Genomic DNA, 57,175 nt, shown 5'->3' with positions numbered 1-57,175 from the left:
CCCGCCTGCGATACCGAGGTCGGCACCGCGCGTTCGACGATCGCCCCGCCGGCGATGCGACCCGCGGCGAGCGTATTGACCTGCACCTTGCTGCCGTTGGCGCTCGCGCCGGCGCCGCCGACCGCCAGGTTGCCCTGGCCGAGCGCGTACACCTGGCCGTCGGCGCCCTTGAGCGGCGTGAGCAGCAGCGTGCCGCCGCGCAGGCTCTTGGCATTGCCGAGCGACGACACGGTGACGTCGATCGCTTCGCCCGGCCGTGCGAACGGCGGCAGCACCGCCGTCACCATCACTGCGGCGACGTTCTTCAACTGGATGTTCGACAGCGACGACTGCGAGTTGCTCGACCCCGCCGCCTGGTTGTTGATCGAGATGCCGAGGTTCGCCAGCATGTTGGCGAGCGTCTGCGTGGTGAACGGCGTCTGGGTGGTCTGGTCACCCGTGCCGTCGAGGCCGACCACCAGTCCGTAGCCGATCAACGGATTGTCACGCACGCCCTGGATCTGCGCGAGATCCTTGAGCCGTTCGGCACGTGCGGGGGTGACGGCCGGCAACGCCGCGCATGCGAGCGCGGCGAACGCGAGCGCACGGCCCGCGCGGGCTAGGGTCGCCAACCCGGCGCGGCGCATCGACGCGATGGAGCTTGCGCCAGCGCAAAGAGCGGAGATAGGTCGCATGATCACCACGGCGCCACGTTGAGGAAGAACCGCTGCAGCCAGCCCATGTTCTGCGCTTCGTCGATATAGCCCTTCGCGGAGTATTCGATTTTCGCGTCGGCCACCTGGGTCGAGTAGACAGCATTCAGGCTGGAAATCGTGTTCGGGTTCACCACACCGGAGAAGCGCACGAACTCGTTGCCCTGGTTGATCAGCATCTGCTTCTCGCCGCTCACGATCAGGTTGCCGTTCGCTTGCACGCCCGTCACCGTGACGGTGATCGTGCCGTTGAACGTATTCGACGCATTCGCGCCGCCGGTGCCGGCAAACACGTTGGCGCCGCTCGCGCTCAAATTGGCCTTGCCGAACAGCCCGCCGAGAAAGCCCGCGGTCGGCACGCTGAAGTTCGTGTTGCCGTTGTGGCCCGCATTGGCGCCCGAGGACTTGGTCGCGTTGATGTTTTCGGCAATCACGATCGTGATGATGTCGCCGACATTGCGCGGCCGCTGGTCTTCGAACAGCGGCCGGCCCGCGTAGCCGGGGTTGAAGATCGAGCCCGGCGCCTGAGCCTGCGGCGGGACCGGCGGCACCGCGATCATCGGCTGCTGCGTGATCGGCTCTTTCGGCACGAGACCGCAAGCGCCCAGGGCCGCGAGCAGCGTGAGCTGCACGAGCGCCTGAGCCGTGCGCGAATGAACCGGGATGCGTGAGAAGTGCGACATCTTGATTACCGCCTTTAATTCCCAGTCCCTCAAACCTGCATCTGGCTGAGGGTTTGCAGCATCTGGTCGGAGGTCGTCACGGCCTTGCTGTTGATTTCGTACGCGCGCTGCGTCTGGATCATGTTCACCAGTTCCTGCACCACGTTCACGTTCGACGCTTCCACATAGCCCTGATTCAGCGTGCCGGCGCCGTTCAGGCCCGGCTGCGCGATGTTCGGCGCGCCCGACGAAGCCGTTTCCGAGAACAGGTTTTCGCCCTTCGCATCCAGACCGGCCGGGTTGATGAAGGTGGCGAGCTGCATCGAGCCGAGCTGCTGGCTATTGGTCGAACCGGCGACCGTGATCGACACCACGCCGTCGCTGCCGATGGTGAGCGACGTCGCGTTGGTCGGGATCGTGATGGCCGGAATCACCTGATAGCCGCTCGACGTGACGAGCTGCCCTTGCGCGTTGGTCTGGAACGAACCGTCGCGCGTGTAGGCGGTGGTGCCATCGGGCATCTGCACCTGGAAGAAACCTGCTCCGTTGATTGCGATGTCCTTCGAGTTACCGGTTTGCTGCAGGTTGCCCTGGGTATACAGACGCTCGGTCGCGACCTGTTGCACACCGGTGCCGAGCTGGATGCCGGACGGCAGTTCGGTTTGCTGCGTCGAGTTCGCACCCGGCTGGCGGATGGTCTGGTACAGCAGGTCCTCGAACACTGCGCGCGAGCCTTTGAAGCCGTTGGTGCTGACGTTCGCGAGGTTGTTCGAGATCACGTCCATCTGCGCCTGTTGCGCATTCATGCCGGTAGCGGCGATGTAGAGCGAGCGATTCACAATTCTTCTCCTGTGTCGACCAGAGTTGGCGCTTTAGCGCCTACTCTGGTCCCATGCTGAGGTCTGACTGGAGTTAGCGCTTCAGCGCTTACTCCAGGCCCTCAGCGGTCGACTGGAGCTGGCGCTTCAGCGCCTACTCCGGTCCCATGCTGAGGTCTGACTGGAGTTAGCGCTTCCGCGCTACCCATTATCCGAAGCTAAGCAGCTGATTAGCAGACTGGTCGTTCTTGTCGGCGTTTTCGAGCAGCTTGGTCTGCATCTGGAACTGCCGTGCGTTGGTGATCATCGACACCATCGCGCTGACCGGATTCACATTGCTGCCTTCAAGCGACGCCGGCGCAAGCGTGACAGCCGGATCAGCGTCGGCGGCGTTGCCGTCGGCGGTGCGAAAGAGGCCGTCGTCGCCACGCTTCATGGTTTGCGGGTCCGGATTCACCAGCTTCAACTGATCGACTGTCACCACGGCAGTCGGCGGATCGCCCGGCGTCAACGCGGACACCGTGCCGTCCTTGCCAATCGTGATCTGCGCGCCCGGCGGCACCGACACCGGCCCGCCGTTGCCGAGCACCACCTGATTGGTGGCGTTCACGAGCTGCCCGTTTTCGTCGATGTGCAGGTTGCCGGCGCGCGTATAAGCCTCGTTGCCATCGGCGGTCTGCACCGACAGCCAGCCCGGCCCCTGGATCGCGACGTCGAGCGGGTTGCCCGTCTGCTGGATCGGCCCCGGCGTATAGTCCGCGCCCGGCGTCGACGACAGCACGAAAGTGCGGGTGGTGTTGTCGTTGATCGAGCTGCCGTCGCCGAACGACATCGGCACGGCCCGGAAAGTCTCGAGTTGCGCGCGAAAGCCGGTGGTCGAGGCGTTCGCGAGATTGTTCGCAACGATAGCCTGCTGTTCGAGCGCCTGGGCGCTGCCCGACATCGCGGTGTAGATCAGCCGATCCATGATGGGTCCCGGTCGCTTACAGGTTGATCAGGGTCTGGTCGACGGTCTGCTGGGTCTTGATCGTCTGCGCGTTCGCCTGATAGTTGCGCTGCGCCGTGATCAGGTTCACCAGTTCGCTCGTCAGGTCGACGTTCGAGTTCTCCACCGCGCCGCCTTGCAGCACGCCGTGATTGGTCGAGCCCGGCGTGGAGATCTGCGCGACACCCGATTGCGAGGTCTGCTGGAACTCGTTGTTGCCGAGGTTCACGAGGCCGTTCTGGTTCGCGAAGTTCGCCAGCACGATCTGGCCGAGGGACGCCGTTTGCTGGTTCGAATAGTTGCCGGTCAGCGTGCCGTCGGAGCCGATCGTGAAGCTGGTCAACGTGCCGGCTGCATAGCCATCGGGCTGCAGCGAGTTCACGCCGTCCTTGCCGCCGTACTGCGTCGTGCCGGCGATGTTCAGCGTCAGGTTCTGCGGCGTCGACGAACCGTCGGTGGTCGGCACACTGAAGTTGAAGACGAACGGCGTCGTGGTGGCGACGCCGGCCGCATCGGTCGTGCCGAGCAGCGTGCCCGACGAGTTGAAGTTCGCGTGGCCGATCAGTTGCGCGGTGCCCGTCGAGGTGCCCGCGTAGACGTCCCACGTGCCCGCCGCCGTCTTGGCGAAGTACATGTTGACCGTCTGCGAGCCGCCGAGCGAGTCGTACACCGTCGTGCTGGTCGAGTAGTTGTATGTCGACGAGCTGTTCTGGTTGAACGCGACCGCAACCGGCGCAACCGTGTAGTTGTCGCCGGTCGCCGGTACGCCGGTGAACGTGATGGTCTGGCCGTTGCCGAGCGAGATCGCCGTGCCAGCGGTATAGGTGCCGGACGTCGAGGTGCCGAGCGTGCTGTCCGTGACCGTGTAGGCAGTGGCGCTCGTGAACGTGACCGTGTAGTTGTCGTTATTCGTGCCCGAGGCAGTGTTCGTGATCGTCGCGCCGGTCGTCGTGAGCGTGCCGGTGTTGGTGGCGCCGGCCGTCACGGTCGGCGTGCCCAGCATCAGCGGGTCCTGTGCGTTCAGGTTCAGACCGGCGACGATCTTGGTAGTCGCCTGCGGCGCGATGTTCGCGGTCGGCACGGTGAGCGGCACGGTTTGCGCGGTGTTGATGATCCCCGTGCTGTTGGCGGCGTAGCCCATCAGTTGCAGCCCTTGCTCGTTGGTGATGTAGCCGTTCTTGTCGAGCTGGAACACGCCATTGCGCGAGTACACCAGCGAGCCGTTGTTCGAGAGCTGGAAGAAGCCGTTGCCGTTGATCGCGACGTCGAGCGCCTGATTGGTGCTGGTGATCGTGCCTTGCGCGAACTGCTGTTGCACTTCCGAGAGCTTCGTGCCGATGCCGATCTGGTTGCCCACCGCGGTCGCGACGGAATTGGCGTACATGTCCGCGAATTGCGCGGCGCCGCTCTTGAAACCAACCGTATTCGCGTTGGCGATGTTGTTGCCGATCACGTCGAGATCGCTCGACGATGCCGACAAACCACTCAAACCTTGTTGGTAACCCATGACGTTCTCCGTATCTGGAAAGTCGTAACCGAATTAATCCGAATCAGATGATCGCGGCGACGCTGGTCAACCCGACCGTCGAACCATTCGACAGGACGAGGCCCGGCGTGCCATTGCTCTGCGTCACGACGCTTTGCACCGTGGCGCCCGTAAGCGTGGTCGCGGTGGCCTGCTGTCCGTTGATCGTGCCGGTTGCGGTAATCGTGTAGGTGCCGTCGGCGAGCGTGTTGCCTGCCGAGTCGGTCGGCGTCCAGCCGACTGGAATCGTGCCGGCGGACTGCTTGCCGAGGTCGATCGTGTTGACGATCGTTCCAGCCGAGTTCTTCACGACGATCTGCAGGTCGCTCACGGAGTTCGCGAGCGTGACGCCGAACTCGCTGGCCTTGCCGCTCGCCACCGAGATCGAGCTGCCCGGCGCAAGTACCGTCGAGCCGATCAGCATGGCGGCCTGCGTTTGCTGACCCGCCGTGAGTTGCGTCGATAGCGAGCTCAGCGTCGTGTTCAACTGGCTGATGCCCGAGACCGTGTTGATCTGCGCCAGCTGCGAAGTCATCTGCGAGCTGTCCATCGGATTGGTCGGATCCTGGTTCTTCAACTGCGCGACCAGCAGTTGCAGAAAGGTGTTCTGCAGGTCGGTGGCCGAGGTGCCCGACGTGCTGCTGGTCGAACTGGTCGAGCTCGAGCTGCTGCTCGTGCCGTTCATCGTGTCGAGCAGGGTTTGCGAAACGGTCGTGCCGTTGCTGCCGATAGTGGTGCTGGTGGTCAAGGCGGTCTCCTCAGGTTCCGATCGTGAGCGTTTTCAGCATCAGGGTTTTGGCTGTGTTCAGCGTTTCGACGTTGGCCTGGTAGGAGCGCGAAGCCGAGATCATGTTGACCATTTCCTGTACTGGGTCGACGTTGGGCAGCGTCACGTAGCCGTCCGCGTTGGCCGCCGGATTGCCGGGCTCGTAGGCGGTCTTCATCGGCGACGGGTCGTCGACCACGCCGGTGACCTGCACTCCGCCGACCTGCTGACCCGAAGGCGAGCGCGCACCGCCGAGCGGGCTCACCGCGAACACCACCTGCTTGGCCTTGTATGGCTGGCCGTCCGGGCCGGTGGTGCTGTCCGCGTTGGCGAGATTCGACGCCGTCACGTTGAGCCGCTGCGACTGCGCGGACATCGCGGAGCCTGCAACACCAAAAATATTCATCAGGGATGGCATGGTTTCCTGACCTCTCCTGCCGTTTGAACCGGCTTCACGTTAAGTCCCGTAGCGATTTGTTCATGCTTGCTGCGTGTGCGTTGCTGCGTGTCCCGCATGCGTTGTTATGTGCCCGACGTGATCGCCGCGAGCATCGTTTTGATCTGGCTCGACAGGACCGTCATGCCGGATTCGAAGTGCAGCGTGTTGTCGGCGAACTGGACCCGCTCGGTGTCGATATCGACCGTGTTGCCGTCGAGCGCGGGCTGCGTCGGAATCCGGTATTGCAGGTTGCCGTAGTCGTCGGGCGTGCCGCCCGTCGCCTTGAGCGTGGTCTTGCCGGCCATGTGACCCGCCTCGGTCGCCGTCATCGACATACCGCTCGTCACGCCGGCCGGCTGCGTCATCGCCAGCGTCGAGCTGTTCGATGCGCGCTGGCCAGCGGTGCTGCCGCCCGTCGTCTTCAGCGCGCCCGCCAGCGACGAGGCGAAGTCGACATCGCGCGCCTTGTACCCGGGGGTATCGGCGTTGGCGATATTCGACGACAGCAGTTCCTGCCGGTATGCGCGCACATCCAGCGCCTGGCGGCCAAAGGCGAATTCGGCGTCGAGTTTGTCCAGCATAGAAATCTCCCGAGAACGTTCCCGAGGCTCCCGTGAGTGCAGCGCTCGAGGCCTGCATCGACCGGGAAGGCCTTTTTGCATGAGGTGCATCTTATGGGCGGCACGCAAGCGGCAATCGAACGAATAACCGGGAAAGGGGGCTTCTATTCAACGTTTGCGCAATGGGGGCGCTCACTAGAATGCAAAGCGTGCCGATGTATTCGATGGAGAACGAGATGGACCAGCCCACTTCCGATTTGCCGCAGCGTGCGAGCCGCGCGCCGGCGCATCGCGCAGGTGAGCGCACGCGTGCCCGTTCGGCGGCACGCGCATTGCGGCTGGTGCCGCGTCTCGCGATGCGCGCCACCGCGCGTCTGCTCACACGGCTGGTGGTGAGCGTGGCGCTGTGGGTTGCGGGCGGCATCGTGCTGCTGCCGGGCACGACCCAGGCTCAGGAGGCCGGCGGCCCGATCGTGATCCCAGGGCCGGCCGAGAAGAATCCCGCTGCGCTGACCGACCTTGCCCAGCAACTGCAAACGCCGTCGCAGCGCGCGGCTTCGGCGGCGACGCTCGCCGCCGCTACCGCGCAGTCGATCGGACGCGGCCCCGCCGCGCTCGACACCGATCCGTTCGCTCGCGCCGCCAGCGCGAACGGCGCGATCGTCGTTCCGGGCGCGAACGAACCCGCTACCGCGCCGGCGATGATCCGCACCAATTTCAAACCCGACGCCCACGGCGTCGTGACGATTCCCGCTCCAGCCAGCGCCGATGCGTTGGCGGATGTGACGCGCATGAATGTCGTGCCGGGTTCGCGTGCGATCAGGCCGGTGGTCGTCGCGCCCGCGCCGGTCGGTTCTAGCGGTTCTAGCGCCCTGCAGCCGGTCGCCGCCAACGCGCCGCAAGGCGCCAATATCGACAACCTTGCGTCACGCGGCGAGCCGCCGCAATTCGGCGCGAACGGCAAACCGCTCGCCACGGCGGCCGCGATGCCGAGCCTTCCCGTCATCGCCAGAACGCCGACGGCCCGCCAGCCGGCGCCAGCCGTCGCGCAGAAAAATCTGCAGGCGGCTGCGGTCGCGCAACCGGCCACGCTGCCGGGCCAGCAGGATTCCGAAGCAATTCGCGCCGCCGCCCTCACCTTCCTGCAGCAGCAGTCCGCCGGTTTGCCCGGCAAGATCGACATCACGGTCGCGCCGGCTTTTCCGCGCGGGCTTGCCGAGTGCGCATCGCTCCAACCCTTCATGCCGACCGGCGCGCGCCTGTGGGGCCGCACGACAGTCGGCGTGCGCTGCGCGGGCGAGCGGCCGTGGACCATTTACCTGCAGGCGCGCATCGCCTTGCATGCGACCTACTACCTGGCCGCCCGCGCGATGGCGCCAGGCGAAGTGCTCACCGCCGCCGACCTCGTCGCACGCGACGGCGACCTGACCGGCTTGCCCCAGGCAATCGTCACCGATCCCTCGCAGGCGATCGGTTCGGTCTCGCTCACGCGGATCGCGGGCGGGATGCCGCTGCGCCGCGACATGCTCAGGAGCGCGTCGGCGATCGCAATCGGACAGACGGTCCGGGTGGTGGCCGCCGGCAATGGTTTCTCGATCTCGGCCGAAGGCAGCGCGATGAACAATGCGTCGCCGGGTCAGCAGGTGCGAGTGAAGACCGCGAACGGCCAGGTCGTTTCGGGCATCGTCAAGGACGGCGCGACGGTGGAGATTCAATTGTGAACCCGCTCGCCGCCCGGGATCGCATGCGCGAGCCGGTCGCGGCGGCACCCTGCGCGGATGCTGTGTCGAAGGGGCCAGATGGGGTTGAACAGAAGGGTTGGACGTGGAGCGATTGCGCTAAAGTTTTGATCACCGGTTGCCGTTATCAGGATCAAATCGTTCAGGAAGCCAATCGTGAAAGTCGATTCCACAACCAATTCGAATCTGCGGGGCGTGAAAGACGCCCTGGCTCGCACGCAGCAGAGCGACGCGGCCCCGGCGGCCAGCACCACGCAAAGCGCGAGCACGACCACGCAGACCGCCGGCAGCGGTTCGGGCGACGCCAGCGTCAGCCTGTCGGGCCTGTCGCAACATCTGCGCAGCCTCGCGGCGTCCGGCTCGGCCGATATCGATACGGCGCACGTCGCAGCGATCAAGCAGGCCATCACCGACGGCACGCTGCAAATCGACTCCGGCAAGATCGCCGACGGCGTGCTGCAGACGGCGCGCGACCTGTTGCAGAACCAAACCTCGTCGACCGGCAATTAATCGACACATTGAAGTGCGCTGAAATGCCGGGTGGCGTTCGACAAACTCGGCTCGCGCAGCATCCGCGAGCCGCGTGCCCAGCGAGTTGTTGAAATGAAAGACGCCCTGCTTGCCACCCTCATCGAGGAATATTCAACCGTCGAGGCATTCGCCTCGATTCTGACGCTCGAAACCAAGGCGCTGACCGCCGTATCGCCGCTGGAGCAGTTACCGCCGATCGTCGAAAAGAAGACCGAGCTGATCGGTGTGCTGGCGCGGCTCGAAGCCGCACGCGACACGCAACTCGCCGAGCTGGGTTTTCCGGCCGGCTGGTCGGGCATGGAACTGGCAGCCAGCACGGATGCGCGGATCGACGCGCAATGGACGCTGCTGCAAAAAGCCGCTGCGCGTGCACGGCAGGTCAATACGAACAATGGCGAGCTGATCCGTGTGCGCATGGATTACAACCAGCGGGCCCTCGCGGCGCTGCAGGTGAACGTGCCGCGCAAGGCCAGCTTCTACGGACCGGACGGCCGGATTCCCGCGCACTCCGGACTTTGAGGGCGATTGACGGCGGCCCGCGTGCCGCTGTCGAACCGGCTGAAACGGCTGATTTGACTATACGAAAAGGCTCGTCTTCCACGAGCCTTTTCTGTTTTCGCCCTCTCAGATTCACCGCCAACCCGCTTCCTCTCACTCCACCATCGCAACGTTAGCCATCTGGCTGACTGGCGCGCAATGCCGTGTCGGGTTGAAATCCTCAATTCAGTTTTCGCTGTCGCCCCGACTCGGTGTCGCGGCGCATCCACAGGCGATTTTTATCCACTAGCGAGGTTGTGTAATCGTGTGTATCATGAAGGGAGTGAAATATGAACAGCGCCGCGGTCGTCAAACTGATCCAGGCCGATGGTTGGCGACTCATCCGCAGCTCGGGCAGCCACCATCATTTTCGGCACGCGTGGAAGCCCGGTCTCGTGACCATCCCGCATCCGAAAAAGGATCTCCCGCCCGGCACACTGAACAGCATTCTGAAACAGGCAGGGCTGAAATGAAGAATCTGATTTTTCCAATCGCAATCGAAGCGGGCGACGAGCAGCATGCGTTCGGCGTGGTGGTGCCCGACATCCCGGGTTGCCACGCAGCGGGCGACACGCTGGAGGAAGCCTACGCAAATGCGAAAGAGGCCATCGAGACGCATCTCGAAACCTTGCTCGACGAAGGTATGCCGCTGCCCGAACGGCTGACGCTCGACCAGCATCGGTGCAATCCGGACTACGCGGGATTTACATGGGGCTTCGTCACAACGCGCAATATCCCGGCGTTGAAGAAGGCGATCCGCATCAACATCTCGCTGCCCGAGGCGCTGGTCCACGAGATCGACACTTATGCGCAGGCGCGCGGCATGTCGCGCTCGGCGTTTCTCGCGCTCGCCGCCGAACATGAAATGGCCCACGCGTGAAGCAACGGGTCAGGGCGCCACGCATTACCGCTTGAATAACCGCCGGCCAGGCATTAGCTCGTCTCGGCGTTCGCCCAGGCCATTTCGCGCAGCCGCGTACGCAGACGCGCCACGGCCTGGCTGTGCAACTGGCACACTCGTGATTCACTGACTTCCATCACCGCGCCGATTTCGCGCAGGTTCATGCCGCGCTCGTAGTACAGCGACATCAGCAGCTTCTCGCGTTCCGGCAGGCGCTCGATCGCCTCCACCAGCGCCGAACGCAGGCTGTCGTCGAGCAAGGCCGACAGCGGGTCGGAATGATCCACACAGTAGCGGTCGAGGAACGGCTCGTCGTCGGCGGAGCGGTCGAAGTCCTCGTAGTAGATCAGCTGGCTGCCATGCAGGTCCTGCAGCATCGCCTGATACTCATCGAGCGGCATTTGCAGGTGCTCGGCGATCTCAGTTTCGCTCGCGGAGCGGCCCAGGTTCTGCTCCACCTTGTGCACCGCCGTTTCTACTTCGCGCGAGGTGCGCCGCAAGCTGCGCGGCAACCAGTCGTTGCTGCGCAGCTCGTCGAGCATTGCGCCGCGAATTCGCTGGCTGGCGTAAGTCTCGAACTGCGCGCCCTGATCTTCCTTGTAGCGGCCGGCGGCGTCCAGCAATCCGATCATGCCAGCCTGGATAAGATCGTCGAGATCGACGCTCGCCGGCATCTTGGCGACGAGCTGCAAGCCGAGGCGACGCACGAGCGGTGCGTACTTCGTCAGAACTTCGGCTTGGGAAATCTTTCCCTGGGCGTTATACATCGTGCTCCCCTTGTCCTTGCCGTCTGTCAGGCGTGCTGCGCGGACGGTTGGTCGGCGTGTTGCGCCGCTGTAACTGTCGCAGGCGCCCTCCAGGGCGCGGGCGACGACATCGCTGGCCGCATCGGCCAGTACTGCAATTCGGCGGCAAGGTGCCGGAAGTCGCGCGCAGCCGGTGTCGATGGGAACGCATCGACGACACAACGCGACAACTCCAGGGCTCGCGCCATCCGCGCATCGGCGGCAATGCAGCCGGCGTCTTCCAGCGCCACCGCCAGGTAGCGCCCGGCCACGCCGGCCAGGTTGGCAAAAGTGGTATGGGCGTCGGCCACGCTCTGCACGTGGTTCGCCAGCACGCGGAACTGCGCGATCGCATGCGCGTAGTGCAGCCGCTTCATGCACGCGTACGCGTCGGTGATCGCCTGCGCCGACACACGCGCGACGATCATCACGTCGTGCGCCTCGCGTGCGAATGCCGACAGATGGCCTTGCTCGTCGAGTTGCGCATCGATCAGCACGATGTCGGCCGAGCCGCCCAGCAGCGCGTTGAACTGTTGAACCGTGTAGCCTTCGCAGTTGTTGCGCGCCGTGGTCAGCACCGAAAAACCCAGCGCGTGCCGCGCGGCGGCATCGTCGAGTGGCATCTCGCCACGCATCACGGCCGACAAATTGCCCGCGCCGCGCAAGCCGCCGAGCATCGCGCTCACCGAGCAGTCGCCCACGCATTCGTCGATCACCAGCACGTCCTTGCCCTGCTGCGCGAGCGCCGCGGCGAGGTTGACCACCACCGTGGTGCATCCCACGCCGACCGGTCCGCCGGTCACCGCGATCACACGCGCGCCGCTGCGAGCGAGCAGCCGCCGCAGTCCTTCCGCCTGATCCGAGACGACCTTATCCAAAGCGAACCTCGTGCAGCTCGGCCGTCGAGCGTGCTGACAGCGCGGACAGCAGCGCGGGAATGTCATCGTCTTGCGGCACGAACGGCGAGTGGTCGCGCGGAATGCAGAAGGTGCTCTTGATCAGGAATTTTTTTGTCGCGACGTACAGGTTCTCCGGCACCTTCTGCCCCGTCGATACGTAGTGCACCGGCAGCTTGTAGCGGATCACCGTATCGAGCACGCCGCCCAGGTTAGTGGCTTCGTCGAGCTTGGTCACGATGCAGCCGGCGAGCGGCTGCTGGTCCGGCGCACGCTGATAGGCCTGCACGACTTCGTTGAGCGTGTCACCGTGACTGGTTGCGTTGAGCAGCAGCAGCCGCTGCACCGGCTGGCCGGCGCGGCACAGCATCGCGATCTGATCGGACACGAGGCGGTCGCGCTGGCTCATGCCGATCGTGTCGATTAGCACGATGTGCTTGTTGCGCAATTCGGAGAGCGCGAGTTGCAGGTCGGCGCCGTCCTTCACCGCGTGCACCGACACGCCGAGAATCTTGCCGAAGATGCGCAGTTGTTCGTGGCCGCCGATCCGGTAGCTGTCGGTGGTGAGCAACGCGACCTTGCTGGCGCCGAAGCGCATTACGCAGCGCGCGGCGAGCTTGGCGGTGGTCGTCGTCTTGCCGACGCCCGTCGGGCCCATCAGTGCGAATACGCCGCCGCGCTCCATCAACGCGTCTTCGTCTTCCATGACCGGCAGGTTCGATTCGAGCACCGAGCGTACCCACTCCATGCCGCCGTCCATGGTCTCGACGTCGCCCGGCAGGTTGTCGACCACCATCTGCACGAGCTGCGCCGAAAAGCCCGCGGCGAACAGATGCTTGGTGAGCGCGGCGCGCGCCGGATTGCGGCGCTGACGTTCGCCCCACAGCAAGCCGGCGAAGTGCTCTTCCATCATGCCGCGCATCGACGACAGTTCGTTCATCACGGTGTCGTTGACGACCTGCTCCATGCGCGCCTTGATCGCTTCGGCGACGGCAGCCGGCGTGCGCGCGTCATCGCCGCCCGACAGCGCCGGCGCGATCTTTTGCGCGGCGCGGCGGGCGGCGATCTGCGCGGCTTCACGCGCCCAATCAGGGGTGTCCGTCACTGCCGGCTCGGCGGCGGGCGGCGCGACGGGCTTGTTGGCTTCGACGGCGGCGCCGAGTCCCTTGGCCGTGGCGGCCGCCGGTGTCATCGCTGCGGGACGCGCGCTGTATTCGCCCTGCTGTTGCTGCTGTTCGGCGATGATGCGATGCGCGTGGTCGATCAGCCACGGATTCGATTCGGCCATCGTGCGCGGCGCGACGGCGTCAGCCTGCGACGCGACCGGCGTGACCGGCACGCCGGCGGCCTTGAGCAGATCGGCGCGCATGTCGTCCGTCAAACGCGTTGCCGCGGCGCGGGCGCTGGGGCCGGCGGGCAGCGACTGATTGACGGCCGGGGCCGGGGCCGGGTTCGTTGCGGCAGCCGGCAACGCCGCCGGCGGAACTGCTGCGGCAATCGCCGCGGGCATCGCTTTCGGGGCCGCGGCTTTCGGTGCGGCTTTCGGTGCGGTTTGTGGCGCTTCATGCGCTGGGACGTTCAGCGGCGTGCTCGCGGACATCGTTTCGGCACCGGCTTCCGGGCTCGCGCCGAACACCGACGAGAACACGTCGGGCATGCCGCTCGCGTACGGATTCGATTGCATCGGTGGCAGCGCACGCGGCGCGGCGAGCGATGCCAGTCCAGCGCCCGCATTCGGCAATGCGGCCTGTGTCGCGTTTGCGCCTTGGCGAGCCTTGGGGGTGATGGCAGCCAGATCGCTATCGGCCAGCGCTACGATTTCGACACTGCCGTCGTCCATCGTGCGATTGGACAACACGACCGCGTCCGGGCCGAGGGCTTCACGAACGAGACGCAGAGCATCGCGACTGGTAGCACCGACAAATTTACGAATGTTCAAGCTGGACCCCGACGAGGTAGACGCATTAACGGACTAACGGATCGGCAACACACCGCTTCCCATTGAGATCAATTATTGCGAAAGGTGTCGAGCGACGATCGATGGATAAAGACCGTTAAAGGCAGGCAATTCGCACGATGGAGACACGGCCGATGCAGCGCGCCCGCGCGTTTCAGACGAGCCGGTTGCCAGCGCTGCAACGCGCTCGCGCCACCTCGGGATGGATGCATCGACCCGCCCGGACTCGCATGAAGCCCCGCACGAAGTAAGGCGCCGAAATCAAAACCGGCGCCCAACAAGCGCCGGCAAAAAACCTCGACCGCGAGCTCGCGGCGTTCTCGCGGAGTTAACCGTGCGCACCGATCAGATTCACGACCTTGACGTTGCGGCTGTCGGGCACTTCCGCATACGAGAGCACCTTCAATTGCGGCAGACTGCGCCGCAGGAAGCGCGCGAGCATCGGCCGCAATGCGTGCTGCACCAGCAGCACCGGCGCGAGACCGAGGTTCTGCTGACGCGTCATGGCCTTCTGCGTTTCATTGAGCAGCGTGTTCGCGAGGCCCGGCTCGAGTCCCGGATTGGCGCCAGTCGAAAGCGCTTGCGACAGCACCCGCTCCAGATTCGAATCGAGGCCCATCACCTGCATGTCACCGCTGCCCGGGAACCACTGCTGCGTGATCGCGCGACCCAGCGACAGACGCACCGCGGCGGTGAGTTCGTGCGGGTCGGTGAGCTTCGGCGCGTGTTCGGCGAGCGCCTCGAGAATGCTGCGCAAATCGCGGATCGGCACGCCTTCTTCCAGCAGGTTTTGCAGCACCTTCTGCAACGTGGTGAGCGGCAGCGCCTTGGGCACCAGATCGTCGACCAGCGACGGCGTGTCCTTCTGCATCCGCTCGAGCAGCGCCTGCACTTCGCTGCGACCGAGCAGCTCCGACGCGTGCGTGACGACCAGGTGATTCAGGTGCGTGGCCACCACAGTGCTCGAGTCGACCACCGTGTAGCCATACACCTGCGCCTGTTCGCGCAGATTCGTATCGATCCAGATGGCGGGCAGGCCGAACGCCGGATCTTGCGTCGGCGTGCCCGGCAGCGCGGCGGAGACTTGGCCCGGGTTGATTGCCAGCCACTGCCCCGGATACGCTTCGCCCACCCCCACTTCGACGCCCTTGAGCGCGATCCGGTAACCATTCGGCCGCAGTTCGAGGTTGTCGCGGATATGAATGACGGGTGGCAGAAAGCCGATTTCCTGTGCGAACTTCTTGCGGATGCTTTTGATCCGCTTGAGCAGTTCGCCATCCGAGTTCTTGTCGACGAGCGGAATCAGTCGGTAGCCGACTTCGAGGCCGAGCGTGTCGATCATCGTCACGTCGTCCCAGCTCGCTTCGGTGTTTTCGACCGGCGCCATCGCGGCCGGCGCGACATCGACGAGCACCGTGCTGGTGTTGCGCTGCGCGGCGCGCTTTTTCATGATGCGCCCGAGCTGGATCAGACCGCCGCCGAGAATCAGGAAAGCAAAGTGCGGCATGCCTGGAATCAGGCCCATCAGCACGAGAATGCAGCCGGTGATCATCAGCACGCGCGGATTCGTGAACAACTGGCCGGTGAGCTGCGTGCCGATGTCTTCATTGGTCGCGACGCGCGAGACGATCACGCCGGCAGCGGTCGAAATCACCAGCGACGGAATCTGCGCAACGAGGCCGTCACCGATCGTCAGCAGCGTGTAGTTCTTGCCTGCCGACGCGAAGTCCATGCCGTGCTGAACCATCCCGACGATCAGCCCGCCGATGATGTTGATCACCATGATCAGCAGACCGGCGATCGCGTCGCCGCGCACGAACTTGCTCGCGCCGTCCATCGAACCGTAGAACTCGGCTTCCTGCGAAACTTCCCCGCGCCGCTTGCGGGCCTGCTCTTCGTTGATGAGACCGGCGTTCAGATCGGCGTCGATCGCCATCTGTTTGCCGGGCATCGCATCGAGCGTGAAGCGCGCGGACACTTCCGCGATCCGCCCCGCGCCCTTGGTGATCACCATGAAGTTGATCACCATCAGGATGATGAAGACCACGATACCGACCGCGAAGTTGCCGCCCACGAGGAAGTGGCCGAACGACTCGATCACCTGGCCGGCCGCGTCCGGGCCGGTATGGCCTTCGAGCAGCACGATCCGCGTGGACGCCACGTTCAGCGACAGGCGCAGCAGCGTCGAGAACAGCAGCACGCTCGGGAAGGCGGCGAAGTCGAGCGGCTTCATCGTGTACATGCTGACCAGCAGCACCATCACGGACAGCGCGATGTTGAAGGTGAACAGCAGGTCCAGCAGGAACGGCGGCAACGGCAGAATCATCATGCCGAGGATCATGCAGATCAGCACCGGCCCGGCGAGGGCGCGCAAATTGGTGCTGCTCAAGGCATCCGGCCGTCGGGCGAGGAAACCGGCGCGAGCGTTCATGCGGAGGCTCCTGAAGCGTCGTCTTTAGCGGGGTTGACGGGGTTGACGGGGTTGAGTGCATCGGCGACTTCCTGATCGGCCTCCTCATCCGATACGCCGCCCTTGTCGAGCTCCGCCGGCACATCGAACTCGGTCGGTGCGACCGGCGCGACGCCGCCTTCGGTTTTGAAGCGCCGCAACTGATACACCCACGCAAGCACTTCCGCGACCGCGCCATACAGCGGACCGGGAATCTCACGGTTCAGATCGACGTTGTGATACAGCGCACGCGCGAGCGGCGGCGCTTCGAGGAGCGGCACGTTGTTTTCGGCGGCAAGTTCGCGAATCCGCGTGGCCACCAGGTTCACGCCCTTGGCGACCACCTTCGGCGCGCGCATCTCGCCGTCGGTGTATTGCAGCGCGACCGCGAAGTGGGTCGGGTTGGTCACCACCACGTCGGCTTTCGGCACCTGCGCCATCATCCGGCGCCGCGCAATTGCGCGCTGCTGCTGGCGAATCTTGCCCTTGATGTGCGGATCGCCTTCGCTTTCGCGATGCTCGCGCTTCACTTCTTCCTTCGTCATGCGCAGCTTCTTGTGGAACTGCCAGAGTTGATACGGCACATCCAGCGCCGCCACCGCGAACATGCCCGCCACGGTCATCCCGCAGCACACGGCGATCAGATGCACGGAATTGGCCAGCGCCAGTTGCAGCGGCTGGGTGGCGAGCGCGAGGATTTCCTCGCGGCGATTCCAGATCGCAGTGCCGCCGATCATGCCGACCACCAGCGTCTTCGCGAGCGACATGCCGAGCTGGATCGGCCCGTTGATCGAGAACATCCGGCCCAGGCCTTCAATTGGGTTGAGCCGGTTGAACCTGGGTTCGAGTCCTTTCGCCGACAACTGCCAGCCGCCCAGCGCCAGCGGCGAGAGCAACGCGGCCGCGCCGGTCAAGGCGAGAATCGGCAGCAGCGCATAGAGCCCTTCGCGACCAGCGGCGCCCGCGCCGATCAGCATGCGGCGCGTCTCGAAGGTGCTGGCGTGGTCGAACGTGAGCGACGCGCGCAGCATGTTGCCCAGATGCTCGCCGATGCTGCCGGACATCCCCCACACGCCGTAGAACCCCGCCGCCAGCAAGGCAAACGTCGACAGTTCCCGCGAACGCACGATCTGTCCTTCCTCGCGCGCCTTCTGCAGGCGCCGGGGAGTGGCTGATTCGGTTTTTTCGAGGTCGCTGTCCTCTGCCACACAAGCTCTCCAGTCGGGCGAGGCACGGCGCCTCTTTCCAGTGAGAGCGATTATTCCCGCTCGACGCAAGCAGCGATCGGCGGATAAGGGCGGAGAAAGGGGGGTATTTCGACGGATGACGCAGAGGCCCGTGCGAGATCGCGCGGGCCTCTCACTTCAACTTCAAGCGATACGCGTCAGAAGCCCACGAAAGGCGATTGACCGCCAGTCGCGGTCCTGTCGATGCCGTAGTAGACGTGACGGCCGTAGAAGAACGGCAGGCCGAGGTCGAAGCTGCCATTGCTGCCGATCTGCCCGGCGAGGTCGTTGAACGCGAAGTTGCTGCCGCTGGCGAACAGCGTGGCCGCACTGAGGATGCCGATGCTGACGCTGCTGCTCGTGCCGTTCTGCCCGGCCAGCGTGATCGAGCGGGTCTGCGCGGACGATGGGCAGTAGAAGCCTGGGAAATTGCTGCCGCACAGCGCGATCGAGCTATCGCCGAAGAAGTAGGCATTCGAGCCAGAGTCGAGGAACGCCTGCACCGGCGCGCCCTTGAACACGCTGTTGTTCAGATTGCCAAAGGCGTCGGTAGGGAAGGTCTGCGACGCGGCAAGCACGTTGTTCGACTGCGTGCCGATGCCGAACACCAATGTACCGTTAGCGCTTGACTGACCTGTGTCCGACACGGGCGACATCTGCACGATCACGCCGTTGTTGTCGAGCGGGAAGTTCGCCACCGGATTGGCCACCTGCTGCGCGGGCGCCAGCGCAGTACGGGTGCAGGACGTGCCGCCCGGGCACGCGAAGTAGTTGCTGATTGCCGTGGTCAGACAGAGCGAGCCGCAATCGGTGGGCGCCGTGCCGACGCCGAGAATGCCATTGGCGCCGAGGTCGCTGACCGTGCTCTCCTCCGCGCCGCTGCCGCAACCGCCCGACGGCACGGTACTCGCGGCCTTGTCGCCGATCATCTGCAGCGCAATGCTGGAGGTCGTCGTCTCGCCGCCAATCGTGATGGTCGCAGTGCGCACCGAGCCCCATGTGAAGCCGTCGGCGAAGGTTGCGCACTCGGCGAGTTGCGCACCGTTGCTGCTCAGGGTGCTGATCGGCAGCGCATTGAGCAACGACGAGTGCAGCACCGAGCTGACCACCCGCAGCCCGAATGAACCGGTGTCGAGCTGGATGTTGTTGATGGTCTGGCAATTGGTGGGCGAGCCGGGCGCGCAGATCGTCACGCTGACCGTTGGAATATTGATGACACCCTTCACACCCGGGCCGACCGTGATCGGCGCCGTGTTCGCGGCAGTCGCGGCAATCGGCTGCTGGGTCGGGTTGAGCGGCAGCGAACCGCCGTTCAGCGGGCTCGACGAACTGTTACTGGAACTGCCGCTGTCTCCGCCACCACCGCCGCACGCGGCAAGCGTCGCCAGCAGCGCCACGGCCATCGCGGCCCGCAGCCAGTCTTTGACTTTCACAGCAATATGCATGGTTCGCATCGTCGTCCTCGCCATTACTGGATGTCGGCACCGGTGACACCGGCGGGCAACGCGGATGGCAGCCACGCCTGACCGCTGAACCCGCCCATGTGGCCGCCGGAACGCACGACGAGGTCGCTCTGGTCGACGCTGACGGGACCGCGGCCACCGCCGCGCGCCGCACGCACCGCCTTCACGCCAGCGACGTATTGCGAAAAATAACTGCCGAGCAGATCGTTCAGATCCGGCATTTGCGGGCCACGCCATGCGATGCCGAAGACGGAGCCGTCGGCGGCGAGATATTCGCGAACCACGGTGCCATTGCCGAACGTGGTTTCACGCACGGTGTAAGACGTGGAAGCGGAAGCCGATGCCGACGACGCTGCGCCGGACGCCGAGCGCATCACGCTCTGCGCTCCGGTCGTGGCGTTGCCGCCAGGCTGGACGACGCGGTTTGAAACCGACGCGTCCGTGGGCGGAGTCATCGGCGCGCCGCCCAGGCCCGCGTGAGCGGACTGCGCGGCCAACCATGAACAAGCCAGGACAAGCGCCGAAGCTAACCCGGCACGACGTAGACGACTGTACATGACGATGCTCCTCCCGAGCTGCGGCTCGGTTCGCGCCACGCGAACCGGCGGCACGAACCTGCTACATATAGGCAGATGATACGGCACCGCCGCGGTCGCACTCGGGAGGCCTGTCCCTCACCGTGCGACCGGCCGGCGATTACTGTTCGCCGGAACGCAGCGCCGCTCCTCGAGCCTGTAGTATGCCTGTGGTTTGTGTCCGTCGACAGCGTGGTACCCCACCTTGCTCGCAGTCGGACGAGGCCGCGCGATCAAGCGGCCCGCAGCGTTGCGGACATCGTCAGAAGCACCATCAGAAGCCGAGGCTGGCGAGCAGATCGTCGACCTGCGACTGGTCCTGCACCACGTCCGCCTTGCCTTCGGGATTGATCTGCGGACCGTTCAGCAGATGCTCGGGGCTGCCGGTCGGAGAAATCTCGGCCGCCAGCGCCGCCGCGTTCGCCGCGAACTGCTCGCGCCGCTCGAGCGCGATGTTCTCGACCAGCACGCCGAGCAACTGCTGCTCGATCAGGTACACCACGTCGCTGATCTTCTTGATCACCTGGCCGGTCAGATCCTGAAAATCTTGCGCGAGCATGATTTCCATCAGCTGCGCGTTGGTCGCGCTGGTCGCCTCGGGCACGCCACGCAAAAAGGTCCGCGTGTCGTTCATCAGCGCGCGCACTTCCTCGCGCTCGATCGGTGCCGCGTACCACTGCTCCCAGCGCGCGTCGAGTTCGGCCGCGTCTTTCTGAAGTTGCTCCTGCACGGGCTTGGCGATGTCGATCGCCGACAGCACGCGCTCAGCGGCCTGCTCGGTCATGTTCGCGATGTACTTCAGACGATCGCGTGCATCGGGGACGGCTTCCGCCGCGCGCTCGACGTGCTTGTCGAGCCCGAGCTCACGCATCGAATCGCGCAGCGTGCGCGTCAATTGTCCGATGCGGGCGAGGATGCGGTCGGACGCGAAGTCGCCGCTCTCGTTGACCGCGTCGGCGCCAGGCGCATGGGTCGGCACAGTCACGTCAGCTCCCGGCTTTCGCCATCTTCTCGAGAATCTTGTTGAGCTTCTCATCGAGCGTCGCGGCCGTGAACGGCTTGACGACGTAACCGTTCGCGCCGGCCTGCGCCGCTGCGATGATGTTTTCCTTCTTCGATTCGGCCGTCACCATCAGCACCGGCAGATGCGCGATGTTGGCGTCGGCGCGGATTTCCTTGAGCATCGCCAGACCGTCGAGGTTCGGCATGTTCCAGTCGGAGATCACGAAGTCATAATTGCCGCCGCGCAAACGTGCGAGGCCAGCCTGACCGTCTTCCGCTTCGTCGACGTTGGAGTAGCCGAGTTCTTTGAGGAGGTTGCGGACGATCCGGCGCATCGTCGGAAAGTCGTCAACTACCAGAAACTTCATTCCCTTATCCATTTCATTCCCTTTGCTTGATCCATGGTGCGGTGCTTGACCGCCTCAGTCCAACCGGCTCGCATCATACCCGCTGAACGCGATCGCCCATCGATGACAAACGCGTCATCACGCGTCGGCTCATGTCCGCGAGCGATGCGATTTCGTCCGCCGCGCCGAGCGCAATCGCTTCGCGCGGCATGCCGAACACGATACAGCTCGCTTCGTCTTGCGCAAGGGTGTACGCCCCTGCTTTTTTCATCTCCAGCAGCCCGGCGGCGCCGTCGCGCCCCATGCCGGTCAGAATCACGCCGATCGCGTTCTTGCCCGCATGCTGCGCGGCCGAACGGAACAGCACGTCCACCGACGGACGATGCCGGTTCACCGGCGGGTCGTCAGACAGGTGGGCAATATAATTCGCGCCGCTGCGGGCGAGCAACAGATGCGCGTGGCCGGGCGCGATATACGCATGTCCTGGCAGCACGCGTTCGCCGTGTTCTGCTTCTTTAACGGTAATCCGGCACAAACCATTGAGGCGTTGCGCAAAAGATTTCGTGAAGCCCGGTGGCATGTGCTGCGCGATCAGCACCGCGGGTGCATCCGGCGGCAGCGGCACGAGCACTTCGCGGATCGCTTCGGTGCCGCCCGTCGACGCGCCGACGATGATCAGCTTCTCGGTACTCAGGAGCGGATTGTTGAACAGCGGCGCGGCGCCGAGCGGCGCGTGCGCGGCCTGCGCGGCCGCATGCTGCACGGGCGCGGCCTGGCGCACGCGTGCGCGCGCCGCGGCGCGAATCTTGTCGGCGAGCTTCTCCGCGTAGTCGAGCATGCCGTCGCGAATGCCGACCTTCGGCTTGGTGACGAAGTCGACCGCGCCCAGTTCCAACGCACGCAGCGTGATTTCATTGCCGCGCTCGGTCAGCGACGACACCATCACGACCGGCATCGGCCGCAGACGCATCAGCTTCTCGAGGAAATCGAGACCATCCATGCGCGGCATTTCGACGTCGAGTGTCAGCACGTCCGGATTGTGCTGCTTGATGAGTTCGCGTGCGACCAGCGGGTCGGGCGCGGTCGCCACGACCGTCATGTCCGGCTGGCCGTTGATGATCTCGGTCATCAGGCTGCGGATTAGCGCCGAATCGTCGACGCACAGTACTTTGATCTTTTGCACAGCGCTCACGCCTCCTCTGTGGTTCTGGCGTTGTTTGAATTAACCGGGCGCGGGCTCGCGCCGAACAGTTCGATCCTCGGCCGCGCGGCGGCCGGCGACGCAAACAGTTCGACCCGCTTGCGCGCCGCCGCGAGCCGCTCGGCGCGCGCCTGCGCGCTCTGCTGCACGAGCGCCTGTTCGCGCTCGGCCACGCCGGCTTCCTGTTGCAAGCGCAATTTCTTCACCATCACCTGACCGGTGCGAGGCATGAAGGCCACTTTGCGCGGATGCGAGCCCTGCAAATCCTCGGCGACGATGCGGATCTTCTCGAGCGCGAGATAGCGCCGCACGAACTCCGAATTGCGGTCGCCGATATTCATCGTGGTCATGCCGGCGAGCACCGCCCCGCCGCCGAACACCTTGGCTTCGAAGCGCTCACGCCGGCCGCCGGCCTTGATCAGTTCGTTGATCAGCACTTCCATCGCGTACGCGCCATAGCGCATCGAATCCGATGCGGCCTGCGCGACATCGGCGCCGTCGTCGGGCAGCATGAAGTGATTCATGCCGCCGATGCCCGCCGTGCGGTCCTGAATGCACGCGGCGACGCACGAACCGAGCACGGTGACCAGCACCATGTCTTCGTGGGTGGTGTAGAACTCGTTGGGCAACAGCTTCACGCCGGGGCGCTGGAAGTGGTTGTCGTAATAGAGATTCGACGCGATCGGCAATGCGCTGCTCATGCGATCACCCCGCTCGCCGCCTGATGCGAGGTTGCGCTCGATGCGCGCGGCGGCGTACGCGTGCCGGCTGCATCACGCGTCAGTTCGTAGACGGTCTGGCCGCGCAGCTTGAACGCCTGCGTCACATAGGTGAAGTTCTCCGAGTGACCGGCAAACAGCAGGCCGCCCGACTTCATCAGCGGCTCGAAGCGCGCAAGCACTTGCGACTGTGTCGGTTTGTCGAAATAGATCATCACGTTGCGACAGAAAATCGCGTCGAATTGCGAGCGCAACTGGTAATCGCGGTCGGTCAGGTTCAACTGTTCGAAGCGCACCAACGCGCGCACTTCCGGCCGCACCTTGACCATCCCGGCATGCGCACCGGTGCCTCTCAGGAAGAAGCGCTTGAGCCGCTCCGGCGACAGGTGCTTCACCTGGTCGAACTGGTACACGCCAGCCTCGGCTTTCGCGAGCACCTGGGTGTCGATGTCGGTGGCGAGCACCGATGCCTGGCGCGCGCCGCTGTCGCCGAGCGCTTCGATCAGCGTCATCGCGATCGAATACGGCTCCTCACCGGTCGAGGCCGCCGAGCACCATACGGCAACCGGCTGCGCGCGGCGCGGCACGAACTCGGCAAGAATCGGAAAGTGATGCGCTTCACGAAAGAACGCCGTGAGGTTGGTGGTCAGCGCATTGGTGAACGCCTCCCACTCGGCCGGATCGTTTTCGGCTTCGAGCAGATCGAGATACTGTCTGAAGGTGTCGATGCCACGCGCACGCAGGCGCCGCGCAAGCCGGCTATACGCCATGTCGCGTTTGTGATCCGACAGCGAAATGCCCGCGCTGCGATGAATCAGCTCGCGAATGCGAGCGAAGTCCGCCGACGTGAATTCGAAATCCCGTCCCTGTTCAGTGGACCGGACCGGGTCCGCCCGATCGGCAGATACCCGTCCGGGACGTTGCTGTGTGCGCGTTACCATCATGAAAATTCCTGCCTGCGATACGAGCCATTCCGCCTGCGGCCCCATGCGAGTCTTTGGGCGAGACGGATTGTGTTCGCGGGGTCGCGCCCGCCCGCGAGTTCCTTGCACCTGCAGTCGGCCCGCGACACGCTATCCCAGCGTGCTTCGATGATTCGCCCGTCAGTGGGCGAGATGTCGAATGACTGCATGTCTATCTACCGCTTGCTTGCTAGAACGTTTCCCAGTCCGCTTCCGTGCCAGCCGTTGCCGGGGCGGCCACGGCCGGACGTGCTGATGATTCGGTTGCCGTTCGGTTATTTTTCGGCTTGAGAGCGGGCTCAACACGTGCACCTGCATCGCGGCTCAGGGCAGTTGCAGCCGGCGCTGCGCCTGCTGCCGATGCCACGCCCGCCGCGCTTGCGGCACTTGCCACCGGCCGCGCCGCGCCGTGCGCCGACGCCTGCGGCACGGTCTTCATCGAAGGCCTGGCTGCTCCACCGTTACCCCGCGCCGTCGCTTTCGGACGCGCCGCCACGGCGCCCGTGCGAGTCTGGCTGCCCGCCACCTTCCAGCCGCTCACCACCGTTTGCAATTGACGGGTCTGGTCTTCGAGCGAAGCGGCTGCGGCCGCGGCCTGTTCGACCAGCGCTGCGTTCTGCTGCGTGACTTCGTCCATCTGCACGACCGCGCGATTCACCTGTTCGATGCCGCCCGACTGCTCTTCGGACGCCGCGCTGATTTCCCCCATGATGTCGGTCACACGACGCACTGCCTGCACGATCTCATCCATCGTCGTGCCCGCCCGGCCGACCAGCGTCGAGCCGCTTTGCACCTTGTCGACCGAGTCGCCGATCAGTTCCTTGATTTCCTTCGCGGCGCTCGCGCTGCGCTGCGCGAGACTGCGCACTTCACCGGCCACCACCGCGAAACCGCGGCCCTGCTCGCCGGCGCGTGCGGCTTCGACGGCCGCGTTCAGCGCGAGAATATTGGTCTGAAATGCAATACCTTCGATCACGCCGATGATGTCGACCACCTTGTTCGAGCTGGTCGCGATGTCCTGCATCGTGGTGACGACCTGGCTCACCACGTCGCCGCCGCGCGTGGCGATGTCGGATGCGTTGACGGCCAGCTGGCTCGCCTGACGCGCGTTCTCCGCGTTCTGCCGCACGGTGCCGGTCAGCTGTTCCATGCTCGACGCGGTTTCCTGCAACGAGGCGGCCTGCTGTTCCGTGCGCTGTGACAGATCGGTGTTGCCCATCGCGATTTCGCGCGCACCGGTGTCGATCGATTCGGCGCTGCTGTGAACCGCGTTCACCATCGTCGACAGGCTTGCCTGCATCCGCTTGATGCTGTCGAACAGGCGGCCGATTTCATTGCGGCTCACCACATTGATCGTCTCCGACAGATCGCCCGCCGCGATACGCTCGAAGCAGTCGGTCGCGTCGTTCAGCGGCTGCACGATCAGGCCGCGCAGCGCGAAGCGAATGCCCACCACCACCAGCAAAGCGAGCACGGTGATGGCGATGATCAGCGTCGTCATCAGCGAGATGTTCGATTGCGCACTCGCCTGCTGATCCACGGCGTGTTGCTCCAAACCCTTGATGACCGAGGACGCGGCGCTGTCGTAGGACACGAACATCGGGCTGATCTTCGTATCGGCGATTGCGTGATAGGCGGCCAGGTCGTTCGCGCGCAGCGCGGCGAACTCCGGCTCCATGCCGTCATGCATCAGCGCCGTGCGGCGCGCCAGCAGTTCATCCAGTTGCGCCTGCTCCACGCCGGTTTTGGGCGCGTCGAGATAGGCCTGCCAGCTCTGATTGCCGAAGCCGTATAGCTCCTGCGCACGATCCAGAACCTTCTTCGCCTGCTCCGCGTCGCCTGACAAGCTCAACGCATTGAAGCGGTCCAGCGATACGCGCGAGCGCAGCAGATACGACGAGGCATCGTCGAGTGCATGAATGGCCACCAGATCGCCCCGCGCAATACGATCGAGCGACTGGCTCGCGCCATTCAACGCGGTTAGCCCAAGCGCGCCGACCACGACGGTCAGCGCCACCAGAATGATCCCCACCATCGTGAGCGACGTGCGAATCGACAACCTGCTCAGCATCTTGATGCTCCCATTTCCAATCTCTCGTTACCGCTTTGCCGCGTTGTCCCGCTTAGACGCCGAGCGTTTCGATCAGCGCCATTTCGCGGCTGGTCATCAGCTTCTCGATGTCCATCAGGATCAGCATGCGGCCATCGACCGTGCCCAGACCCGTGAGGTACTCGGTCGTCAGCGTGGCGCCGAATTCCGGCGCCGGCATGATCTGGTCGGTGGCGAGCGTGAGCACGTCCGACACGCCGTCGACCACCATCCCGACCACGCGATGCGCGACGTTCAGGATGATCACGACGGTCTGGTGGTCGTACTCGACACGGCCCAGATGAAACTTGATGCGCATGTCGACGATCGGCACGATGATGCCGCGCAGATTGATGACGCCCTTGATGAAATCGGGCGCATTGGCGATCCGTGTCACGTTGTCGTAACCGCGGATTTCCTGCACCTTGAGGATGTCGATGCCATACTCTTCGGCGCCGAGCGTGAAGACAAGGAATTCCTGACCGCCGGCGTCGGCCTGCTGCGCGTCGCGGCGGCCATTCGTACCGCTTGCGTTCGCAACGCTCGAATTGATGGATTGGACTTCTGCCACGTTAGCCCCCAAACGGTTGGGATGAAATGAGTTGAATGAGTGTTGCGAATGCTCTGTGCGGTGCGCACGCGACGGTCATCATGCGAGGCTCATATGCGCATTGCGCGTCTCGCGGTTCAGCGCCGCCACGTCCACGATCAGCGCGACACTGCCGTCGCCGAGAATGGTGGCCGCGGAGATGCCGTGCACTTTGCGATAGTTCGTTTCCAGGTTCTTCACGACCACCTGCTGCTGGCCCACCAGCTCGTCGATCAGCATCGCAAAGCGGCGTCCCTCGGTTTGCATGATGGTGACGATGCCTTGTGTGGGTTCCTGCTTCGCGTCTTCGACGTTGAACACTTCGTGCAGCGCGACGAGCGGCAGGTATTCGCCGCGCACACGCACCACTCGCTCGCCGTTGGCCACCGTGTAGATGTCCTCGGCTTGCGGCTGTAGCGACTCCATCACGAAGTTCAGCGGCAGAATGAAGATCTCGTTGCCGACCTTCACCGACATGCCGTCGAGAATCGCCAGCGTGAGCGGCAATACGATCCGTGTGGTGCTGCCCTTGCCGGCGTGCGAGGTGATTTCCACGTGGCCACCCATCGACTGGATGTTGCGCTTCACCACGTCCATGCCGACGCCGCGGCCCGACACGTCGGTGACCTGCTCCGCCGTCGAGAAACCCGGCAGGAAAATCAGGTTCCACACTTCTTCGTCGGTCATCGATTCGCTGACCTGCATGCCTTGCTTGGCCGCCTTCGCGAGAATCTTGTCGCGGCGCAGGCCCGCGCCGTCGTCGCTCACTTCGATGACGATGTTGCCGCCGTGATGCGCGGCCGACAGGACCAGCTGGCCGGTCGAGTCCTTGCCTGCGGCGCGGCGCGCTTCCACGGTTTCGATGCCGTGGTCGAGGCTGTTGCGCACGAGGTGAGTCAACGGGTCGATGATCCGTTCGATGAGGCTCTTGTCGAGTTCGGTCGCCTGACCGAAGGTGACGAGCTCCACTTCCTTGCCGAGCTTCGCCGTGAGATCGCGCACCAGACGCGGGAAGCGGCTGAACACGTAATCCATCGGCATCATGCGGATCGACATCACCGCTTCCTGCAGATCGCGGGCATTGCGCTCGAGTTGCGCCATGCCGTTGAAAAGCCGGTCGTGCAATGCCGGGTCGAACGTGCTGGTGGTTTCCGCGAGCATCGCCTGCGTGATCACCAGTTCGCCGACCAGGTTGATCAGCTGATCAACCTTTTCGACGCCGACACGAATCGAGCTGCCTTCGGCTCCCGCTGCCGCCGCGGCCGGACGAGCCGCCTTGCGGTCCGGTTCGGCGGTTGCCGGAGCGCCTGCCGCCGCGCCTGCTGCCGATGCAGGGCTGGGCGCCGCAGCGGATTGAGCGTCGAGTTGAGCGCCGGACGACGCCGCTGCAGGCGCTGCCGCCGGTGCGTTGAACCCGCCCTGCGCGGCCGTGCTGGCGGGCGCGGCGATGCCGGCTGACGGCGCCGGCGATGCTGCGTGTCCTCCCTGAGTTGCCTGAGTTGCGTGCGCTGCCTGCGCCGGGACCGGCGCGGCAGCGGCGGGCGTTCCAGGTTCGCCTTGCTGCGCGTCGTCCGCCGGTGCGCTGCCGCGGCCGATCGAGATCTGACTTTCGTCGATCACGAAACAGCACACGGCGATGATGTCGTCGGAGGTCACATCGGTTGCGAGCCATAACGTCAGATCGCCGCCGTTCTTGATTTGCGCGACGACGCTGCCCAGGTTGCCGAGCTCTTCAGACAGCAGCTCCTGGTCCTTCTCGTCTACGCCCCGTAGCGTAATTTTCAAATGGGGACCGGCGCCGCCGTCGTTACCGTCGACCTTGCCTGCCCCCGCGGCCTGCCCGGTCTGTGCCGGGTCGCCGCCAGTCCATTCGCCCGCCGCCTGCACCGCCTGTTCGACGACGTGCTCGGGCGGGGTACCACCTTGTACTGCTACCGCTGGTGCTGCGACGGCAGCGGCGGCGCTGGCCGCCGGCGCCGCGACCTGAGCTGCTGCCTGAGCTGCTGCCTGAGCTGCTGCCTGAGCTGCTGCCTGAGCTGCTGCCTGAGCTGCCGCCTGAGGCTGAGCCGGCGCACCGCCGAAGCGGCTCTCCGCATGCAACTGTTCGAGCTTCGCGCAGATCGCGCGGGCCACGGCCGCGTCCGGCTCGGCGCTCGCGCGGTAGTCGGCGAGCTGGCCGGACAACACGTCCTTGGTTTCGAGGAACGTGTCGATCATGTCCTTGCGCAGCACGAGTTCGTTGTTGCGCGCGCGATCGAGCAGCGATTCGAGAATGTGGGTCGTCTCGGTCAGCGCGGTGAAGCCGAAGGTCGCCGCGCCCCCCTTGATCGAATGCGCGGCGCGGAAAATCGCCGCGAGGTCTTCCGGGTCCGGGCGCGCAACGTCCAGATTGAGCAGCAACTGCTCCATCTGCGCGAGCAGTTCGTCCGCTTCGTCGAAGAACGTCTGATAGAACTGAGTGATGTCGAGTGTCATGCCTGGGTCACCGCGAGAGTTCCTGTCTTGGCGTGGGCTACCGAGCCGCCGCGTCGAGAGCTATCTATAACTTGTCTGAAAGTGGCGCTTACGCGGGATCGGCTTCGGCCAGCGCCGCCACCAGTTCGGTCAGCGTGTCGGGGTCGAGCGGCTTTTCGATCCAGCCGGTCGCCCCCACCGCCCGCGCCGCGGCCTTGAACGGCTCGCCCGATTCCGTCGTGAGGACGAGGATGGGCGTCGCCTCGTAGGCCGGGTTGCCGCGCAGCGCGGCGATCAGGTCGAGGCCGGTCTTGCCCGGCATATGCTGGTCGGTCAGCACGAGGTCGAACGACATCGCGAGCGCGTTTTCGAGCCCTTCGTCGCCGTCCGCCGCAAGCGTCACCTCATAGCCGGCCGCGGTCAGCGTTGCGTCAAGAATCTGCCGCATCGATGCCGAATCGTCGATTGCCAGGATGTGCCTGATCATGAAAACCTCGCTGCACTTACGCTACCGATCGCCGGACTGTCCGCGCCCGTGAGGCGCATGCTCGAGCCCGGCGATCGCTATCTGTTACTTGGCCTGTTGCCGGGCCGGTTACTGGGCCGCCGGCGCTGCCGCCGGCAACTTCGGGGCAACCGTCACCGGTTGCGCAAGCTTTTGCAGCAACGGCCTGGAGCCGGCTGCGTCGTCCGACAGAGTGGTCGTGGTGGAGTCGTCATGGTTCAGCGCCTCTTCCGACTTCTTGTTGAGCACGATGATGCTGATGCGGCGGTTTTCCGGATCCAGCGGGTCCGCCTTGTTCAGGTTCTGCGTCGACGCGAGGCCGAGCACGCGCATCACCTTCGCTTCGTCCATGCCGCCGGCGATCAGCTCGCGGCGCGACGCATTGGCGCGGTCCGCCGACAGCTCCCAGTTGCTGTAACCCTTCTCGCCACCCGCGTAGGGCACGGCGTCCGTATGCCCCTGCACGATGATGCGGTTCGGCACGTCGTTCAGCGTGTGGCCGATTTCGCGCAGGATGTCGCGCATGTACGGCTCCACCTGATCCTTCGCGGTCGCGAACATTGGCCGCTTCTGCGAATCGACGATCTCGATGCGCAAGCCAGTCAGCGTCGAGTCGATGCGAATCTGCTGCTTGAACTGGCGCAGCACCGGATTCGCTTCGATCGCGGCCATCAGCTTGACCTGCAGATCGTGCAGGCGAACCTGCTCGCGGCGCTCGAGCTCGCCTTGCAACTGCTTCATCGAGTCTTCGTTGTTGTGCGAGACGGTGCGCTCGGCGCGGTTGCTGGTGCCGTCGGTGGAGCGCGTCACGCCTTGCGCGTCGGTCGAGATATCGCGCCCGCCGCCCTTCAGGATGCTCGAGTCCTCGGCGCTGCGATCGCCGCCCCACAGCGTGATCTTCAACGGCTGGTTGAAGTAGTCGGCGATGCCCTTCAACTGCACCGTGGAAGCCGAACTCAGCAGCCACATCAGCAGGAAGAACGCCATCATCGCGGTCATGAAGTCCGCGTACGCGAGCTTCCACGCGCCGCCGTGGTGCCCCTTCCTGGCCGGCGCGGAGCGCTTGACGACAATGGCGCGGTCTTTGTCCTTGCTCATCGGTTCGGTTCCCGGCGCCCTTTACTTGGCCTTCACGCGGCGCACGTGCTCTTCCAGCTCGGCGAACGACGGACGTTCGGTCGAGAAGAGCACCTTGCGGCCGAACTCGACGGCGATTGCCGGCGCATAGCCGTTCAGGCTCGCGAGAATCGTCACCTTGATGCACTGGAACATCTTGGTCGACTCGGTCACGCGCTGTTCGGCGACGCTCGCGAGCGGCCCGATCAGCCCGTACGAAAGCAGAATGCCGAGGAAAGTGCCGACCAGCGCCTGCGCGATCATTTCGCCTAGCACTGCGGGCGGCTTGTCGGCGGAGGCCATGGTGTGCACCACGCCCATCACCGCGGCCACGATACCGAACGCCGGCATTGCGTCGCCAACCTTGGTCAGCGCATGCGCGGGCGCCTCGCCTTCCTGGTGGTGCGTTTCGATCTCCTCGTCCATCAGGCTTTCGATTTCGAACGCATTCATGTTGCCGCCCACCATCAGACGCAGGTAGTCGGTGAGGAACTCGATGATGTGCTTGTCGGCGAGAATCTTCGGGTACTGGGTGAAGATGGGGCTCTTCGACGGATCGTCGATGTCGGCTTCCAGCGTCAGCGTGCCTTCCTTGCGCGCTTTCGCGAGCAGGACGTAGAGGAGCGCCATCAACTCCATGTAGACGTCCTTGTTGTACTTCGCGCCCTTGAACAGGGTCGGGATGACGCGCAGCGTCGCCTTGATCGTCTTCATGCCGTTGCCGAGAATGAACGCGCCGAGACCGGCGCCGACGATCATCAGCACTTCAACGGGCTGCAGCAGCGCGCTGAGATGGCCGCCTTCCAGCGCGTAACCGCCGAAGACGGACAACAGCGTCACGAGTGTTCCCACGAAAATCAGCACTGCCGAGCCCTCACAAAGAAGCGACGGTAACCGTCGTTAATCTGGTTTACGGCAACGATGCGGAAAACTTTGACGGAAAAGCGGCTCGTCGTTCTGGTGTAAACCAGAGGCGTGGCGGGCCGGCCAGGCGGCAACCGGCGTGCGGTGACGGGGCCGCCAACGCGCCAGCGGGCCACCGGAGGCGCCAGCGGGCCGCCAGATGCGCCAGAAGGGCGCCGCACAGGCAAAGCCCGCGGCGCAACGGCCGCCACATGGCTCAAGCCTCGAGGGCGGCGAGGCTCTCGCGAGCCCGGGCGTCGGCGACTTTCTTTGTCTTGCCGGCGCGCGACGGCGGCTGGCACAGTCCGCAGACGAACGCGTGCTGCGGATCGTGCGCATGCGCGACGAAATGCCCGCCGCAGCGGCAGCAGGGGGTCATCTGCAGCATCCCGGAATCGAAGAAACGCACGAGCGTCCACGCGCGGGTGAGGCTGAGCACGGGCTCGTCGTCGTGCAACTGGACGTGCTCCAGATAGAGCCGGTAGCTCTTCACGATCGACTCGATCGTCGGACAGCCGCCGTGGCCGGCCATGAAGCGGTAGATGTTATAGAACAGCGATGAGTGAAAATTCGGCTGCCAGGTCATGAACCAGTCGGTCGAAAAAGGCAGCATGCCCTTGGGTGGCGACACCCCTTTCAGTTCCTTGTACAGCTTGATGAGCCGGTCGCGCGACAGACTGGTTTCCGCTTCCAGCAATTGCAAACGCGCGCCAAGTTCAATCAGCTCGATGGCCAGAGTGATTTCCCTGACTTCGAGTACGACGCTTTTATAGGCCATCCGTTTGCCAATCCCCCTGCCCGATCGCGTGGTTTGAGATAGCCGCCGCCATCAGCTGAGTTGCTCGACGGGCTGGCTTGCCATCAGGATCGCGGAATGCGCCTGCGCCACTGCGCTCGACTTGCCTTTGTCGGCCAGCGCGGAGAGCACGGCATGGTCGTCGAAACGGAAACGGCACAACACCTGATTGGACGCCGCCAGCTTGACGGTCTGCGCCAATGACAAATTGGCGAGCACATCGGCTAGCTGGTCCGAAATCCCCATGCGAAACATGCCCATCGGCTTGTCTTCGCGCAGCAAACGCTGCGCGAGCAGGAGATACGACAGATTGACTTCTCTGATCTCATTGAGCATATCGCTTGTCGCGCTCATGATTCCCCCGGGGTATATCTGGCTGGTCAGGCCGTGGCGGAAACGTTTGCTCGGAGGCGCGCATTTCAACCGCGCAAACCGGCTCGTTTCTGGTGTTGCAAGCATTGTGTCGAAAGGGGGAGCCGACGAAAATCGGAGAGACACCCCGGCTGTCTGACGGATTAATCCGTCATTGTTGTAGGAATTTTTCCTACAAGAACCAGCGCGTGGGGAAATTGAATGGAGTGAAGCGGCGCCCAGTCTGGGACGTGTAATGCGCTGTAAATATTTCGCGGTGACGGCATGAACTAACCGGTGAGTTCTGGATGACTCCCGACCCGCACCTTTGCACCGGTGAGAAAGAATTATAAGACCTTTTCACTAGTCTGCAATCCGGCTTCTGCAAGGGCGACTGACGGGGCCGGATACCTGCGCCGCCGGGATTTCGACGCGGTTATTCAGCGTTTGCCTATACCAGCTGCCGCGCTTTACCCGATTATCGGGATCGCGTCCGCAACGATCTGTAAGGCACGATGTTTCCCGCTGTAACAACATTAAGCGTTTGAAAAATAGCTCGAATTAACGCGGCCGATCCCGATAATGAACGCTAAGGGAATACCCGATGCAATTTCGGGACACCCCCGGGCGGCAGATTACCGCGCCCAACCGTCCGTCAGGCATTCGCTCCTCGGTCTATTCGAGCGCCGCTGTGCGAAGCCGTAGTGAACAGCAACCGTCTTGCATGAGACCAAAGTAAGTGCTTTGCATGAGACCAGAGTAATGCGCATGGGGCCGGAATAAGCGCTAAAGCGCCATTTCCAGCCGACAGCGTTGCATGGGGCCGGAGTAAGCGCTAAAGCGCTAACTCCGGCCGACAGCGAACTCTGGCCGACAGCTAAAGCGTCAACTCTGGTCGACAGGAGAAAACGCATGCGAATCGCACAAATTGCGCCGTTGTATGAAGCAGTCCCGCCGAAACTCTACGGCGGCACTGAACGCGTGGTGTCATATCTGACCGAGGCGCTGGTCGACCTCGGCCACGACGTCACACTGTTTGCCAGCGGCGACTCGGCGACGTCCGCGCACCTCGACGCCTGCTGGCCGCGCGCGCTGCGCCTCGATCCGACGATCCGCGATGCGCTGGCGCCACATGTGCTGATGATGGAAAAAGTGCGCAGGGTCGCGCACGAATTCGACGTGCTGCATTTTCACCTCGACTACATGCCGTTCCCGCTTTTCACCACGATGGACACGCCGTTCGTGACCACGCTGCACGGCCGCCTCGATCTGCCGGAGCTGCAGCCAGTGTTCGACGCGTTTTCGAACGTGCCGGTGGTGTCGATTTCCGATTCGCAGCGCGTGCCGCTGCCGCAGGCCAACTGGCTCAACACCGTCTATCACGGTCTGCCGGACCAGTTGCTGACACCGCAAGTGCACAAGAAGCCGGAATATCTCGCGTTCCTCGGCCGCATTTGCCCCGAAAAGCGCGTCGATACAGCTATCAAGATCGCTGCACAAAGCGGTTTGCCGCTGAAGATCGCCGCCAAGGTGGACAAGGTCGACCAGGAATACTTCAAACGTGAAATCGAGCCCTTGCTGTCGATGGCGCACGTGGAATTCGTCGGCGAGATCAACGAGGCGCAGAAGCCGGAGTTTCTGTCCGGTGCCAAGGCGCTCCTGTTCCCGATCGACTGGTCGGAGCCGTTCGGCCTCGTGATGATCGAATCGATGGCATGCGGCACACCAGTGATTGCGTTCAACCGCGGCTCGGTGCCGGAAGTGATCGATCACGGCGTGACGGGCTATATCGTTGAGGATGTGCAGGGCGCAGTGGCTGCGCTGCAGCGTCTCGACGAGCTGTCGCGCCCCGAAATCCGCGCGCAGTTCGAACGCCGCTTCAGCTCGAAAACGATGGCGCAAAACTATGTCGACGGCTATTCGACGCTGATTGAAGCAACGCGCCGCCCGGTATTGCGTCAGGTGGCCGTGGGTTAACGGGCCACTCGAAAACAGCTGATCCGCTATGCGTTCAGCTGTTTCCGCCGCTGCCCCACCGCGTACGCCGTTTTGCGATTCGCACACCAATGTGAGTGCGACTGACATGTGAATCGTTTGCGCGACCGGGAAATTCCACTTATCCCGCTGCTTCTACGGAAAAGCCGCCCCCATGGGCGGCTTTTTTAATGCGGCGACCGGCGCGGCTCCATCCCCGCATTCGCGCTAGCCAATAAAACGGCGCGCCGAAAAACCTTCAATTGGCTTTCGTGCTGGCCGACGGCTGACTCAAGCCGCACCAATCAAAAAGCGCTCGCGATTCTTGCCGACAATCCATTTCGGTGGCTTGCCGCGCCCGCTCCACGTATTGCCCGATTTCGGGTCCTGGTATTTCGCCGGGAGCGGCGCCTTCTTGGGTGGACGGCCGCGCCTCGCGGCAACTGCAAAGCCGAGGTCTTGCGCGGTCAGACCGTATTCAGCGATCTTTTGGCGGATGTCGGCGATTACATTGTCAATTTCCGTGCGCCTCGCTTCTTCTGCCTGTGCCTGCAATCTGGCGATCTGCGCCTTGAGGTCAGCATATTGAGACATCTGGTTCTCCCCTTTTTAGAACTCATTCGACGGCAGACTAACTGTAATTATAAAAATTCGCAATGGCCACTAATACCGGTTTAGGAGATATCCTCTGATAATTATTAAAAAGATTGTGAATCGCAAAGCGGCGTCTTTATCGTTGGCAATAATAGTAAAGCGGACTCCGCATTGACAATTCTTGACACCCCTTTTGACTGCCTTTGCCTAGAATTGCGCGTTCAAGGCATGCACTCGCACTAAGCCGTGTGTGCTCCAGAAGTATCCATTTTTAGGAATACCAATCATGCAGTTGTCAAAGCGCCTTGCTGCAGAGTTGTTCGGCACCTTCTGGCTCGTGCTCGGAGGCTGCGGCAGCGCCGTGCTCGCCGCGAACTTCGCAGGGCCGGTCCACGGCCTGGGCATTGGCTTCGTGGGTGTGTCGTTCGCTTTCGGCCTGACCGTGCTGACAATGGCTTATGCGATCGGACACATTTCCGGCTGTCATCTGAATCCGGCCGTGAGCGTCGGGCTGGCCGTCGCCGGCCGCTTTCCGGCTCGAGACCTGCCACCGTATATCGTCGCGCAAGTGATCGGCGCGGTGCTGGGTGCGCTGGTACTGTCGCTCATCGCGTCCGGCAAGCCGGGCTTCGACCTCGTCGCGAGCGGTTTCGCGAGCAATGGCTATGGCGAGCGCTCGCCGGGCCACTACTCGCTCGGCGCGGCATTCATCTGCGAAGTGGTGATGACCGGCTTCTTCCTGTTCGTCATCCTCGGCGCAACCGACAAGCGCGCGCCGGCCGGCTTCGCGCCGATCGCCATCGGCCTGTGCCTGACGCTGATTCACCTCATTTCGATTCCGGTCACCAATACCTCGGTCAATCCGGCGCGCTCCACCGGCCCGGCGCTGTTCGTCGGCGGGGCAGCCGTGGATCAATTGTGGATGTTCTGGGTCGCTCCGGTCATCGGCGCGGTGATCGCGGGCCTGTTGTATCCGTTGATCGCGGAAAGCCGCGGCGACAATGTGCAGAAACTGGCGCTCGACTGATCGGCGAGCGTATTTAATCGGGCAGTCAGAGCGGGCGCTACGGCGCCCGTTCTGTTTTCCGGTGCACAACGCGTTGACCGACCACCCGGCACCGCCCAGCCATGACCCGCTGCTAGAATCGGGCAACTTCCCGAGCTTGCACAGGTGCTACCGATGAACCGTCTCCGCGGATTCCTGCAGGGCGTCGCGCTCTCCATTGGCGGCTTGTGTGCCGGCGTGTGGGCGACGCCCACCGCGCAAGCGGCCGGGGGCAACACCGAAACGCTTATCTTCGTGCGACACGGCGAGAAACCCGCGCAAGGCTACGGCCAGCTCAACTGCCAAGGTCTCAACCGCGCGTTGGCGTTGCCGGCGGTGATCGCCGCCAAGTTCGGCAAGCCGGATGCGATCTACGCGCCCGACCCCGGCCAGCAAAAAGACGATAGCGGCCGTTCCTATTACTACATCCGTCCGCTGGCGACGATCGAGCCGACCGCGATCCAGTTTCAAATGCCGGTACAAACGCCGTACGGTTTTGCGCAAATTGACCAGCTCGGCGCCGCGCTCGTCAATCCAGCCAATCGCGACAAACTGATCGTCGTGGCATGGGAGCACAAGTTGATCGTGAAGTTATTGCGCCAAATGTTAAGCGCCCACGGCGGCAATGCCGCTGATGTCCCGAATTGGTCGACCGACGACTTTGACAGTATTTATATTGTTCGACTCGACTGGCAGAACGGCACCGCACGCGCCAGCTTCAAGCACGACCGCGAGGGTCTGGACGGGCGCGCGATCGATTGTCCTTGCGCGGCTTTGCCAGGCACAGTATCGACGGCAACTGCGCCGGCGGCATCCACGGGGGCTGCGGATTAATCGGGTAATACAGATGTAAGCCACGATTACGCACGCACCGGCCGAAATCGGGTTCCGCGCGGCGCCAACCTTGCGTCGGCATCGTTTGATGAGCCGAAAACCTTTTATCTGAGAAGGTTTCCAGCGAATGGCCACCGATCCGCGGTGCGCTCGAACGCCGCTGCTGATTCGCCACTCCTGCTGCGGCGATGCTTGCAGTCCGTAACATCTCGTCGCAGTCGCCCCCGACGGAATGCGTACATTGGACCTGTGCGACAAACCTATGTCGCTTTACAGGAGAGCAACATGAAACGCATCGTCACTCACTTGCTGGTTGCGGCTGGACTCGCGGCGGGCGCATGCGGTGTCGCGCAAGCGCATACGGATCTGAACATCGGCCTGTCGCTCGGCGCGCCGGTTTACGCGCAGCCAGCCAGCGTCTACGCGGCCCCAGAACCGGTGTACTACGGCGGATGGAACCATCGCTACGATCGTGGCGATTACTATCGCGGCGATTATCGGTATGACCACGGGTATAACCGTGGGTATGACCGCGGTCCGGATCGCAATGACCGCCACTTGGGTCACGATGATCGGGGCGACCACCGCGGCGGATGGCACGGTTGATCGTAGCGCGGACGCTCGCCAGCCATCGGCCCTGAGCGCCCAGGCCAGTCCCAGCCCAAGTGGCGGCGTCGGCTGATAGCGCCGGCCGCAGCCCACGCCAGCGCGCCGACTCCGGCCCACATCCATGCAAATGGATGTGGGCCGGTTCCATTTCGAATCAGGACATCAGTTCGTCGTTGAGCGAGAACAGCTTGCGCAGATGGTGCGCAACGCCTGCTTCGAAGTTGTTGCCGATGCGCGGCACGTTCGGCAGACGCGTCATGAGATCGGGGTTGGCGTTGTTCATCATGAACGGGTGACCGGCCGTTTCCAGCATATCGATGTCGTTCATGTTGTCGCCGAACGCCACGCACTGCGACGCGTCGACGCCAAGGCGTTCGAGCACCAACTGCAACGCATGTCCCTTCGATACATTTGCTGTCATCACTTCCAGACAGTCCGGCAGCGAATAGGTCACATACAGGTCGTCGCCGAATTCGCGTGCGAGATTCGCGGCGACCTGCGCGAGATCAGAGGGCTCGCCAATGTATAGCGCCTTCGCGATGTCGACGCCGTCGTGCTTCGGCAAATCGGTCACTTCGTAGGTGAAGCCCGAGTCCTGGTGGAACTTCAGCAGATGAGGTGCATCCTGATCGATCAACCACGCCTGGTCGGCGAACAGATTGACGATCACGCGGCCGTGCGCACCCGTGATTTCCGGCAGGACCAGGCGTTGGACGATGGCCGGCGGCAGATCGTCGGCATGGATCACGGTATTGTCCGGCGCATGAACGCGTGCGCCGTTCGACGTGATCAGATACGGATTGATGCCTAGCAGGTCGCGGATACCCGCGACGTCACAATAATGCCGCCCGGTTGCAATCACGAACCGCAGCCCGTCGCTTTCCAGTTTGCGCACTGTGGCGACGGTGAACGGGTCGACCTGATGATCGGCGTTGAGCAGCGTGCCGTCGAGATCCGTGGCAATGACTTTGTACATGGTGAGGGGCAGTCGGGACAGCGTCGAAGCACGTATTTTACCGTTGTCGCCGGCGTGCACAGGATCGCGGCCGTCGCCGCCCGCGATTCTCAGCCCGCCGCGCGCCCGGCTTCGCGCAGCGCCAGTCGCAATCCGCCATGCGCCGAGTCCGCCAAAGGTTCACACAGACGCGCCTGGTAGATCTGCGGCACATACTCGCGCAACGGCGCGCCAAGACCGCCGCACAAGGCGACCGGCAGCTTTGCCGACGGGTCGAGCGCGGCAATCATCTTGCCGATTTCGACGCCGGCCTCGCCGAGCAGGCGCGCCGCGAACGGATGCGTGCGATGCGCGATCGCCAGCGGCGCGAGCCTGGCATAGGCCGTCTGATTGGCCGCGCAGAGCCAGACGACGAGACCGTCGCGGTCGTGCGCGCCGGTGTGCGCGAGCAGCGCTTGCACCAGATCGTCGTTGGGCACGCGCCCATCGAGCGCCTGCTGCGCATGCACGATGAGCCGCAAGCCGAGCCATGCGCCGCTCGCCTCATCGCCGGACGGGTAGCCATAACCGCTGACGACGCGCCATTCCCCGTCGCCAGCGAGCGAGGCCGCCACACTGCCGGTGCCAAGCGCGACGATCACGCCGGGCGCGCCGCCATGCGCACCGAGCAGGGTCGTATAGGCGTCGCTTTCCACCGCAAGTCCTGCAAGCTGGGGTGCTTGCGCATGAAATTCGGCGAGCCAGTCACGATTGTTGACCCCCGCCAATCCACAACCGAGCACGCAACGCGACCAGTCCAGGGTCGCGCCGGCGCGCTCGAACGCTGCGCCACAGCCAGCCTCGATCGCCTGCCATGCACGCTCGACGCCAAGTCCCAAGCCCGACGGCCCGCTGGCCGCCTGCGCCAACTCGCGCCCTTGCGCGTCGCCGAGCACGACGCGCGTGCCGCTGCCACCGCCGTCAATGCCGATCAGAAAGAAGTTTTTGTTCATCGAATCGAGTGAGTTCCAAAGGTGAATAGCGTATAGCGTGGCAGGTCCGTTTCAATCCGGCAATCGGCCGAACGGCCAGCTTGCGGTACGCCTGTCTTCAGCTATGCTGACGGGCGACATGACAACGCCGGAGCGCAACCGTGACACAGCGATGCAACTGGGTATCGAGCGACGCGCTCGCACACTACCACGACACCGAATGGGGCGTGCCCTCGCGCGGCGATCGGCATCTGTTCGAAATGCTTGTGCTGGAAGGTGCCCAGGCGGGTTTGTCGTGGTCGACGATACTCAATAAACGGGCCGGCTACCGCCGCGCTTTTGCCGACTTCGATATCGACAAGGTTGCGCGTTTTACGCCGAAACACGTGGATGCGCTGGTGGCCGACGAGAGTATCGTGCGCCATCGCGGCAAGATCGAAGCGGCCATCGGGAACGCTCGCGCCATTCAGCGGATTCAGGCCGAGCACGGCTCGCTCGCCAACTTCGTCTGGTCGTTCGTCGACCAGACGCCGATACAGAACGAGTGGGCCTCCTACAAGCACGCGCCCGCGTCGACGGAAGTCTCGGACGCGCTGAGCAAAGCGCTGAAACACTACGGCTGCAAGTTCGTCGGCTCGACGATCTGCTACGCGTTCATGCAGGCGGTCGGCATGGTGAACGACCATGAGGCTAGCTGCATGTGCCGCGCGCAATGCGCGGCGCTCGGCAAGAAGGGACGCAATCGCAAAGCCGGTTGAAACCGACAAGATTGCCGTCGCTTAGTGCTGCGGTTCTACCAAAGGGACGCCGCCCAAGGAAACTCCCGAGCGCCAGGCTCCGCGTGCACTGTTTGCCCCGTGGTGCAAGGCTGGGGCGGACAAGACCACAGGTGTCATGCCGCCGAAGCGGTTTCAATCGCCCCATCCGCAGAAATCTTGCTGCGCTTGTCGCGCAGGTCGGCCGTTATATGGTTATGCGCACCGCGGATGCTCTGTCCGCCGAGCGGCTGAAAAGCGCGGTGTAACGGTGTAACGGCATGGATGGCACCTACGCGGCGCGGTCGCGTTTTGCTGATTCGCGCCGCCCAACTCCGAGCACACGGCCGGGCGTTTTGCCACGCTTGTTGGAGCTGGCGCCCCAGTGAACCGTCAACGAAGGCCCAAAAGCAAAACGGCGATGTGACTTCTTTCGAAGCTCACACCGCCGTTCGGCGTACAGAAAGCGTGCTTAGTGCAGCTTTTTCGGCAGCATCTGGCTGCGCAGGCGCTTGTGCAGGCGCTTTACAGCAGCAGCCTTCTTGCGCTTACGTGCCGTGGTCGGCTTTTCGTACGATTGGCGCTCACGCAGTTCAGCGATCAGGCCGTTCTTTTCGATTGCGCGACGAAAGCGGCGAATTGCCACTTCGAACGGCTCGTTTTCCTTCAGAAGAATCGTCGTCATGTAATTCCTAACTCAATCACTTGATACGGGTTAATTGCGTGGCGGGAGACCGCTCACGCGCCGGCCCTCCGGTCGTTTCGATTCATGGCCAGTAACAGGCAAACGCGGGAAACCCCGGCCAAACCACAAATGAAACGAGAGGCAAAGCGGCCACGGAGGCCGGAAAAGAGAGGTGGGGAGCTCACCGCGGAACGCGGACAGACGTAGTGCAAATGCCGCGTCTGTTGCCGTTTCGCCAACCTTTCATCAATGAAAAACACTGACGAAACAGGCAAAGATCTCAATTCACTCCCGATGATATCAGGAAACTCCCCATCCTACCAGGGGTTTAGCGATCGCGCCAGGTCCTCCAAGCGCGCTCAGGCGCTTGCTTCGTCCAGTTCGCGGATGTCAGCCTCCGTCAGCAGGAGATGGACGGCGGCCGCAAGGCTTTCCAGCTGAGCGATCGAAGTCGCGCTGGCAATCGGGGCCGTAACACTGGGCCGCGCGACAAGCCATGCCAGTGCGACACTCGCCGGCGTACTGCCGTGCTGTTCGGCGACGCGATCGAGTGCGCCCAGAATCCGCAAACCGCGCGTGTTCAGATACTTTTCGACCCGGCTGCCACGCACCTTACCGGCCAGATCCGCCTGCGAACGGTACTTGCCGGACAGAAAGCCGCTCGCGAGGCTGTAGTACACCACCACGCCGAGCTGATTGGCGAGCGCCACCGGTTCGATGTCGCGCTCGTATTCCGCGCGGTCGTACAGGTTGTACTCCGGCTGCAGTAGCTGGTATTCGGGTAGCCCGTGCTGGCGTGACACCGCGAGCGCCTCCTCGACCCGCGCGCCGCTGTAGTTCGACGCGCCGATCAGTCGCACCTTGCCCGTTTCGATCAGCTTCTGATACGCGCCGAGCGTCTCGACCAGCGGCGTATCGGTGTCGTCGTCGTGAGAAAAATAGACGTCGATGTAGTCGGTCTGCAAGCGCCGCAGCGAATCCTCCACCGCCGCCTGAATGTTGGACGCCGACAGCCCCTTGCGGTGAGGATGCTTCGAAACCTTGGTGGCGAGCACGATGTTGTCGCGCTTGCCACTCTGGCGCAGCCACTTGCCGATGATCGTTTCCGACTCGCCACCCTGGTTGCCGGGCACCCACGCGGAATAGACATCGGCAGTATCGACAAAGTCGAGACCCGCATCGACGAATGCATCCAGAATCGAAAACGAGGTGGCTTCATCGGCGGTCCAGCCGAATACATTGCCACCGAACATAAGCGGTGCAACTTGTATTTCCGAGCGTCCAATGCGGCGCTTTTGCATGATTTCTCCCGGCTTTTACGACAAGAGCAAAAGAGAATACGCCGTCTTTTCAAATCCCGCAGCGCACGCGCCGGACAAGGCAGGAAGCCCGTTCGGCGAGGCAGCCGCGTCGGCCTTTGCGCAAAAGAATTGGGTCAGCATTACAGAAAGTTCCTCAAGTTTTTTTCAAGAGGGCCGTCAACCTTCACTGAGGCGGCCAGCAATGAACGAGTGCTTCCGCCGATGCCAACTTGGCGTACTGGGCTCAAGGCTTATTTAGGAGATTTTCCATGCTCGGAATCAATAGCAACATCAACTCGCTGGTTGCACAGCAAAACCTCAATGGCTCGCAAAGCGCCCTTTCGCAAGCCATCACCCGCCTGTCGTCGGGCAAGCGCATCAACAGCGCGGCAGACGATGCAGCAGGTCTGGCAATCTCGACGCGTATGCAAACGCAGATCAACGGCCTGAATCAGGGCGTGTCGAACTCGAATGACGGCGTGTCGATGATTCAAACCGCATCGAGCGCACTGTCGTCGCTGACTTCGAGCCTGCAACGTATCCGCCAACTGGCTGTGCAAGCATCGACCGGCACGCTGTCGTCGAGCGACCAGGCCGCTCTGCAGAAGGAAGTTTCGGCACAGATCTCGGAAGTGAACCGCATCGCTTCGCAAACGACGTACAACGGCACGAAGATTCTGGACGGCTCGGCAGGCAGCCTCTCGTTCCAGGTCGGCGCGAACGTCGGTCAGACGGTCAACCTGAACCTGAGCCAATCGATGTCGGCAGCGAAGATCGGTGGCGGCCTGGTGCAAACGGGTCAAACGGTCGGCACGGTCTCGGTCAGCGTGGATACGGCTGGTGCGTACACGTCGGCGTCCAACCCGGCAATCACGGCAATCAACGTACTGTCGGACGGCCAGGGCGGCTACACGTTCACCGATCAAAACAACCAGGCGATCGCCCAGACCGTCGCACAGGCAGTGTTTGGCGCAAACGCGACCACGGGCACTGGCGTCCAGGTCGGCGCCCTGGCACTCCAGGCCGCTGCAACGACGACGGCAGGTGCAGGTTCCGCTGCTCAGAATTCGGCAGTCGCGCAGATCAACGCGATCAACACCCCGCCGACGGTTTCGGGCCTCGACATCAGCACGGTCACCGGCGCGAACCAGGCAATGGTCTCCATCGACAACGCACTGCAGACCGTCAACAACCTGCAAGCGTCGCTGGGTGCCGCACAAAACCGCTTCACCGCAATCTCGACGTCGCAGCAAGCTGAATCGACCGACCTGTCGTCGGCACAATCGCAAATCACGGACGCCAACTTCGCACAAGAAACGGCGAACCTGAGCAAGGCGCAAGTGCTGCAGCAAGCTGGTATCTCGGTGTTGGCGCAAGCTAACTCGAACCCGCAGCAAGTTCTGAAGCTCCTGCAGTAAGAGCTGACGCAGTAACGGCGGTGCGCCGCGCGAGAAGCGGGGCGCATCGCCGGGTTTCAAGCAACGGGAGGCATGCCTCCCGCTGTGCATTTCGCTCACCCAATGATGTAGCATCGCGCACCACCTAGCCTCACCGCATTACCAACACGGATTCCTCGACGCCCGGAGCCTTTGCATGTCCACGATCTCTACCACGTCTTCCACGGCAAGCGCGAATGCCGCGCTGCAGTCGGCCGCCCAATCGATCATCAGCGGCTCGACCGGTAATTCGTCGATGGACGTGTCGACGCTCGTCACCGCCCTCGTGAATGCGAAGACGGCGGGACAAAGCGCGGCTCTGACGGCGCAACAGACCAAAGACAACACCACGCTGTCCGCGTACGGCGCACTCAGCTCAGCTTTGAGCGCCCTGCAGTCGGGCATCACCAACCTCGCCAACGGCACCACGCTGTCGACGTTCTCGGCAACCGCGAGCGGCAGCGGCCTCACGGCCACCGCGGGTACGGGCGCCGTGGCCGGCAGCTACTCGGTCGCGGTGACGCAGATCGCGAGTGCGCAGTCGCTCTCCTCGGCGGCCTTCGGCGCGACCACGCAGCTCGGCACCGGTACGCTGAGCATCTCGGTCGGCGGCAAGTCGATGGACATCAGCGTCGACAGCACCAACAACACGCTGTCCGGCATTGCCGCGGCGATCAATGCAAGCAGCAGCAACCCCGGCGTCACGGCGACCATCGTGACCGGCACGGACGGTGCCCACCTCGTGCTGCGCGCGTCGAACACCGGCGCGGCTAACGTCATCAACGTCTCGACCAGCAATGTCACGACCGACAACGGCCTGTCGAGCCTCGGCGTGACTTCGACCGCGAGCACCACCGGCGGCCAGTCGACCATCACCTCGGCGAATTCGAGCAGCGCTTGGACCCAGAGTGCCTATGCGCAGGACGCGTCGTTCACGGTCGGCGGAATCGCCGCCACCAGCTCGAGCAACTCGGTGACCACCGCGATCTCCGGCGTGACGCTCAATCTGACGTCCGCGGCCGCAGGGACCACCCAAACGCTGACCATCGCGCAGGACACCTCGTCGGAGAGCACGGCGATCAACAATTTCGTCAGCCTGTACAACACCGTCGTGACGACGATGTCCACGCTGACCTCGTACAGCGCCGGCGCGAGCTCGCAAGGCCCGCTGCTCGGCGATTCGACACTGCAGACGATCAAGAACACGCTCGCCGGCATCGTCGGCGGCTCGGTCGGCACGGGCAGCACCGGCACGACGCTGGCCTCCATCGGCATTACGCTGAAGGGCGATCCGGCCGACGGCACGCTGGTGGTCGACAGCAGCACGCTGAGTACGGCGCTGACCAGCAGCCCGGCGACGGTCGCCAAGCTTTTCAACTCGACCAACGGCATCGCCGAGCAGTTGAACAGCAGCATCACCACCTTCACGCAGACCGGCGGCATCATCGACACGCGTAATACCGCGCTGAACGCCGACCTGAAGAGCATCACCACGCAGCAAACCGCGCTCGCCGACTACACGGCGCAGTTGACGAGCCAGTACCAGGCACAGTTCACCGCGCTGAACACGCTGATGGCGACGATGAACAACAACTCGCAGTACCTGACCGCGTTGTTCGGCGGCACCAACAGCGCCGGCGCGCTGGCCACCAACAAGGCCTAAGCCAGAATGGAGGCGAACATGATGAGTCAGACGGAACTGGTGGAGCGCCTGCTGTCGATCACGCGCGACATCGAACAGGCCGCCTCGCTCGCCGACTGGCCGCAAGCCGCGCGCCTCACCGAAATGCGCTCGCCGTTGCTGATGGCGCTGTCCGCCGATCAGGCGCCGGCCGCGCTGGAGATGATCCGCCAGATCCAGGCGATCGACGCCGCATTGCTGGCGGACGCGCAAACCACCCAGAACGAACTGCATGTCGAGTTCGAAGCGGCGATCGCGCGCACCAGGGCGGCCGGTCAGTATCAGCAGGTCGCCCGCATGTAAGCACAGCGCGGGCGTCCGGCCGCGACGGCAAGCCTGCCGAACTGCACCACCCGCACCGCCCGCCGCACAGGACAATAAGAACCACGCGCTGAAGTTGAGGCGCACTCGTTCCCTCAGCCCGCCTCGTGCGGGCTTTTTTCTTGCCCTTTGGGCGCCTGCCGTGCTTGTCCATACGCTAAACAGGCGGCCTTTTTACCGTCATCTCTGAGCATCGGGAATGCCGTCTCCATCGCACAATTTCCGTCATAGACCATTCTGCGCTGAGACCATGACTCTCCTGTACGATCAGCCGACCGCTGAACCATTGACGCCCGAACAACAGCTCGAGCAAGACATCGCTTTGGTCTTGCAGACCGCGTTGGCGCATCACCACAAGGAGGAGTTCGACGATGCCGAAGCGTTGTATAAGGCAATCCTCGATGCCAAGCCTGGCCACGGCGACGTGCAGTACAACCTCGGCGTGCTATACGTGCAGCGCAGCCGTCCTGCCGAGGCCCTACCACACCTGGAAACCGCGCTCGGCGGTGCGCCGAACAACGGACAATATTGGGTTGCCTACATCAACGCATTGATCGACGCCGATCAGATCCAGGCGGCGTGGCTAGCGCTGGAAATGGGGCAACAAAGGGGATTGAAGGGCCCGGCAGTCGACGGCCTGATTACGCGAATGGCGCATGGCGGTGCCAGGTACGCCACCGCCGCGGTCGCGCCGGTCGTTGCATCGCCGCAACCCTCTGCGACGCTAGTCATTTCGACAGATCCGGACGCCACGGACGCCACAACGGCAGCACTCGATACGCGCCGTCCCACCCCACAGGAAATAACCCGCTTCAACACGCTCTTCAACAAGGGCCACATTCCGGATGCCATCAAGCTCGGACGAAGCCTGACAGAGCGATTTCCGTCGAACGGCCTCGCATGGCGTTGCCTCGGTACCGCTCTTCACAAAGCCGGCCAATACAGCGACTCCGTCCAGCCCCTGAGGAACGCCATATCGTTTGGCAGTGACGATTCTGAAGTCCGAAAGGCACTGGCCGACTTGCTGCGCCTGCTTGGTCAGGATGCCGAGGCAGAAACCGAGTGCCGAAAACTGCTCGAGTTGCATCCTGATCATTCGGAAGGCCATCGTATCCTTGGCTTGGTGCTCGCCAGCCGAGGCCGCATTCGCGAAGGGATCGCCGAGTGCCGTCGTGCCATCGAACTCGCGCCCGACTACGCGGAGTCCCATGGCACGCTGGGCGTGGTGCTGCTTGGCGCTGGCGCCACGGACGAGGCCGAGCTATGTTTTCGCCGCGCGCTCGAGCTCGATCCGAAAAATGCACCGACGCGCAGCAATTTGCTCTTCAGCATCGCGCACAATCCTCACATCACCGCGGAGCAGATCTACGCCGACCATCGCGAATTTGCCCGGATTCATGAAACATCGCTGCGCTTGCCGAAGCCGCGTCACGCGAATAGCCGCGCACCTGATCGCCAGCTGAAAATCGGCATTGTCTCCGGCGACCTGTTCCGGCACGCAGTCGCCTCTTACCTGCTGCCGATCATCGAACCTCTCGCGAAAGACAAGAGCCTGTCGCTCCATGTCTACTACAACCACGTGCACGAAGACGACTACACGCACTGGTTGCGCGGCCAGGTCGAACAATGGACCGGGATCGCCGGCATGCAGGACGAGCAATTCATCGCCAAGGTTCGCGCCGACAAAATCGATATCCTGATCGACCTGAGCGGGCACACCGGCCGCAACCGGCTGCAGGCATTCGCGCGCAAGCCCGCGCCAATTCAGGCCAGCTGGATCGGATACCCGGCGACGACCGGTCTCGACGCGATGGACTACTATCTCAGCGACCGTTTCTTTACGCCGTTCGGCGAGATCGAGCAGCAGTTCTCCGAGAAGCTCGTGCATCTGGCCGCCATCGGGCCGTTCCTGCCGGACAGGAATGCTCCGCCGGTCAACATTCTGCCGGCCATGCACAACGGCTATGTCACGTTCGGCAGTTTCAACCGGCTGAACAAGTTGCGCCCCGACGTGGTCGCCGTGTGGGCGAGGTTGCTGCGCGAGCTGCCCACTGCCCGGATGGTGCTCGGTTCCATGAATGGCGACGAAGGCGATGAAAGCCTCATTAGCTGGTTCGTCAACGAAGGCATTTCACGAGACCGCCTGACTTTCCGTCCGCGTTCCCGCGTAGAGGTCTACCTGCAGCAGCACTTTCAGGTCGACATCTGTCTCGACACCTTCCCCTATACCGGTTCGACGACCGTTCTGAACTCGTTGTGGATGGGCGTGCCTACGCTGACGATAGCGGGCAAGACCATGGCGAGCCGGGCGGCGACGGCATGGCTCGCGCATTCAGGTCTCGACGCGTTCGCAGCCGAAGATGCAGACGATTTCGTGGCGAAGGGTGTCAAGCTGGCCTCCGACATCCCCGCACTCGCGAGCATTCGTACGGCGTTGCGGGAGCGCTGTGCGCAGTCGGCTCCGTTCCAGCCGGAAGTTGTCGCGGAAAGCCTTTCACGCGCATTTCGCACGATGTGGCAGCGCTGGTGCAACGGTCTCGCTCCGACAGCCTTCAGCGCGCACGATCCGCAAGCGGCACGCGGCGACGACGCGGTTCATACCGCATAACGGCCGTCATCCGTGACCCAGACCAAAAAACTGCAGCGAGGAAACCATGGGTTCTAGCGCGCCTCTCCGTGCGATCACGTCGCTGGACGACGAACGCATCTATGTCACTCAGCCACATCTGCCGCCGCTGGCCGAGTTCATGCCGTACCTCGAAAAGATCTGGAACAGCAAGACACTCACCAACGGGGGGCCGTTCCATCAGCAACTCGAGAAGGCACTTTGCGAGTATCTGGGCGTCGAACACCTCGCGCTATTCGCGAACGGCACGCTAGCTCTCGTGACCGCGCTGCAAGCGCTGCGCGTCAATGGCGAATGCATTACGACGCCCTACTCGTTTGCAGCCACCGCGCATTCGCTGCTTTGGAACGGCATCAAACCGGTCTTCGTGGACGTCGATCCGGACACGCTCAACCTGGACCCGGAAAAGATTGAAGCGGCGATCACGCCGCAAACAACCGCCATCATGCCGGTGCACTGCTACGGTCATCCCTGCGATGTGAAAGCCATCCAGAAGATCGCCGACAACTACAACCTCAAGGTCATTTACGACGCCGCGCACGCATTTGGCGTGCAGACCGAAGATGGCAGTGTGCTCAAGCACGGTGATCTGTCGATTGTCAGTTTCCACGCCACCAAGGTCTTCAACACGTTTGAGGGCGGCGCGATTGTCTGCCCGGACGCGAAAACCAAACAGCGCATCGACCATCTGAAGAACTTCGGTTTCGTGGATGAAGTGACAGTCGTGGCCGCCGGCATCAACGGCAAGATGAGCGAAATCAATGCCGCGTTCGGACTTCTGCAGTTGCAACACGTCGACAATGCGTTGGCAAAACGCAAGGCAATCGACGCGCAGTACCGCGAGCTGCTCGCTGACGTACCTGGCATCCGCTGCATGTCAGACGCAGGCGAAAAAGTGGCGAATTACGCTTACTTTCCCGTTCAGGTTGAAGACAATTTTCCAATCAGCCGTGACGCACTGTACGAGCGCCTGAAGGAACACGGTATTTTCGCGCGCCGCTACTTCTACCCGCTTATATCTGAATTCCCGATGTATCGTGGCCTGCCGTCCTCCGACCAGAACAATCTGAGTACCGCTGCCGCCGCTTCGAAACGAATCTTGTGTCTGCCGATCTATCCCGGTCTGAACCCGGTACAGGTCGAACGCATTGTCAGCATCGTCGCCGGTATTCAATAAACCGAGCCGGTCTTAACAACGGAACGTTGGCAATGCAAAACATCGTGCTTGTCGGATCTTCCGGCCACGCCAAAGTTATTATCGACATCGTTGAAAAGCAGGGGCGCTACCGGATCGCCGGCCTCATCGACGCCTTTCGGGCAGTTGGCGAAGCGACTCTCGGCTATCCGGTTCTTGGCGGCGAATCCGATCTGGCGAGGTTGGCCATCGAACACGATCTGAAGGGAGCGGTCGTCGCGATCGGGGATAACAGCGTTCGCTCGAACGTGGCCGCCAAGGTGGCCAATGTCTGCCCACATTTGCCATTCGTCAGCGTAGTCCACCCAGCGGCCAGCGTCGGCAAAGGGACAAGCATCGGAGCTGGCACTGTCGTCATGGCGGGAGCCGTTATCAACGCTGACTGCCGCGTGGGCCGGTTCTGCATCGTGAACACGAAGGCATCGCTCGATCACGACTGCGTCATGGAGGATTTTTCGAGCCTCGCGCCGGGCGTGACCACCGGCGGCAATTGCCGCATCGGCAGCCACGCGGCCGTGAGCATCGGCGCCGTGTTGCGCCATGGAATCACGATTGGCGAACACAGCGTGGTGGGCGCGGGATCAGTTGTTCTCAAGGCGGTCGACGCCTTTTCGGTCACATACGGAAACCCCGCGAAGAAGGTCCGGGATCGTCAGCAGGGCGACAAATATCTTTAGTCAGAATCAGGCCTGAACCGCTTACTCCCGCCGGCGAACCCGCTGCGACTCAAACTACCCGATGCGCAGGTAGGCAGCGCCTGGCCCTCACCGTAAAACGTGCTTATAGGTCGAAGTGATCGTGAAATGCGCCGCTATTCGGCGAAGTGCGCTATCGCGCTCGTCGATATGCTTTTCGGCACCATCCTCGCCGTTCTCGATCTTGATGTCGAAGCGTGGCCGGCGACGCGAATCACCTTCTACGGACCATCATGAACGTAACCACATCAGACGACTTTATCGGAGTTCAGCCCCAACACCCTTATTCGAAAGCCTTCATCGTGCTTGGCTATCGAGATGGATCGATCTCGACGATCCCGAACAACTTCTTTCGCGACTGGCTGGATGAAGAAGCGAAGGTTGGAACCTTCTCGATTGGCAAGTGTTCAGGAATAGGTGTCGGCTCGACCGCCAAATACGACTCCGATTTGCAGAAGCTCGTAGTTGGGAAATACGTCGCCGGTGGCTTGAGATTGAAGTTTCTGCTAAATGGGCAGCATGACATGCGGACGATTTCAACGTCAGTGCTTAGTGCTTACGGCAGTGGGCTGAACAACGTGCCACCGCCGCAATATGGCGACACGGTAATCCGCAACGACGTGTGGATCGGCGACGAAGCGATGTTTCTTGGCGGTTCCACCATCGAGAACGGATGCGTTATCGGGGCGAGAACCGTGGTGCCGCCTAATTTCAAAAGCGAACCTTATGGCATCTATGTGGGCAGCCCTGCACGCCTTGTCCGGTTCCGGTTCTCCGAGCGTATCCGCGAGAAACTTCTGGAACTTGAATGGTGGGACATGCCGATGTCGTGGATGCAAAAGAATAACGATCGATTCCTTGTTGACCTGACGGCAGACGAGGGGCGGTCAATGGAAATCCTGGCCGATTTGCTGCGCGCAAAGCGCGAGTTCGTCGAAGCGACGGCCACGGCGAAGACTTGATGCGTGAGCACGGAGCGGGGTGGCATGGCTTGATATGGCCGCCACCCTGACGACAGGCAGGAGCGAATTGGCATCGTTGCCGATCAGCGTGCCCGCTTAACCTGTCGATTGGGCCCGCCGCGTCGGATGACGGGTTTATCCCGCCGTCAGTGCTCACGGAGCGACGCACAATAAAAACTGCGATGTAGCGCTCCTTGCTGTTGCTCGCCGGCGTCTGAACAGGGCTTGCGGTGACACTCGCCGCGCCTAGCGCATCAGCGTGATCGCCAGGTACGTCGCGTACAACGCCCCGCAGACGAGCAGCGCCCACACCGGCACGCCTCGCGAGCGCACGTTGATGCGCAGCCACGCAGCGGCAGCGAGCGTAATCATGATGCCGGTCACCACTTCGACGCGCGGCACCCACGGCGTCAGCATGATGCCGATCGCGGGAAGCAGGGTGCCTTGAAACACCATCGCGCCGGTGATGTTGCCGAAAGCCAGCGTGTCCTTGCCGCGGCGAATCCACAGGATGCTGTTGACCTTCTCCGGCAACTCGGTGGCGATCGGAATGATCAGCAGCGAGAGCAGCAGCGGCGACACGCCGAGCGCCTGCGACACGCCCCGCACACCATGGATGAAACCTTCCGCCCCCCATACCAGCAATGCAACGGCAAGCGCCAGTTGCACCACGATGGTCCCGAGGTTGGTCGGGACGCCGACGCGCGAGATCAGCATCTTGCCCAGCGCTTCGGTGCCATGGCCCGCGTCGACCAATTGATTCGATGCGCGGAAAGTCATCACCACATAGGTGATGTATACGCCGACCAGCGCCACGCTGAAGAGCGCGCGCACGATCATCTGCTCATGCGGCACGTACATCGCCGCGGCCGCGAGCACGAAAGCGCACAGAAAGTAGTTGAGGTCGCGCGTGAAGCCCGTGCGTTCGGGCGCGACCCATCCGCGCACGCCGCGCGAGCCGAGAATCGAAAGCGTCATCAGGAAGGTGGAGAGCGTGGAGAGCATCAGCGGCGCGCCGAGGATTGCGCCGACGCCGATCTCCTGATTGACCACGCTGTCGGTCGCGCCACTGGCAATCGCGAGTAGCGGTACGAGTGTCTCGGGCAAGGCAGTGCCTACCGCAGCGAATAGCGAACCCGTTACGCCTTCGGAAATCTTCAGGCGTTCGCCTAGATGCTCGAGCGCATTGGTGAAGAGCTCGGCCGCCACTAGAATGACGACCAGCATGACGGCAAGTTCGAACAGGAGACCGGTCATGCGCGCCTCCCGGCAAACGCCGAAAGGCAGCGAGGCAGCGGACCGCCAAGAGGGGGGACTGGCAGGGCACAACGATACTTCACAGGGCAACTCCACGGTCGGACGTAGATGACGAACCAATGACGCACCGCTTCCCGTCCGACCAGAACGAGGCAGTACGTCAGTGGTCTCGCCAAACCGACCCGGTCGAACGCGCCATGACCCGCAGGCCAAGTATGTTGACGCGCTCTCCTTCAAAGGATGAAGGAAGGCTACTCCCCAGTGACCCGGGGATTCTAGCGGCAAAGGCCGCTTTTAACAACCTTGCGGGGGCGATAGAAAGAGCGGTGCAAGGGGACATTTCCGCACACCACTACGCGCTCAAGAGATTTATACGAGTCGACGTAGCGTCGCATTTTCGGCCCTGTCACGCCTCGAATTCACGAACCACCCGTGGCCAGTCTTCGACCGATACTCTCACGTGCGTTAGACACATCGATGATTAGGTATCCCTGGCAGACATCACTTGCGCAACAGGCGGAGTCCATTACCCACCACGATCAGACTCGCGCCGACGTCTGCGAACACTGCCATCCACATCGTCCCGAGGCCCGCAACGGTCAGCACGAGGAATACGGCCTTGATAGCAAGAGCCAACGTGATGTTTTGCACGAGCACGGAGTACGTTGCCTTCGACAGTCGGATGAACCTCGGAATCTTGCGCAGGTCGTCGTCCATCAGAGCGACATCGGCGGTCTCGATGGCTGCATCTGTTCCCATTGCCCCCATCGCGAAACCAATGTCCGCCCGCGCGAGGGCCGGCGCGTCGTTAATGCCGTCGCCGACCATTCCGACCATCGTCGAGTCCGCCGACAAACGCTCGACTGCGCGCAGCTTGTCCTCGGGCAACTGATTGCCCTCTGCACTGTCAATGCCGACCTGATCGGCAATGGCCTGCGCAGTGTGCGGGTTGTCGCCGGTTAACATGGCGGTGCGTACGCCAAGCTTGTGAAGCTGGGAAATTGCCTCCCGGCTCGAGTCCTTGACCGTGTCGGCTACTGCAAACATGCCGAGGACCCGGCTATCGTCCGTGAGCATGACGACCGTCTTGCCGCGGCGCTCGAGCCCGTCGAGTCGCTGCTCCAGGTCGGCCGAACAGAAACCGAGCTCTTCTATCAAGCGGTGATTGCCGAGCGAATACGTGCGTCCGTCGATCGTTCCTCGAACACCCCGGCCTGGAATCGCTTCAAAAGCATCCACCATGAGATGCGCCACATCATCGATCTGCGCGGCTTTCGCAACCGCGAGCGATACCGGATGATCGGAGCGGCCCGCGAGACTTGCGGCGAGAGCTTTGACCCGTACTGCGTCCACATCGGTTGCACGCAGCTCGAAGTCGGTTTGAACAGGCTTGCCGTGCGTAATCGTTCCCGTCTTGTCCAATGCCAGCCAGCTGAGCTTGCGTCCTTGCTCGAGATAGGTTCCGCCTTTGATGAGAATCCCGTGTCGGGCTGCAGCAGCCAGGCCACTGACGATGGTGACCGGCGTCGAGATGACCAACGCACACGGGCATGCGATGACGAGCAGCACCAGGGCCCGGTAAATCCAGTCGAACCAGCTAGCGGAAAAAGCCAGCGGCGGCACCACCGCAACTGCGAGCGCGATCACAAAAACGATCGGCGTGTACACCCGCGCAAACTGGTCGACGAACCGTTGGGTGGGGGCTTTCGCGCCTTGCGCTTGCTCCACTGCATGAATGATGCGTGACAGGGTCGTGTTATTCGCGGCCGCCGTCACGCGGAATTCGAACGAACCGGACTCGTTGATGGTGCCCGCGAAAACGGTATCCCCCTCGGCCTTCTCGACGGGCAGGCTTTCACCCGTGATGGGTGCCTGATTGACTGACGAGCGGCCAGTCGTTATCTGTCCATCGAGTCCAATGCGCTCCCCGGGTCTGACGCGCACAACGGCGCCCGTCGCCACGCTGTGGGCATCGACTTCACGCCATGTACCGTCGTCCTGTCGGACTGTCGCCCTATCGGGCGCCAGTTTCATCAGCCCTTCTATCGCGTTGCGGGCGCGGTCGAGAGACTTCGCTTCGATGAGTTCCGCAACCGTGAACAACACCATAACCATGGCCGCTTCCGGCCACTGGCCGAGGAGCAGCGCGCCCGTCACGGCGATACTCATTAGGGCGTTGATGTTCAGGTTGCCGTTGCGGATTGCGATCCAGCCCTTGCGGTACGTCGTCAGACCTGAACCGACAACGGCGGCCAACGCCAATGCTGCCACGAGCCATGACGGCTGCCCCAGCCAGCTCGCGACCTCGGCAGCAATTGCTGCCGCACCGGCGAGGGCGAGTGGCCATACCGGTTTTCTGATGGGCGCTGGCGCGTCCGCGGGCACCACTCCCGAATCGGATGTTTCGGGGGTGAATCCTAAAGAGCGCAACGCGTCGAGTATGGAGGCCAGCGCGTTCGTCTTGTGGGTTACCGTGAGCACCCGCTGCATCAGGTTGAATTCCATCGATACCACGGTGGGCATCCCGGTCAGTTTCTTGCGGATGAGCGCTTCTTCAGTGGGACAGTCCATCTGCAGGATGCGGATTTGCGTTCGCACGGCACCATCGACTAACGTCGGTGCGAAAAGCGAGTCGAACGACACGAGCGCCGGCGCGCAGCAGTTGTCGCGTGCTTTGTGCTCGTGAGGGTGTCCATTGCTGTGTTGACTGGTAGCACCATGCTCGCTCGAGCATGTGTGACCGTGTTTGTGGTCGTGGCCGTGCGGGTTGCCGTTGCCGTTGCTGTGGTCGTGTTCGGCGACGTGCGCCTGGCGCGCTGCATGGTCGTCGTGATGGTGTCCATCGGAGCACGCCGCGCCGTGCTCCCGGCGATCTTTCGAAGCTTCTACGTGGGGCATGCTGGTTTCCTTCCTTGAGATGTCCTCTAGTAAACACCTTGGAGCTACTTCAAGGTCAAGGCGGAATAAAAGTGAAATGAAACAGGCGAGCACGCGGGACAATACCTGCCGTCAGGCCTGAACATGCAGAAAAAGCGCGGTACGTCACCCGAGCGTCGGCAGGTCACGCCAGCTCAGGATGCAAGGCACATCCATTCGGGAAACCGTTCGGAGACCGGACAGAAGGTCCGGTGTGCATACGGCGCGATGGCAAAGGCTATGTCGAAGTCGGAGGATGTGGAAGACCGGAAGATCGCCGTCGAAATCGTTAATCTGGTAAAGCAGATGCCATCTGTCCAACACGCATTTACTCCGCTCGAACCGGATCGGCCTGCTAAATCGGCGTTGCCGCGTCCAGATGTGCTTAAGCGAGCGGGACGGGAGCCTAACGGTGGGCCAAGCGAACCCTCTAGACGAAAGCACGCGCGTTGAAAAAATTGCGACAGCGCATGGCGTAAGCGTCGATTACTGCGTCGCCATTCTGGATCAGCAACCGCATTGCATTCAGGAACTGCCCATGCCCGAACATCGCTGCCGTGACATCTGACGCGCCGTGGAGCAGCCGGAGACGATTGAGAGTGGCGCACACACGCTCGATGAGGGCAGTGAAAGTCTCGGCCCCTAGCCCATCCACAAGCATCCGATTGAACGCATTCCAGTACGCATCAACCCACGGACGGCGCTCGTCCGCCGACGTGCCTGCGTATCTGGCCGGTGCGAGGTAGGTGAATTCCTGAACCGGCCATATCTCACTTGGCACGGCGGGAATCTGGTCAACGTCGGAGCCGCCGTCTGTTACGCGCGGAGGAAGGGTGAGCAGATCACGACGGCCGGAGACTCGGTAAGGCGCCGGCTGATCGCTCGAGCCTGCTTTTCGCCCATTTCAGTCAGAGCGATCGACGCTGGGTCGCCGGTAGCATGGCCTGCATTAGCGGCACTCTCACCGTGCCGGAAGCATAGAACTCGAAGTAGGGGCATGTTTGCAAGTGTTTGGAGATTCGATGACCGGGCTCCGAATTTCGTGATCTGACCGGCGCTGGCGTTAGCTGTAAGCGGCAATGTTTCGCAATAGGACACTGCTCCCTGTTCCTCCAGAGCGTATCGGGCGCCGGTAGTGCTTCAACGCAGCGCAACCGTCCACACTGATTTCTGCCACGGCAAAATTTCCTAGTTCGCCTCATATGGCCGAGTGCCGCGCGAAGGGGCCGCTAGCCGGGTGCAGCGCGCCGCGCTCTACCAACTGCGACTGCTTAAGGCAGAGCGCGAGCGACTCGGCGTATTGCCTCAGCGCGAACCAAAATTGCCGCTGCAGACTGATTGGGGATATCACTCGGAAGTCGAGGTTTGCGAGTAAATATTGGAACTACGAGATGCCGGAGGACGCCTGCACGCCGCGCAGGGTATAGGCAGCGGGAATCGTTTTGGCAAGAGAAGAACGTAACGACGTGCCTGCGGAACCATTTTTCGCAACGTAGTTCGTGAAAAAAATTTTAAAAGGGTTTAGGATCGAAAGCGGTCGGGCAAATATCGGCCGGCAAAAAAACGGGCCGCACTGCTGTCTCTCACAACGCGCAGTCGGCCCCTCCATTTAACCCAAATTGGACGTGAAGCTGTGAGTCATTTATGAGCCTAACCCGGCTCCGGCCGGATGTGATCTCCGACGCGATTCAAATCTAACACCCTCGCGTCGGAAGTCAATAAATCCATGGCTAAAATTTTCTGCTTATAGCGCAGAGGGAGTCGTGCATCCCGAGATGTGGTTAAAACGTTGTTTTTAATGCATCTAGGGAAACGCTGATTAA

At 63.0% G+C, this 57,175-nt stretch carries 54 protein-coding genes and 1 riboswitch (1 of these 55 cut by a window edge); of the genes, 18 read left to right on the top strand and 36 right to left on the bottom strand.

What is annotated here, in order from left to right; translation table 11 throughout:
- From BN2475_RS17255 to flgB, 8 genes are all read right to left on the bottom strand, one after another.
- A protein-coding gene (locus BN2475_RS17255; protein ID WP_094780718.1) for a flagellar basal body P-ring protein FlgI crosses the window boundary here: on the bottom strand, nt 1–626 show its 5' portion. It extends 547 nt beyond the left edge of the window; only the first 626 of its 1,173 coding nucleotides appear in the window; the start codon lies at nt 624–626; its stop codon lies beyond the left edge, outside the window.
- Nucleotides 627–676: 50 nt separating this feature from the next.
- Nucleotides 677–1,375 (bottom strand): flagellar basal body L-ring protein FlgH, encoded by a 699-nt coding sequence (gene flgH, locus BN2475_RS17250; protein ID WP_094780717.1) that lies wholly within the window; start codon nt 1,373–1,375, stop codon nt 677–679.
- Nucleotides 1,376–1,404: 29 nt separating this feature from the next.
- On the bottom strand, nt 1,405–2,193 hold the full coding sequence (gene flgG / locus BN2475_RS17245) for a flagellar basal-body rod protein FlgG (protein ID WP_094780716.1): 789 nt from the start codon (nt 2,191–2,193) through the stop codon (nt 1,405–1,407).
- Between the two features lie 187 nt (nt 2,194–2,380).
- Nucleotides 2,381–3,139 carry a flagellar basal-body rod protein FlgF gene (gene flgF, locus BN2475_RS17240; RefSeq protein ID WP_094780715.1) on the bottom strand — a complete coding sequence of 253 codons (759 nt, stop codon included), beginning with the start codon at nt 3,137–3,139 and terminating at the stop codon, nt 2,381–2,383.
- 16 nt (nt 3,140–3,155) lie between these two features.
- Nucleotides 3,156–4,664, bottom strand: a complete 1,509-nt coding sequence (locus BN2475_RS17235; RefSeq protein ID WP_094780714.1) for a flagellar hook protein FlgE — start codon at nt 4,662–4,664, stop codon at nt 3,156–3,158.
- Nucleotides 4,665–4,707: 43 nt separating this feature from the next.
- The gene (flgD, locus tag BN2475_RS17230; RefSeq protein WP_094780713.1) at nt 4,708–5,430 is read right to left on the bottom strand and encodes a flagellar hook assembly protein FlgD; all 723 of its coding nucleotides are present in this window, start codon (nt 5,428–5,430) and stop codon (nt 4,708–4,710) included.
- Between the two features lie 10 nt (nt 5,431–5,440).
- Entirely contained in the window at nt 5,441–5,866 is a 426-nt protein-coding gene (gene flgC, locus BN2475_RS17225; RefSeq protein ID WP_094780712.1) for a flagellar basal body rod protein FlgC, read from the bottom strand.
- Nucleotides 5,867–5,970: 104 nt separating this feature from the next.
- A complete protein-coding gene (gene flgB / locus BN2475_RS17220) occupies nt 5,971–6,468 on the bottom strand; it encodes a flagellar basal body rod protein FlgB (protein ID WP_094780711.1) in 498 nt (165 codons plus the stop codon).
- Nucleotides 6,469–6,683: 215 nt separating this feature from the next.
- Here flgB and flgA point away from each other — a divergent pair, with 215 nt between their 5' ends.
- The 5 genes from flgA (at nt 6,684) to BN2475_RS17195 (ending at nt 10,134) form a co-directional block, all read left to right on the top strand.
- Nucleotides 6,684–8,168: a flagellar basal body P-ring formation chaperone FlgA gene (flgA, locus tag BN2475_RS17215; protein ID WP_094780773.1), complete on the top strand. Its 1,485-nt coding sequence runs from the start codon at nt 6,684–6,686 to the stop codon at nt 8,166–8,168.
- Between the two features lie 174 nt (nt 8,169–8,342).
- Entirely contained in the window at nt 8,343–8,696 is a 354-nt protein-coding gene (gene flgM, locus BN2475_RS17210; protein WP_094780710.1) for a flagellar biosynthesis anti-sigma factor FlgM, read from the top strand.
- A 93-nt stretch (nt 8,697–8,789) separates the two neighbouring features.
- Entirely contained in the window at nt 8,790–9,236 is a 447-nt protein-coding gene (locus tag BN2475_RS17205) for a flagella synthesis protein FlgN (RefSeq protein WP_094780772.1), read from the top strand.
- A 308-nt stretch (nt 9,237–9,544) separates the two neighbouring features.
- On the top strand, nt 9,545–9,727 hold the full coding sequence (locus BN2475_RS17200) for a type II toxin-antitoxin system HicA family toxin (protein WP_094780709.1): 183 nt from the start codon (nt 9,545–9,547) through the stop codon (nt 9,725–9,727).
- Nucleotides 9,724–10,134, top strand: coding sequence for a type II toxin-antitoxin system HicB family antitoxin (locus tag BN2475_RS17195; protein ID WP_094780708.1), 411 nt, complete (start codon nt 9,724–9,726; stop codon nt 10,132–10,134). The genes BN2475_RS17200 and BN2475_RS17195 overlap by 4 nt, the downstream gene beginning before the upstream one ends.
- A 53-nt stretch (nt 10,135–10,187) precedes the next feature.
- Here BN2475_RS17195 and BN2475_RS17190 read toward each other — a convergent pair whose 3' ends face one another.
- From BN2475_RS17190 to flhD, 20 genes are all read right to left on the bottom strand, one after another.
- Nucleotides 10,188–10,922 carry an RNA polymerase sigma factor FliA gene (locus BN2475_RS17190; RefSeq protein ID WP_094780707.1) on the bottom strand — a complete coding sequence of 245 codons (735 nt, stop codon included), beginning with the start codon at nt 10,920–10,922 and terminating at the stop codon, nt 10,188–10,190.
- 26 nt (nt 10,923–10,948) lie between these two features.
- Nucleotides 10,949–11,818 carry a MinD/ParA family ATP-binding protein gene (locus tag BN2475_RS17185; protein ID WP_094780706.1) on the bottom strand — a complete coding sequence of 290 codons (870 nt, stop codon included), beginning with the start codon at nt 11,816–11,818 and terminating at the stop codon, nt 10,949–10,951.
- A complete protein-coding gene (flhF, locus tag BN2475_RS17180; protein ID WP_094780705.1) occupies nt 11,811–13,775 on the bottom strand; it encodes a flagellar biosynthesis GTPase FlhF in 1,965 nt (654 codons plus the stop codon). The genes BN2475_RS17185 and flhF overlap by 8 nt, the downstream gene beginning before the upstream one ends.
- 346 nt (nt 13,776–14,121) lie before the next feature.
- Nucleotides 14,122–16,224 carry a flagellar biosynthesis protein FlhA gene (gene flhA, locus BN2475_RS17175; protein ID WP_094780704.1) on the bottom strand — a complete coding sequence of 701 codons (2,103 nt, stop codon included), beginning with the start codon at nt 16,222–16,224 and terminating at the stop codon, nt 14,122–14,124.
- A complete protein-coding gene (flhB, locus tag BN2475_RS17170; protein WP_094780703.1) occupies nt 16,221–17,450 on the bottom strand; it encodes a flagellar biosynthesis protein FlhB in 1,230 nt (409 codons plus the stop codon). The genes flhA and flhB overlap by 4 nt, the downstream gene beginning before the upstream one ends.
- Before the next feature lie 176 nt (nt 17,451–17,626).
- Nucleotides 17,627–18,922: a DUF3443 domain-containing protein gene (locus BN2475_RS17165; RefSeq protein ID WP_094780771.1), complete on the bottom strand. Its 1,296-nt coding sequence runs from the start codon at nt 18,920–18,922 to the stop codon at nt 17,627–17,629.
- A 14-nt stretch (nt 18,923–18,936) separates the two neighbouring features.
- A complete protein-coding gene (locus BN2475_RS17160) occupies nt 18,937–19,488 on the bottom strand; it encodes a DUF2844 domain-containing protein (protein WP_094780702.1) in 552 nt (183 codons plus the stop codon).
- Between the two features lie 292 nt (nt 19,489–19,780).
- Complete coding sequence (gene cheZ, locus BN2475_RS17155; RefSeq protein ID WP_094780701.1) at nt 19,781–20,491, bottom strand: protein phosphatase CheZ; 711 nt, start codon at nt 20,489–20,491, stop codon at nt 19,781–19,783.
- 1 nt (nt 20,492) lies between these two features.
- Nucleotides 20,493–20,888, bottom strand: coding sequence for a chemotaxis response regulator CheY (gene cheY, locus BN2475_RS17150; protein WP_094780700.1), 396 nt, complete (start codon nt 20,886–20,888; stop codon nt 20,493–20,495).
- Between the two features lie 61 nt (nt 20,889–20,949).
- Complete coding sequence (locus tag BN2475_RS17145) at nt 20,950–22,038, bottom strand: protein-glutamate methylesterase/protein-glutamine glutaminase (protein WP_162494332.1); 1,089 nt, start codon at nt 22,036–22,038, stop codon at nt 20,950–20,952.
- 5 nt (nt 22,039–22,043) lie between these two features.
- Entirely contained in the window at nt 22,044–22,757 is a 714-nt protein-coding gene (gene cheD, locus BN2475_RS17140) for a chemoreceptor glutamine deamidase CheD (protein WP_094780698.1), read from the bottom strand.
- Complete coding sequence (locus tag BN2475_RS17135) at nt 22,754–23,719, bottom strand: CheR family methyltransferase (protein WP_094780770.1); 966 nt, start codon at nt 23,717–23,719, stop codon at nt 22,754–22,756. The genes cheD and BN2475_RS17135 overlap by 4 nt, the downstream gene beginning before the upstream one ends.
- A 208-nt stretch (nt 23,720–23,927) precedes the next feature.
- Nucleotides 23,928–25,808, bottom strand: a complete 1,881-nt coding sequence (locus BN2475_RS17130; protein WP_094780697.1) for a methyl-accepting chemotaxis protein — start codon at nt 25,806–25,808, stop codon at nt 23,928–23,930.
- 52 nt (nt 25,809–25,860) lie between these two features.
- On the bottom strand, nt 25,861–26,397 hold the full coding sequence (locus BN2475_RS17125; RefSeq protein WP_094780696.1) for a chemotaxis protein CheW: 537 nt from the start codon (nt 26,395–26,397) through the stop codon (nt 25,861–25,863).
- A 78-nt stretch (nt 26,398–26,475) separates the two neighbouring features.
- Nucleotides 26,476–28,890, bottom strand: coding sequence for a chemotaxis protein CheW (locus BN2475_RS17120; protein WP_094780695.1), 2,415 nt, complete (start codon nt 28,888–28,890; stop codon nt 26,476–26,478).
- Between the two features lie 88 nt (nt 28,891–28,978).
- Nucleotides 28,979–29,356, bottom strand: coding sequence for a response regulator (locus BN2475_RS17115; RefSeq protein ID WP_094780694.1), 378 nt, complete (start codon nt 29,354–29,356; stop codon nt 28,979–28,981).
- Nucleotides 29,357–29,464: 108 nt separating this feature from the next.
- Entirely contained in the window at nt 29,465–30,472 is a 1,008-nt protein-coding gene (gene motB, locus BN2475_RS17110) for a flagellar motor protein MotB (protein ID WP_094780693.1), read from the bottom strand.
- A 21-nt stretch (nt 30,473–30,493) separates the two neighbouring features.
- Nucleotides 30,494–31,354 carry a flagellar motor stator protein MotA gene (gene motA / locus BN2475_RS17105; protein WP_094780692.1) on the bottom strand — a complete coding sequence of 287 codons (861 nt, stop codon included), beginning with the start codon at nt 31,352–31,354 and terminating at the stop codon, nt 30,494–30,496.
- Between the two features lie 256 nt (nt 31,355–31,610).
- Nucleotides 31,611–32,171, bottom strand: coding sequence for a flagellar transcriptional regulator FlhC (flhC, locus tag BN2475_RS17100; protein ID WP_094780691.1), 561 nt, complete (start codon nt 32,169–32,171; stop codon nt 31,611–31,613).
- A gap of 51 nt (nt 32,172–32,222) precedes the next feature.
- Nucleotides 32,223–32,543, bottom strand: a complete 321-nt coding sequence (gene flhD, locus BN2475_RS17095) for a flagellar transcriptional regulator FlhD (protein WP_245841359.1) — start codon at nt 32,541–32,543, stop codon at nt 32,223–32,225.
- A gap of 909 nt (nt 32,544–33,452) precedes the next feature.
- On the opposite strand from flhD, the gene BN2475_RS17090 reads away from it, so the two are divergent.
- Nucleotides 33,453–34,517, top strand: coding sequence for a glycosyltransferase family 4 protein (locus tag BN2475_RS17090; protein WP_094780690.1), 1,065 nt, complete (start codon nt 33,453–33,455; stop codon nt 34,515–34,517).
- A gap of 288 nt (nt 34,518–34,805) precedes the next feature.
- On the opposite strand, the gene BN2475_RS17085 is transcribed toward BN2475_RS17090, so the two are convergent.
- Nucleotides 34,806–35,108, bottom strand: coding sequence for an H-NS histone family protein (locus tag BN2475_RS17085; protein WP_094780689.1), 303 nt, complete (start codon nt 35,106–35,108; stop codon nt 34,806–34,808).
- 286 nt (nt 35,109–35,394) lie between these two features.
- On the opposite strand from BN2475_RS17085, the gene aqpZ reads away from it, so the two are divergent.
- From aqpZ to BN2475_RS17070, 3 genes are all read left to right on the top strand, one after another.
- The gene (aqpZ, locus tag BN2475_RS17080) at nt 35,395–36,135 is read left to right on the top strand and encodes an aquaporin Z (protein ID WP_094780688.1); all 741 of its coding nucleotides are present in this window, start codon (nt 35,395–35,397) and stop codon (nt 36,133–36,135) included.
- Nucleotides 36,136–36,288: 153 nt separating this feature from the next.
- Nucleotides 36,289–36,987 (top strand): histidine phosphatase family protein, encoded by a 699-nt coding sequence (locus tag BN2475_RS17075; RefSeq protein ID WP_094780687.1) that lies wholly within the window; start codon nt 36,289–36,291, stop codon nt 36,985–36,987.
- 285 nt (nt 36,988–37,272) lie between these two features.
- The gene (locus BN2475_RS17070; protein WP_094780686.1) at nt 37,273–37,593 is read left to right on the top strand and encodes a PXPV repeat protein; all 321 of its coding nucleotides are present in this window, start codon (nt 37,273–37,275) and stop codon (nt 37,591–37,593) included.
- 157 nt (nt 37,594–37,750) lie between these two features.
- Here BN2475_RS17070 and BN2475_RS17065 read toward each other — a convergent pair whose 3' ends face one another.
- Entirely contained in the window at nt 37,751–38,572 is an 822-nt protein-coding gene (locus BN2475_RS17065) for a Cof-type HAD-IIB family hydrolase (RefSeq protein WP_094780685.1), read from the bottom strand.
- Between the two features lie 89 nt (nt 38,573–38,661).
- Nucleotides 38,662–39,543, bottom strand: a complete 882-nt coding sequence (locus BN2475_RS17060; protein ID WP_094780684.1) for a glucosamine kinase nucleotide-binding domain-containing protein — start codon at nt 39,541–39,543, stop codon at nt 38,662–38,664.
- 140 nt (nt 39,544–39,683) lie between these two features.
- Between BN2475_RS17060 and BN2475_RS17055 the strand changes: the two genes are divergently transcribed.
- A complete protein-coding gene (locus BN2475_RS17055) occupies nt 39,684–40,280 on the top strand; it encodes a DNA-3-methyladenine glycosylase I (RefSeq protein ID WP_094780683.1) in 597 nt (198 codons plus the stop codon).
- 469 nt (nt 40,281–40,749) lie between these two features.
- Here the strand turns inward: BN2475_RS17055 and rpsU are convergent, their stop codons facing one another.
- A complete protein-coding gene (gene rpsU / locus BN2475_RS17050; protein ID WP_006050883.1) occupies nt 40,750–40,962 on the bottom strand; it encodes a 30S ribosomal protein S21 in 213 nt (70 codons plus the stop codon).
- A 359-nt stretch (nt 40,963–41,321) separates the two neighbouring features.
- Complete coding sequence (locus BN2475_RS17045) at nt 41,322–42,263, bottom strand: aldo/keto reductase (protein ID WP_094780682.1); 942 nt, start codon at nt 42,261–42,263, stop codon at nt 41,322–41,324.
- Nucleotides 42,264–42,532: 269 nt separating this feature from the next.
- Here BN2475_RS17045 and BN2475_RS17040 point away from each other — a divergent pair, with 269 nt between their 5' ends.
- The 8 genes from BN2475_RS17040 to BN2475_RS17010 all read left to right on the top strand — a co-directional run bounded on the left by BN2475_RS17040 (nt 42,533) and on the right by BN2475_RS17010 (nt 51,179).
- A complete protein-coding gene (locus tag BN2475_RS17040; protein ID WP_094780681.1) occupies nt 42,533–43,681 on the top strand; it encodes a flagellin in 1,149 nt (382 codons plus the stop codon).
- Between the two features lie 175 nt (nt 43,682–43,856).
- Complete coding sequence (gene fliD / locus BN2475_RS17035) at nt 43,857–45,362, top strand: flagellar filament capping protein FliD (RefSeq protein WP_094780680.1); 1,506 nt, start codon at nt 43,857–43,859, stop codon at nt 45,360–45,362.
- A gap of 6 nt (nt 45,363–45,368) precedes the next feature.
- A complete protein-coding gene (fliT, locus tag BN2475_RS17030; RefSeq protein WP_094780679.1) occupies nt 45,369–45,683 on the top strand; it encodes a flagellar protein FliT in 315 nt (104 codons plus the stop codon).
- A 277-nt stretch (nt 45,684–45,960) separates the two neighbouring features.
- Nucleotides 45,961–48,309 carry a tetratricopeptide repeat protein gene (locus tag BN2475_RS17025; protein WP_425435542.1) on the top strand — a complete coding sequence of 783 codons (2,349 nt, stop codon included), beginning with the start codon at nt 45,961–45,963 and terminating at the stop codon, nt 48,307–48,309.
- 46 nt (nt 48,310–48,355) lie between these two features.
- A complete protein-coding gene (locus tag BN2475_RS17020) occupies nt 48,356–49,504 on the top strand; it encodes a DegT/DnrJ/EryC1/StrS family aminotransferase (protein WP_094780677.1) in 1,149 nt (382 codons plus the stop codon).
- A 32-nt stretch (nt 49,505–49,536) separates the two neighbouring features.
- Nucleotides 49,537–50,199, top strand: coding sequence for an acetyltransferase (locus BN2475_RS17015; RefSeq protein ID WP_094780768.1), 663 nt, complete (start codon nt 49,537–49,539; stop codon nt 50,197–50,199).
- A gap of 126 nt (nt 50,200–50,325) precedes the next feature.
- Complete coding sequence (locus BN2475_RS36230) at nt 50,326–50,454, top strand: hypothetical protein (RefSeq protein WP_281254230.1); 129 nt, start codon at nt 50,326–50,328, stop codon at nt 50,452–50,454.
- Complete coding sequence (locus BN2475_RS17010; protein WP_094780676.1) at nt 50,451–51,179, top strand: LbetaH domain-containing protein; 729 nt, start codon at nt 50,451–50,453, stop codon at nt 51,177–51,179. The genes BN2475_RS36230 and BN2475_RS17010 overlap by 4 nt, the downstream gene beginning before the upstream one ends.
- A gap of 246 nt (nt 51,180–51,425) precedes the next feature.
- Here BN2475_RS17010 and BN2475_RS17005 read toward each other — a convergent pair whose 3' ends face one another.
- From BN2475_RS17005 to BN2475_RS36545, 3 genes are all read right to left on the bottom strand, one after another.
- Nucleotides 51,426–52,436 carry a sodium:calcium antiporter gene (locus BN2475_RS17005; protein ID WP_094780675.1) on the bottom strand — a complete coding sequence of 337 codons (1,011 nt, stop codon included), beginning with the start codon at nt 52,434–52,436 and terminating at the stop codon, nt 51,426–51,428.
- 100 nt (nt 52,437–52,536) lie between these two features.
- Nucleotides 52,537–52,708: riboswitch (yybP-ykoY riboswitch) on the bottom strand.
- A gap of 229 nt (nt 52,709–52,937) precedes the next feature.
- The gene (locus BN2475_RS17000; RefSeq protein WP_094780674.1) at nt 52,938–55,334 is read right to left on the bottom strand and encodes a heavy metal translocating P-type ATPase; all 2,397 of its coding nucleotides are present in this window, start codon (nt 55,332–55,334) and stop codon (nt 52,938–52,940) included.
- An 834-nt stretch (nt 55,335–56,168) separates the two neighbouring features.
- Entirely contained in the window at nt 56,169–56,351 is a 183-nt protein-coding gene (locus BN2475_RS36545) for a phosphoglycerate mutase family protein (RefSeq protein WP_094780672.1), read from the bottom strand.
- Nucleotides 56,352–57,175: the final 824 nt, after the last annotated feature.

This window comes from Paraburkholderia ribeironis, assembly GCF_900019265.1.
In the GTDB taxonomy this organism is placed as follows: Bacteria; Pseudomonadota; Gammaproteobacteria; order Burkholderiales; family Burkholderiaceae; genus Paraburkholderia; species Paraburkholderia ribeironis.
This window is presented reverse-complemented; position numbering and strand designations above follow the sequence as displayed.

Bases quoted from the DNA above. Each gene is read 5' to 3' on its own strand.
- flgH (WP_094780717.1), bottom strand. From the start codon at position 1,375: ATGTCGCACTTCTCACGCATCCCGGTTCATTCGCGCACGGCTCAGGCG.
- flhA (WP_094780704.1), bottom strand. From the start codon at position 16,224: ATGAACGCTCGCGCCGGTTTCCTCGCCCGACGGCCGGATGCCTTGAGC.
- fliD (WP_094780680.1), top strand. From the start codon at position 43,857: ATGTCCACGATCTCTACCACGTCTTCCACGGCAAGCGCGAATGCCGCG.
- BN2475_RS17075 (WP_094780687.1), top strand. From the start codon at position 36,289: ATGAACCGTCTCCGCGGATTCCTGCAGGGCGTCGCGCTCTCCATTGGC.
- BN2475_RS17115 (WP_094780694.1), bottom strand. From the start codon at position 29,356: ATGATCAGGCACATCCTGGCAATCGACGATTCGGCATCGATGCGGCAG.
- BN2475_RS17235 (WP_094780714.1), bottom strand. From the start codon at position 4,664: ATGGGTTACCAACAAGGTTTGAGTGGTTTGTCGGCATCGTCGAGCGAT.
- BN2475_RS36230 (WP_281254230.1), top strand. From the start codon at position 50,326: ATGCGCCGCTATTCGGCGAAGTGCGCTATCGCGCTCGTCGATATGCTT.
- BN2475_RS17010 (WP_094780676.1), top strand. From the start codon at position 50,451: ATGAACGTAACCACATCAGACGACTTTATCGGAGTTCAGCCCCAACAC.
- BN2475_RS17135 (WP_094780770.1), bottom strand. From the start codon at position 23,719: ATGATGGTAACGCGCACACAGCAACGTCCCGGACGGGTATCTGCCGAT.
- BN2475_RS17200 (WP_094780709.1), top strand. From the start codon at position 9,545: ATGAACAGCGCCGCGGTCGTCAAACTGATCCAGGCCGATGGTTGGCGA.
- BN2475_RS17060 (WP_094780684.1), bottom strand. From the start codon at position 39,543: ATGAACAAAAACTTCTTTCTGATCGGCATTGACGGCGGTGGCAGCGGC.
- BN2475_RS17165 (WP_094780771.1), bottom strand. From the start codon at position 18,922: ATGCGAACCATGCATATTGCTGTGAAAGTCAAAGACTGGCTGCGGGCC.
- flgA (WP_094780773.1), top strand. From the start codon at position 6,684: ATGGACCAGCCCACTTCCGATTTGCCGCAGCGTGCGAGCCGCGCGCCG.
- BN2475_RS17065 (WP_094780685.1), bottom strand. From the start codon at position 38,572: ATGTACAAAGTCATTGCCACGGATCTCGACGGCACGCTGCTCAACGCC.
- BN2475_RS36545 (WP_094780672.1), bottom strand. From the start codon at position 56,351: ATGCCCCTACTTCGAGTTCTATGCTTCCGGCACGGTGAGAGTGCCGCT.
- motB (WP_094780693.1), bottom strand. From the start codon at position 30,472: ATGAGCAAGGACAAAGACCGCGCCATTGTCGTCAAGCGCTCCGCGCCG.
- cheY (WP_094780700.1), bottom strand. From the start codon at position 20,888: ATGGATAAGGGAATGAAGTTTCTGGTAGTTGACGACTTTCCGACGATG.
- BN2475_RS17005 (WP_094780675.1), bottom strand. From the start codon at position 52,436: ATGACCGGTCTCCTGTTCGAACTTGCCGTCATGCTGGTCGTCATTCTA.
- BN2475_RS17085 (WP_094780689.1), bottom strand. From the start codon at position 35,108: ATGTCTCAATATGCTGACCTCAAGGCGCAGATCGCCAGATTGCAGGCA.
- BN2475_RS17045 (WP_094780682.1), bottom strand. From the start codon at position 42,263: ATGCAAAAGCGCCGCATTGGACGCTCGGAAATACAAGTTGCACCGCTT.
- BN2475_RS17020 (WP_094780677.1), top strand. From the start codon at position 48,356: ATGGGTTCTAGCGCGCCTCTCCGTGCGATCACGTCGCTGGACGACGAA.
- BN2475_RS17015 (WP_094780768.1), top strand. From the start codon at position 49,537: ATGCAAAACATCGTGCTTGTCGGATCTTCCGGCCACGCCAAAGTTATT.
- BN2475_RS17070 (WP_094780686.1), top strand. From the start codon at position 37,273: ATGAAACGCATCGTCACTCACTTGCTGGTTGCGGCTGGACTCGCGGCG.
- BN2475_RS17090 (WP_094780690.1), top strand. From the start codon at position 33,453: ATGCGAATCGCACAAATTGCGCCGTTGTATGAAGCAGTCCCGCCGAAA.
- flgC (WP_094780712.1), bottom strand. From the start codon at position 5,866: ATGCCATCCCTGATGAATATTTTTGGTGTTGCAGGCTCCGCGATGTCC.
- cheD (WP_094780698.1), bottom strand. From the start codon at position 22,757: ATGAGCAGCGCATTGCCGATCGCGTCGAATCTCTATTACGACAACCAC.
- BN2475_RS17000 (WP_094780674.1), bottom strand. From the start codon at position 55,334: ATGCCCCACGTAGAAGCTTCGAAAGATCGCCGGGAGCACGGCGCGGCG.
- fliT (WP_094780679.1), top strand. From the start codon at position 45,369: ATGGAGGCGAACATGATGAGTCAGACGGAACTGGTGGAGCGCCTGCTG.
- flgF (WP_094780715.1), bottom strand. From the start codon at position 3,139: ATGGATCGGCTGATCTACACCGCGATGTCGGGCAGCGCCCAGGCGCTC.
- flhD (WP_245841359.1), bottom strand. From the start codon at position 32,543: ATGAGCGCGACAAGCGATATGCTCAATGAGATCAGAGAAGTCAATCTG.
- BN2475_RS17205 (WP_094780772.1), top strand. From the start codon at position 8,790: ATGAAAGACGCCCTGCTTGCCACCCTCATCGAGGAATATTCAACCGTC.
- BN2475_RS17040 (WP_094780681.1), top strand. From the start codon at position 42,533: ATGCTCGGAATCAATAGCAACATCAACTCGCTGGTTGCACAGCAAAAC.
- rpsU (WP_006050883.1), bottom strand. From the start codon at position 40,962: ATGACGACGATTCTTCTGAAGGAAAACGAGCCGTTCGAAGTGGCAATT.
- flhC (WP_094780691.1), bottom strand. From the start codon at position 32,171: ATGGCCTATAAAAGCGTCGTACTCGAAGTCAGGGAAATCACTCTGGCC.
- BN2475_RS17160 (WP_094780702.1), bottom strand. From the start codon at position 19,488: ATGTACAGTCGTCTACGTCGTGCCGGGTTAGCTTCGGCGCTTGTCCTG.
- aqpZ (WP_094780688.1), top strand. From the start codon at position 35,395: ATGCAGTTGTCAAAGCGCCTTGCTGCAGAGTTGTTCGGCACCTTCTGG.
- flgB (WP_094780711.1), bottom strand. From the start codon at position 6,468: ATGCTGGACAAACTCGACGCCGAATTCGCCTTTGGCCGCCAGGCGCTG.
- BN2475_RS17195 (WP_094780708.1), top strand. From the start codon at position 9,724: ATGAAGAATCTGATTTTTCCAATCGCAATCGAAGCGGGCGACGAGCAG.
- BN2475_RS17130 (WP_094780697.1), bottom strand. From the start codon at position 25,808: ATGCTGAGCAGGTTGTCGATTCGCACGTCGCTCACGATGGTGGGGATC.
- BN2475_RS17120 (WP_094780695.1), bottom strand. From the start codon at position 28,890: ATGACACTCGACATCACTCAGTTCTATCAGACGTTCTTCGACGAAGCG.
- BN2475_RS17190 (WP_094780707.1), bottom strand. From the start codon at position 10,922: ATGTATAACGCCCAGGGAAAGATTTCCCAAGCCGAAGTTCTGACGAAG.